This window comes from Flavobacterium saccharophilum (assembly GCF_900142735.1).
Taxonomy (GTDB): domain Bacteria; phylum Bacteroidota; class Bacteroidia; order Flavobacteriales; family Flavobacteriaceae; genus Flavobacterium; species Flavobacterium saccharophilum.
Genome location: NZ_FRBY01000006.1, coordinates 403700 through 449392 on the forward strand (window position 1 = coordinate 403700; position 45693 = coordinate 449392).

39 protein-coding genes (1 of these 39 running past the window's edge) are annotated in these 45693 nt (G+C 33.3%); 10 read left to right on the plus strand and 29 right to left on the minus strand.

All coding sequences use genetic code 11. The features are described from left to right. Positions 1–36, minus strand: the start of a protein-coding gene (locus tag BUA98_RS20285) for a DUF4270 family protein (RefSeq protein ID WP_072975455.1). It extends 1293 nt beyond the left edge of the window; the window shows 36 of its 1329 coding nt (coding positions 1–36); it begins with the start codon at positions 34–36; its stop codon lies off the left edge, out of view. A 281-nt stretch (positions 37–317) separates the two neighbouring features. Between BUA98_RS20285 and BUA98_RS20290 the strand changes: the two genes are divergently transcribed. The 6 genes from BUA98_RS20290 (at position 318) to BUA98_RS20315 (ending at position 5106) form a co-directional block, all read left to right on the plus strand. Continuing rightward, positions 318–1109: a DUF6268 family outer membrane beta-barrel protein gene (locus tag BUA98_RS20290; RefSeq protein WP_244279240.1), complete on the plus strand. Its 792-nt coding sequence runs from the start codon at positions 318–320 to the stop codon at positions 1107–1109. A gap of 16 nt (positions 1110–1125) precedes the next feature. Then, positions 1126–2133, plus strand: coding sequence for a Kelch repeat-containing protein (locus tag BUA98_RS20295; RefSeq protein ID WP_072975459.1), 1008 nt, complete (start codon positions 1126–1128; stop codon positions 2131–2133). A gap of 100 nt (positions 2134–2233) precedes the next feature. Next, on the plus strand, positions 2234–2455 hold the full coding sequence (locus tag BUA98_RS20300; protein WP_244279241.1) for a DUF4907 domain-containing protein: 222 nt from the start codon (positions 2234–2236) through the stop codon (positions 2453–2455). Continuing rightward, entirely contained in the window at positions 2456–3562 is a 1107-nt protein-coding gene (locus tag BUA98_RS20305; protein ID WP_072975461.1) for a sensor histidine kinase, read from the plus strand. A 12-nt stretch (positions 3563–3574) separates the two neighbouring features. Then, positions 3575–4285: a dioxygenase family protein gene (locus BUA98_RS20310; RefSeq protein ID WP_072975463.1), complete on the plus strand. Its 711-nt coding sequence runs from the start codon at positions 3575–3577 to the stop codon at positions 4283–4285. A 104-nt stretch (positions 4286–4389) separates the two neighbouring features. Continuing rightward, the gene (locus BUA98_RS20315; protein WP_072975465.1) at positions 4390–5106 is read left to right on the plus strand and encodes a LytR/AlgR family response regulator transcription factor; all 717 of its coding nucleotides are present in this window, start codon (positions 4390–4392) and stop codon (positions 5104–5106) included. Positions 5107–5198: 92 nt separating this feature from the next. Here the strand turns inward: BUA98_RS20315 and BUA98_RS20320 are convergent, their stop codons facing one another. Continuing rightward, a complete protein-coding gene (locus BUA98_RS20320; protein ID WP_072975467.1) occupies positions 5199–5717 on the minus strand; it encodes a gamma carbonic anhydrase family protein in 519 nt (172 codons plus the stop codon). A gap of 6 nt (positions 5718–5723) precedes the next feature. Next, complete coding sequence (locus BUA98_RS20325; RefSeq protein WP_072975469.1) at positions 5724–6713, minus strand: PorP/SprF family type IX secretion system membrane protein; 990 nt, start codon at positions 6711–6713, stop codon at positions 5724–5726. Between the two features lie 142 nt (positions 6714–6855). On the opposite strand from BUA98_RS20325, the gene BUA98_RS20330 reads away from it, so the two are divergent. From BUA98_RS20330 to BUA98_RS20340, 3 genes are all read left to right on the plus strand, one after another. Next, positions 6856–7755, plus strand: a complete 900-nt coding sequence (locus BUA98_RS20330) for a NifU family protein (RefSeq protein ID WP_072975471.1) — start codon at positions 6856–6858, stop codon at positions 7753–7755. 157 nt (positions 7756–7912) lie between these two features. Continuing rightward, entirely contained in the window at positions 7913–8320 is a 408-nt protein-coding gene (locus BUA98_RS20335; RefSeq protein WP_072975473.1) for a hypothetical protein, read from the plus strand. A 92-nt stretch (positions 8321–8412) separates the two neighbouring features. Continuing rightward, on the plus strand, positions 8413–9219 hold the full coding sequence (locus tag BUA98_RS20340; protein ID WP_244279242.1) for a mechanosensitive ion channel family protein: 807 nt from the start codon (positions 8413–8415) through the stop codon (positions 9217–9219). Between the two features lie 8 nt (positions 9220–9227). On the opposite strand, the gene tsaB is transcribed toward BUA98_RS20340, so the two are convergent. The 7 genes from tsaB to BUA98_RS20380 all read right to left on the minus strand — a co-directional run bounded on the left by tsaB (position 9228) and on the right by BUA98_RS20380 (position 17336). Further along, positions 9228–9902, minus strand: coding sequence for a tRNA (adenosine(37)-N6)-threonylcarbamoyltransferase complex dimerization subunit type 1 TsaB (gene tsaB / locus BUA98_RS20345; RefSeq protein ID WP_072975476.1), 675 nt, complete (start codon positions 9900–9902; stop codon positions 9228–9230). A gap of 308 nt (positions 9903–10210) precedes the next feature. Further along, complete coding sequence (locus tag BUA98_RS20355; protein WP_072975480.1) at positions 10211–11500, minus strand: efflux RND transporter periplasmic adaptor subunit; 1290 nt, start codon at positions 11498–11500, stop codon at positions 10211–10213. A gap of 6 nt (positions 11501–11506) precedes the next feature. Beyond that, a complete protein-coding gene (locus tag BUA98_RS20360; RefSeq protein WP_072975482.1) occupies positions 11507–12895 on the minus strand; it encodes a TolC family protein in 1389 nt (462 codons plus the stop codon). A gap of 79 nt (positions 12896–12974) precedes the next feature. Beyond that, complete coding sequence (locus BUA98_RS20365) at positions 12975–14090, minus strand: efflux RND transporter periplasmic adaptor subunit (protein ID WP_072975483.1); 1116 nt, start codon at positions 14088–14090, stop codon at positions 12975–12977. 39 nt (positions 14091–14129) lie between these two features. Beyond that, positions 14130–15395: an ABC transporter permease gene (locus BUA98_RS20370; protein ID WP_072975485.1), complete on the minus strand. Its 1266-nt coding sequence runs from the start codon at positions 15393–15395 to the stop codon at positions 14130–14132. 2 nt (positions 15396–15397) lie between these two features. Continuing rightward, a complete protein-coding gene (locus tag BUA98_RS20375) occupies positions 15398–16642 on the minus strand; it encodes an ABC transporter permease (RefSeq protein WP_072975487.1) in 1245 nt (414 codons plus the stop codon). After that, positions 16635–17336: an ABC transporter ATP-binding protein gene (locus BUA98_RS20380; protein WP_072975488.1), complete on the minus strand. Its 702-nt coding sequence runs from the start codon at positions 17334–17336 to the stop codon at positions 16635–16637. The genes BUA98_RS20375 and BUA98_RS20380 overlap by 8 nt, the downstream gene beginning before the upstream one ends. 176 nt (positions 17337–17512) lie before the next feature. On the opposite strand from BUA98_RS20380, the gene BUA98_RS20385 reads away from it, so the two are divergent. Continuing rightward, complete coding sequence (locus BUA98_RS20385; RefSeq protein WP_072975585.1) at positions 17513–18919, plus strand: DUF4403 family protein; 1407 nt, start codon at positions 17513–17515, stop codon at positions 18917–18919. A gap of 39 nt (positions 18920–18958) precedes the next feature. Here BUA98_RS20385 and BUA98_RS20390 read toward each other — a convergent pair whose 3' ends face one another. From BUA98_RS20390 to BUA98_RS20480, 19 genes are all read right to left on the minus strand, one after another. Continuing rightward, a complete protein-coding gene (locus tag BUA98_RS20390; protein WP_244279243.1) occupies positions 18959–19216 on the minus strand; it encodes a hypothetical protein in 258 nt (85 codons plus the stop codon). A gap of 34 nt (positions 19217–19250) precedes the next feature. Further along, positions 19251–19790: a DUF420 domain-containing protein gene (locus BUA98_RS20395; protein WP_072975490.1), complete on the minus strand. Its 540-nt coding sequence runs from the start codon at positions 19788–19790 to the stop codon at positions 19251–19253. A 1-nt stretch (position 19791) separates the two neighbouring features. Further along, the gene (locus tag BUA98_RS20400; protein WP_072975491.1) at positions 19792–20481 is read right to left on the minus strand and encodes an SCO family protein; all 690 of its coding nucleotides are present in this window, start codon (positions 20479–20481) and stop codon (positions 19792–19794) included. Between the two features lie 10 nt (positions 20482–20491). Beyond that, positions 20492–21148 carry a hypothetical protein gene (locus BUA98_RS20405; RefSeq protein WP_072975493.1) on the minus strand — a complete coding sequence of 219 codons (657 nt, stop codon included), beginning with the start codon at positions 21146–21148 and terminating at the stop codon, positions 20492–20494. 79 nt (positions 21149–21227) lie between these two features. Then, a complete protein-coding gene (locus BUA98_RS20410; protein WP_072975495.1) occupies positions 21228–21578 on the minus strand; it encodes a cytochrome C oxidase subunit IV family protein in 351 nt (116 codons plus the stop codon). Between the two features lie 18 nt (positions 21579–21596). Next, complete coding sequence (locus BUA98_RS20415; protein ID WP_072975497.1) at positions 21597–22580, minus strand: cytochrome c oxidase subunit 3; 984 nt, start codon at positions 22578–22580, stop codon at positions 21597–21599. Positions 22581–22622: 42 nt separating this feature from the next. After that, the gene (locus BUA98_RS20420) at positions 22623–23210 is read right to left on the minus strand and encodes a cytochrome c oxidase subunit 3 (protein WP_072975499.1); all 588 of its coding nucleotides are present in this window, start codon (positions 23208–23210) and stop codon (positions 22623–22625) included. Positions 23211–23212: 2 nt separating this feature from the next. Next, positions 23213–24115, minus strand: coding sequence for a heme o synthase (gene cyoE, locus BUA98_RS20425; RefSeq protein ID WP_072975500.1), 903 nt, complete (start codon positions 24113–24115; stop codon positions 23213–23215). A gap of 156 nt (positions 24116–24271) precedes the next feature. After that, a complete protein-coding gene (locus tag BUA98_RS20430; RefSeq protein ID WP_072975502.1) occupies positions 24272–26413 on the minus strand; it encodes an energy transducer TonB in 2142 nt (713 codons plus the stop codon). After that, positions 26414–27157 (minus strand): deoxyribose-phosphate aldolase, encoded by a 744-nt coding sequence (deoC, locus tag BUA98_RS20435; RefSeq protein WP_072975504.1) that lies wholly within the window; start codon positions 27155–27157, stop codon positions 26414–26416. Between the two features lie 109 nt (positions 27158–27266). Next, complete coding sequence (locus BUA98_RS20440; protein ID WP_072975506.1) at positions 27267–27659, minus strand: VanZ family protein; 393 nt, start codon at positions 27657–27659, stop codon at positions 27267–27269. Further along, the gene (gcvH, locus tag BUA98_RS20445; RefSeq protein WP_056188370.1) at positions 27652–28032 is read right to left on the minus strand and encodes a glycine cleavage system protein GcvH; all 381 of its coding nucleotides are present in this window, start codon (positions 28030–28032) and stop codon (positions 27652–27654) included. Before gcvH ends, BUA98_RS20440 begins: the two co-directional genes overlap by 8 nt. A gap of 86 nt (positions 28033–28118) precedes the next feature. Continuing rightward, positions 28119–35318: a T9SS outer membrane translocon Sov/SprA gene (sov, locus tag BUA98_RS20450; RefSeq protein WP_072975508.1), complete on the minus strand. Its 7200-nt coding sequence runs from the start codon at positions 35316–35318 to the stop codon at positions 28119–28121. A gap of 24 nt (positions 35319–35342) precedes the next feature. After that, positions 35343–35924 (minus strand): Holliday junction branch migration protein RuvA, encoded by a 582-nt coding sequence (gene ruvA / locus BUA98_RS20455; RefSeq protein ID WP_072975509.1) that lies wholly within the window; start codon positions 35922–35924, stop codon positions 35343–35345. Between the two features lie 76 nt (positions 35925–36000). Then, a complete protein-coding gene (locus BUA98_RS20460) occupies positions 36001–38292 on the minus strand; it encodes an NADP-dependent malic enzyme (protein ID WP_072975511.1) in 2292 nt (763 codons plus the stop codon). 159 nt (positions 38293–38451) lie between these two features. Then, entirely contained in the window at positions 38452–38877 is a 426-nt protein-coding gene (locus tag BUA98_RS20465; protein WP_072975513.1) for a CBS domain-containing protein, read from the minus strand. Between the two features lie 260 nt (positions 38878–39137). Beyond that, on the minus strand, positions 39138–41138 hold the full coding sequence (locus BUA98_RS20470; protein ID WP_072975514.1) for an OmpA family protein: 2001 nt from the start codon (positions 41136–41138) through the stop codon (positions 39138–39140). A gap of 12 nt (positions 41139–41150) precedes the next feature. Beyond that, positions 41151–42059, minus strand: a complete 909-nt coding sequence (locus tag BUA98_RS20475; RefSeq protein ID WP_072975516.1) for a PorP/SprF family type IX secretion system membrane protein — start codon at positions 42057–42059, stop codon at positions 41151–41153. 52 nt (positions 42060–42111) lie between these two features. Beyond that, on the minus strand, positions 42112–45693 hold a 3582-nt coding region (locus tag BUA98_RS20480; protein ID WP_072975517.1), incomplete at its 5' end, for an Ig-like domain-containing protein.

The following is a 45693-nucleotide window of genomic DNA, read 5'->3' on the forward strand; positions in this document are numbered from 1 at the left end:
GATAAGAAAAAACAACATTAGTATAAACTTGTGCATAATAAATTTTTTGAACAAATATAAAATGCACTCCCCTCCACCGCACTACAACATATACGGCCTAGCATTTTTACACTATAAATAGCAGTAAATCATCTACAATAGCTTTTGGGTCATAAATACTTCATTCGGCCTTAAAAAAGGCTCTTTTGTCTATCAAAACACGCCATACATATATCTTCTTTTTTTAAAAAACATTAGGCACCTACTTTTGGGCCAATAAATAAGTAATGAAAATAAGGTTTCTAATATGTTCGCTTTTTACAATTTCATTTTTTAGTATGAAAGCTCAGGACAATTTTTCAGTAAATATGAATTTAAAAACAGAACCTACTGACAAAATTAATTTTAACGAGACTGGTATTAGCGTCAAAGTCAATAAAGAAATAAATAGCAAAAGCAAAATATCGAATTCGTTAGAATACTTACATCTAAATGTCAATTATGAAACAGAAGATTTCGAATCGATTGAAGATCAGACTCAATTTAATCAATTACAAAATCAATTTACGTTTATGCAAAGTATTACACAAACAACAAAATTGGATTTTACTATAACGCCTACTGCTAATTTTCAACAAAATTTTGATATTTCTGACGTGACAATTTTAGGAAGTTTTGCGATTAATCAGCATTTGAATTCTAATACAGATTTAAGCATTGGAGTTTCGAGAACAACGGCTTTTGGTTATCCTAAATTCATGCCGATTTTGGCTTTAAATTATAAAATAAATAATGAAAGCAGTTTATCAATAGGCTTTCCTGATTCTAAAATATCATATTCAAATAATACCCGGAACAAGTTTAGCTTAACCAATATTTTTAATGGTAATTTTTACAATTTAGATTCACAAATTAATTTAAATAAAGAGGCTACAAAAGCAAGTTTATCTCAAATGACTTCGGCAATTGAATATGAAAGAAACGTAGACCGAAATTGGTTTTTAAATTTTAAAGCTGGTTATAATTTTGACAAAAAGTACATACTCCTTGACAATGACAATCATGAAGTATATAATTATAATACTGGCAACGGATACATTTTAGGAATCGGGATCAAATACAAACAATAAATAAATTTAATACACTATGAATAATTTAAAAAAAGGAATATTATTCGCGACACTGTTTTCGAGTCTCTTTTTTATAGGCTGCAGTAATGATGACGATGATGATGATTTAATAGGAAACTGGGTTAAAAAATCAGCATTTGACGGACCTGCAAGATCTAGTGCCACAAGTTTTATTATTGGAGATTATGCTTATATAGCGACTGGATATACCGGCGATGAATATTTGAAGGATTTATGGGCATACAATTCTACAGGGGACTATTGGGAACAAAAAGCTGATTTCGCAGGAGTTGGAAGAAGTTCTGCTTCAAGTTTTGCATTAAACGAAAAAGGATATGTAGGTCTTGGTTATGACGGAACTAATAAATTAAAAGATTTTTACCAATACGATCCCACAACTAATAGCTGGACACAAAAAACAGACTTTGCCGGGACCGGCCGTTACGGAGCAGTAGGATTTCAGGTTGGTGGAAAAGCCTATTTTGGAACCGGTTATGATGGAAATTATCTTAAGGATTTTTATCAATACAATGATCAGACAAATACCTGGAGCATTGTAAACGGATTTAGCGGAAATAAAAGACGTAATGCTACCGTTTTTATAATTGCTGATAAAGCTTACCTGGGAACCGGAATTAACAATGCTGTTTATCAGGAAGATTTTTGGGAGTTTGACCCCGCCACAGATGTATGGACAAAAAAACGTGATATCGATAAAGATGAAGATGATGACGATTCATACAATGATGATTATGCAATTGTTCGTTCTAATGCATCAAGTTTTGCCATGAACGGATTGGGTTATATTGTTGGAGGAGAAAGTGTGAGAACAATTTGGGAATACAATCCGTCGACAGATTTATGGGTTGAAAGAACTGCAATGGAAGGCGCATCAAGAACAGATGCTGTTGGTTTTGCTGTTAATAATCGCGGATTTTATATGCTCGGAAGAACTGGTTCCAGCTATTTTGATGATGCCTGGGAATTTAAACCTACTGAAGAACAAAATGATGATGATAATTAATACTAAAAAGCAACTCTTCTGGAATAAGATCCAGAAGAATTTGCTGTTTTTTATACTTGTTTTGTTGTTGACAGCCTGTACCAGAAAAGAATCATTTAAAATGGAAACATTTAAAACAAAGTCTGGATGGGGTTATTCAATCGCCAGTAACGATAGAGTTTTAATCAAACAATCTCTTATACCGGTGATAAACGAAACCAAAAGCTTTTTTTCTGAAAGCGATGCATTAAAAGTGGGCACTTTGGTGGTAGATAAACTCAATAAAGACTTATCACCGACAGTAACAAAAAATGATTTAATTTTATTAAAAATAAAATTATAAATGAATATAGATACCATCAAAAATACCAGCTCAAACAAAATCCTGTTCCATAGTATAATATGGACTTTCTTTATTTTGACCTCATTAATTCAATTTTACGAAAGCCCGTTTAGAATCAACAATGATTTTTACGTACAATGGGTTACAGGAATCATTTTGTTTTATCTGAATTATTTTTATTTGGTACCCGTTTTACTTTTAGAAAAAAAATACTGGCATTATTTTGTTTTTGTTTTTGCTCTCATAGCCCTTTTTATGACTATTAGGATTAACTATTTTATTCCGGATTTTAAGCACATTAAGCCAAGAAACATGCTTCCTCCGCCTGAAGATATTAAATTCATTTACAAAGGACCACGAGTAAGATCAATAATGGCCACGAGACAGCCTTGGTTTTTTAAAATTGCTCCTTCTTTATTCTATATTCTGATTATTACGATTAGTGCTATTATTAGAACACTAACAGAATTTTACAACAATCAACAAAACAAATTAATTGCCGAAACACACCGAACAAATACTGAATTAATTTATCTGCGTAAGCAAACTAATCCGCATTTTTTATTTAATTCTTTAAACAGTATCTATTCGTTGGCACACAAAAAATCTGATTTGGTCCCTGATGCCATCGTAACATTATCTGAGTTAATGCGGTATATGCTGTATGAAACAGATAACAAAACGGTGGCTTTAGAAAAGGAAATTAATTATATCCAAAATTACATTGAACTACAAAAACTTAGGCTTAACGACATTGAGGACATCGTTATAAATGTTCATGGTGATACCAGAAATAAGTTCATAGAACCTTTGTTGCTGATTTCGTTTGTTGAAAATGCTTTTAAATACGGAACTGATTACAAAGGTGCAGCTCACGTAAAAATTAAAATTTTTATACACGAAAACAGTTTAGATTTTTGGATAGAAAACACCATAGAAGATTACAGGAAAGATCCCGAAAACTCAGGAATTGGGCTAGCTAACATAAAAAGCCGTCTGGACTTACTATATCCCCACGCGCATCAATTAGATATAACGCAGGACAATCAGTATTACCGTGTTCATTTAAATTTAAAGTTAGATGAAATTCAAACATCAATAAATTAAAAACAACTGATTATGGACAGAAAAAAATTCATTCGAAACGGTATTTTAGGAATTGCATCCCTTGCAACAGCCTCTAAACTACTGGAATCCTGCTCAAAAAACGATAATGACAACTCGGGTTCCAACTCATCAACAGATGGAAACTGCACTGTTTCTCCTGCTGAAACAAAAGGTCCTTTTCCTATAAAAACACCAAGCCAATTGGTTTTAGAAAATATAAAATCAGACAGAATTGGAGTTGCTTTACTTATTAACCTAACGATTGAAAATAAAAGCAATAATTGCGCTCCATTAGAAAATGTTTTGGTAGATGTATGGCATTGTGATAAAGATGGAAACTATTCAGAATACGGAGGAACTTCTATGCAGCAAACCAATTATACAGAAGTTCATTTTTTAAGAGGTAGACAAACTACCAATGCAAAAGGAGAAGTATCCTTTCTTTCAATTTTTCCAGGCTGGTACCAAGGAAGGGCACCACATGTACACGTTGAAATATTAACAGCAACTGGTTCTTCATTGTTGGTAACACAAATTGCTTTTCCTGAAAATGTTTCAAGCGAAGTATATTCGAGCACCAATTATGTTGCACACGGTCAGGCCGATACTTCAAACACAAGAGATAATGTTTTCTCTGATAGTTTAGATGATGAACTGGCCACATTAACCGGAAATCTAACAGATGGCTATACCTTAAGCAAAACCATAACGGTAAATGCTTAATTTAAGTTTAAAGCAGTAATTTATGAAAACTTTAAAACTTAATTTACTGGTTTAAAACTACTTTTGAAGACCAAAACAAATTTAACGATCTAATACTGAAACAGATGAAATGTGTAATTATAGATGATGAACCTCTAGCGGTAGAATTATTAGAAGATTTTGTCCGAAAAGTAGATTCATTAGAATTGGTCAGCACTTTTAATAATGCGATCGATGCTGTTTCATTTATCAATCAGACGAATATAGATTTGATATTTTTGGATATTCAAATGCCTCATTTTTCGGGAATAGAATTTCTAAATACTATTGAAAAAAAACCACTGATCATTTTTACAACTGCCTATTCTGATTATGCAGTTGAAGGATTTAATCTTGGTGCCGTAGATTATTTGGTGAAACCAATTCCGTTCCATCGATTTTTAAAATCTGTAGTTCGTGCCCAGCAAATTTTCAATCCTGCAGCCACGGTTCAGGCTATTTCTGAAAATACTACAGCTCCCGAATTAGAACAGGATTTTATGTTCGTAAGAGCTGAATATGAGAACGTAAAAATGAATTTCGCAGATATTCTATTTATTGAAGGCCTAAAAGATTATGTAAAAATCTACACAACCGATAATAAATTTACGCTAACCTTAATTAGCTTAATAAAATTAGAAAATTTACTTTCCAGCAAAGGATTTTCGAGAATTCACAGGTCTTATATTATCAATATTAAGCACGTAAAATCAATTCAGAAAAATAAGGTTTTAATAAGTGATAAACGAATTCCGATTAGTGAGAGTTATAAAAATACCTTCTTTGAAAAAATCAACTTATAAGTTTTAAATTCCAAAAAACACAAATTCCAAATTCCAAGAATGTCTGACAACGATTGGAATTTGGAATTTCTATTTTGATTTTTTAAAAAAATTTATTTTTCGTTTTTAAACCAGCCCGAATACATTACATAATTGTTTGAAATACGCTCAATTTCGCCAGCGAAATCAGATTGGTCAATATCTTTCACTTTTTTGGCAGGAACTCCTGCATAAATACTTCCTGAAGTCACAATAGTATTTTGTGTCACAACCGCTCCTGCGGCTACAATTGCATTGCTTTCAATTACACAATTATCCATTACTATAGCGCCCATTCCTATTAAAACATTGTCCTGAATAGTACAACCATGCACAATTGCATTGTGACCAATAGAAACATTGTTACCTATAATAGTTGGATGTTTTTGATAGGTGCAATGAATAATGGCCCCGTCCTGGATATTAACTTTGTTTCCAATCTTAATGAAGTGAACATCACCCCGAATTACAGCATTAAACCAAACACTGCAAGATTCGCCAAATGTAACATCGCCAACAATGGTAGCGTTTTCGGCAACATAACAATCCTCTGGAATTGAAGGCGATTTTCCGTTTACAGATTTAATTAGCATAAAAAATTAATTAATAGCAGGACAATTACAATCGTAACGTTCCTTTTTACAAAATAAATTGATACCCAAAGTAATTTGATGATACCCTCCAGTATCAAATTTTACATCGCCCATCACTTGTGAATACGTATAAGCGAACATAAAGTTATTATAATTTATACCAATAATTGGCGTAAAATATTGCAATTTTTGAGATGAAACTCCGCTTCCAGAAACATATTGTGCACCATCAAAACTTCTTCTATAAGATAGCGCTGCCCACAAACTTCCGAAATCCATGTTTTTGTAAGCTTTCATATTTAAATCAATTGATTTCTCCTTAGTCTGATCAAATATTTGAAGCAATACGGAAGGTTCCCAAGTGATTTTATCGCTTTTTCCAAAAACATATCCAGCGCTTAAAAGATATTTTCTAACGTTATCACTTTCTAAATCGCTGTACAATTCTTTTCTGGTTTCAATTAAACCCTGAACAGTAGCATGCGCGTAGAAATTTAAATAATTGTAGGAAGCACCAATATCTAAATTAAAATAGGAATCTTTTTGAATTTGTCCTGAAATAAGCGGATCATAATCTGTTCCAAATGCTGTTTCGTCTAATTGATTTTGGATCACACCTCCACTAATACCAAAAGAAAGCTGATTTAGATCAATTTCATCCCTGGAAAACATGATATGATGTGCATACGTAAGCTTTAAACCCTTTTGAGAATGATAGCCGTTTTTATCATTAAAGACAATAATTCCCGCTCCTGATCTCTCGCCTATTCGACCATTAAAACTCAACGTCTGAAGTTCCGGCGCATCGTCCTGACCAAACCATTGTTTTCTGGCTGTTAGTCTTATTTTAGCACAATTTGCTGCTCCGGCCATAGACGGATGAATCAAATAATAATTATCTGATAAATAGTCTGAATAAACAGGAATGCCTTCTTGCGAAAAAGAGTAAAATGAAGTTAATAAAAAAATAAATAAAACCCTGATTCTAAATTCCATAAAGGCATTTTTGTTTGAATAAATTATAGACTCTTAATTTAATCCGATTAGTTATAATAAGAATCTTAATTATTTTATTAAAAAATCAAATATAGCTATTAGTAGAAAATAACTTTAGTAAATTTGTAAAAAATTACACATCATGACAAAAATCACCATAAAAGAAACTCAAAATCCAACTATATTAAAATTTGAATTTGAAGATTTCATTACTCAAAACCAAAATTTTGAGTTTAAAAATATTGATGAGGCACAGGAATCACCTTTAGCACAACAATTATTTTACCTTCCGTTTGTAAAAACAGTTTATATTTCAGGAAATTTCATCGCAATCGAAAGATACAGCATTGTAGAATGGGAAGATGTTCAGGATGCTGTTGCAGAACAAATAGCAGCATTTGTTGACAAAGGTGGTATTATTATTAAAATCGACGAAAACAAGGCAAAAAAACAACCTATTACTGTTTATGGGGAAACAACTCCAAATCCGGCGGCTTTAAAATTCGTTGTAAGCAGAATGTTAACCAGAAACCCTGTAGAATATAAAAATATTGACCAGACGGCTTCTTCTCCATTGGCAAAAGAATTATTTAAGTTCCCTTATGTAAAAGAAGTTTTCATTGATGAGAATTATATTTCGGTAACTAAATATGACATTAATGACTGGGATGAAATCACGTTGGAAGTTAGAACTTTTATCAAACAATTTATCGAAAACGGAGGAACTGTTTTAGATGAAAGTTTAATTGAAGTTGCTACGAAAAATGATGTTACGAAAGACGAAGCTTTTGATAAATTGGATGTAACATCACAACAAATCATCAACATCCTGGAAGAATACGTAAAACCGGCAGTTGCTGCTGACGGAGGAAATATTGCTTTCGATTCTTATAACGAAGAAGACAAAACAGTTAAAGTTATTTTGCAAGGTGCCTGCAGCGGATGTCCATCATCGACTTTTACTTTAAAAAGTGGAATCGAAAACATGTTGAAAAGTATGTTAAATGATGAAGCGATTAAAGTTGAAGCCTTAAATGCGTAAAAAATAATTTCAGAAAATACCAAAAGCGTTCGCCAATAGCGAGCGCTTTTTTTATTACTGCCTATCTCCTTACATTTCAATAAATTATTCCAACAATAACACTATAATTCTGTAAAAAAGTTTAATATTGTATTTCTAATCAATCAATTATAAAACTATGGGATTATCTTCATTTTTCAAGAATTTATTTGGCTCGGCCAAAGAATCTGCAACAGATTTAGCCAACCAGGCCGAAAGTACTTTTGAGCAGGCGAAGGAAGCTGCCGCTCCTTATATTGAAAAAGCAGAGGCTTTTACAGAAGAAACTATCGCAAAAGCTAAAGAAGCCTCAGAGCCAATTCTGGAAAGTGCCGCAGAATACGCACATCAGGCAAAAGATATCGTAAGTGAATATGTGGAAAAAGCAACAGATTCTATAAGCGATGTAATTGATTCTGTAAAAGAAAAAGCAAGCGATATCAGTACGGATACAAAGACAATTGCTTCAGAAACTGTAGTTGATGCCAGTGAAACGGCGGCAACTGTTGAAGATAAAATTATTGACGAAACTAAAGAGAAGGAATAACTACTTATTTTTCTTATAGAAGAAATATCTTTATATTTGCACCACTAATACACCTTCTCATTTTGAGAAGGTTTTTTTATTCAATAAACATGATGAGTCCAGAACAAATTAGTATTTACGTCACTAAATTTATTGACGTACTTGTTGATTATGCGCCAAAATTAGTTTCGGCATTTTTAATTTTATTTGTCGGTATTTATGCCATCCGATTAATAAATAGAATTATTACAAAAGTAATGGTTCAAAGAAATTTAGATCCTACATTAACAAAATTCCTTTCGGATATTTTGATATGGGCGCTTAGAATTTTGCTATTTGTAACCTTTATTTCAAAATTGGGTATCGAAACCTCTTCCTTTGTTGCCATCTTAGGAGCAATGGGTCTTGCAGTTGGTTTATCATTACAAGGTTCACTTTCTAACTTTGCGGGCGGAATGTTAATTATCGTTTTCAAACCTTTTAAAGTTGGCGATACGATCGAGGCGCAAGGCGTTATAGCAACTGTAAGTGAAATTCAGATTTTTGTTACCAAAATGCTTACCGCTAATAATCAAACTGTTTTTGTTCCAAACGGCGCATTATCTAACGGAACGATCATTAATTATTCTATGCAGGGAGAAAGAAGAGCCGATTTGACTTTTGCCGTTTCGTATGATTCAGACATCAAAAAAGCGAAAGAAGTTCTTTTAGATGTTTTAAATAAAAATCCTAAAGTACTTAAGAAACCTGCTCCTGAAGTTTTTGTAAAAAACCTAACAGCTAGTGCTGTAGAATTTTCAGTACGCCCGTGGGCTAAAAATGTAAATTATGGTGTTGTTTTTTCTGAAACTCTGGAGAATTGCAAAACAGCTTTAGATGAAGCCGGAATTTCAGTTCAACCGTATACACTTCAAAAATAAAAAGGTTTTTATTGTTTTTTTGATGGAGGTGCCATCATAAAATCTTTTAAATAATAAGGTTCAAAATAAGCGACATCTACAGTGTCGCTTTTTTGATATTTATCAAAACTGATTTTACTCATCGCTGAAGCAGAAGGGTATTTTATATCTTCCAGAAAAACAAAACTATCTTTTGTTAGAACAGCTTTGCATTTATCAGCACAATCTCCCACGAAATACAATTTTTCTGTAAAATCTTTAAAAGAATCTTCTGTAATAACTTCTGCCAGAATTTCTCTTTCAACTTCCAGATTTGCATTAAAAATTTCACTGTAAACTTCCATTCGTCTGGCATCCAGCATTGGAATTATTTTTCCGTCAGTAACTTTTGCCTGAGAAGCCAAAGTTTGTAATGTATCGACAGCAATCAGTGGAATATTTAAGGCAAAACACAATCCTTTTGCCGCCGAAACTCCAATGCGCAAACCTGTATAAGAACCAGGCCCCTGACTTACCGCAATAGCAACTAAATCATGAACTGTGATTCCTGCCTCCGCGATTGCTTCTTCAATAAAAACATGGAGTTTTTCGGCATGCGAATATCCCTCTTCTGCAATTTCCTTACATAAAATTGTTTCACCATTTTTTGCAATTGCTACAGAACAATTTTTTGTAGCCGTTTCGATATTGAGAATAAAAGACAAAGTATTATTATTTAAATGTTAATTAAAAGTTTTTATAAAGTAACTAGAAATCCCTGCAAATACAAGCATAAAAACAAAGAATATTATATAAGCTACACAAAAGTTAACTATGAGAAAGCCCAGATAAATTACCGCTTTTCTTCCTGAAGAGAAATACACATATTCTTTATTATAATATTCACCTTTATAGATTCTATAATGTATAAATATAAAAAAGAGCAGTGCCATTATAAATCCCCCTCCTAAACCATAAATCATCTCATAAGACAATCCACCATGCAAAGCAATAATCATATTTCTAATTGAATTTATTTCTTAGGAACATCAGCTTTTTTAAGCTTTACTTTATCACCAGAATTCAATTCTTTTGAAACTGTAGTGTAAGGTCCCGTAATAACAACATCTCCTGATTTTAATCCAGACATTACTTCGATATTGGTGTCGTCCTGAATACCTGTTTTAATAACTCTGATTTTAGCTTTATCACCAACTTTCACAAAAACACATTCGAATTTTTTGTCGCCTTTTGGTACTACTTTTTTCTCATTAGGATCTTCTACTTTAAAATCTTTAACAGCAGCAGTATCTGATTTTACAACCACTGAACTAATAGGCACGGCCAATACATTTGCTTTTGTTTTGGTAAGAATATCAACTGTAGCAGTCATACCTGGTCTAAACGGAGAGTAAGAGCTCGGTTGTCCTTCTAATAAATCCTGATAAGACTCTTTTAGAATACGAACTTTAACTTTGAAATTAGTAACCTGATCTGACGTTAAAGTAGTACTTGCAGAGTTAGAAATGCTCGTTACAGTACCTTTAAATTTCTTTTTTAAATAAGCATCAACTTCAACATTGGCTTCATCACCAATTTTCACTTTAACAATGTCATTTTCATTAACATCAACTTCAACTTCCATGTTGTTTAAGTTTGCGACTCTCAAAAGCTCTGTTCCTGCCATTTGTTGCGTACCTAAAACACGCTCTCCTAATTCAACATTCAATAGCGAAATAGTACCATCCGCAGGAGCATAAATTAAAGTACGTCCCAGATTGTCTTTTGCCTCTGTTACAGACGCCGAAGCACTCTGGACATTGTAATAAGAACTTTGTTTCGTCGCTTTAGCAACTTCAAAAGTTGCAATTGATTTATCCCAATCAGACTTTGAAATTACTCCTTTATCATATAACGTTTTATTACGCTCGTAACTTGCTTTTGCTTCTTTAAAATTTGCTTCAGACTGCGTTAAGCTGGCTTTAGTTCCTGATAAATTAGCAACAGATCTATCCAATCCAGATGTATATAAATCCGGATTTATTTTTACTAATAAATCTCCTTTTTTAACGACCTGGCCTTCTTTTACATTTAGTGCAATAATTTCACCTGAAACCATTGATGAAAGTTTCACCTCAATTTCCGGTTGAATTTTCCCTGTTGCCGAAACTGTTTCGACAATAGTTGAAGCCATTACTTTTGAGATTTCTACTTCTTTTCCTTCATCCTTATTTCCTATTACTCCCGATTTCGAAAGACCTACTAAAACTGCAATAATAACTACCGCGCCTCCTATCAAGAAATAAACTGTTTTTTTTGACATAATAAATTATTTTGTAATAATTGGGACAATTGGAATTCCAAAATAGAATTCAAGTATTTTTATTTTAAAAATATAATCGTATTTCGTTCTGATAACATCAGACTGCGCATTAGTTAACAATGTCTGAGCCTGTGTAAAATCAAAAGAATTCATTAAACCAACATCATACTTTTCTTTAGCATAATTGTAAGCCTGTTGTCTTGCTTCTAATGTTACAGTTGATGACTCGTATGTATTTAATGCTCCTTTTGCATTTGTAAAAGCAGTATAAACGTTACGTTGCAAATCTAAACTTTTTTGTTCTAAATCTATTTTAGATTTTTCCAAATTAACTTTATTTCGTTCGACATTATTACGAACTGAGAAACCGTTGAAAATTGGAATTTGCAAATCTAATCCAAAGCTATGCCCCTTATTGTCACTAAACTGATCAAAAACAGGAGCTGGAGGCGCATAAGTTGGCTCATTCGTCACTGGATCTATTCCTGTAACAACATCACTATAACTGGCATTTGTACGAAAAGAATAAAACCCTGAAAGCCTTGGCTGATAAGCCCCTTTAGCAATTGTTACATTTTTCTCAGCAATTTCAAGATTAGTTTGTGCCAATTTTAATTCTGTTCTTGTTTCTTTTGCTTTGTTGTAAATATCAATTGGGCTTTTGGCCATGATATTATTTTCATCTTTCGCATTTGTATCATCAATTACATCAAAATCTGCAAATTCTTTTAATTGCAAAAGCTGCGCTAAACTTAATTTTGAAATAAGTAGATTGTTCTCTGAAACCGTAATCGCCTGCTGATCCGTTGCAATGGTAGCTTTTAAATCATACAAATCTCCTCTTGGAATAGTTCCTGCATTTACCATTTCTTCAGAACGTTTCAATCGCTTTTCATCAATTGACAATTGCTCTTTTCTTACTTTTAAATCTTCTTTATAAGATAAAATCTGAAGAAATGCATTAGCAACATTTAATGAAATATCTTCCTGCATTTTCAGCAATTGATATTGAGAGGCAATTATTGATAATTTTGCTCTTCTATAAGTATTTTGATTTTGTAAACCTTTATAAATATCTACACTTGAATTAACACCTAATGACGTATACTGCGTGGTTTGTGTACTCGCAAGATTAGTAACAGGATTTACATTTCGACCAATATTCCAGGAATGAGAAGCACTACCATTTACAGTAGGGAAGTAACTGCCAAATGCATCTTTTTTATCAATATCTACATTTTTAACATCTAACTCTGATAATTTAATCGTGATATTATTGTCTAGAGCATATCGTACACACTCTTCCAGTGTCCATTGTTTTGTTTGTGCCTGGGCTGATAACCCAAACCCGAAAAGTATAGCAAAAGCCAGACTATTATATTTATTTATTTTCATATATTTTGAATGAAAGCATAGTAGAAACACTACGCAAATTTAACATTTTTTAAAACCAAAAAAATCCTTATACTTTCAATTATTTCTTCTCTCCTTCGCTAATCAAGCCCTGATTCCAGATTTTAATTTTATCAGAATTTTTGATACCGCTTTTAACCTGAACGTATATCCCGTCGCTCACACCAAGGACAAGATCCTTTCTTTCAAACTTCTGAGGAGCAGTCTCTACTTCAACATATGGTTTTTGTGTTTTCTTGTCAAATTGAACCAATGATTCTTTGATCGCCATTACTTTATCTGCTTTTTCTAAAATAATAGATGCATTTGCACTTAATCCAGCTCTGATAAAAGTAGCATCCCTGTTTTCTAAAGAAGCTTTTATTTCAAACTGAATTGCGCCATTTTCTACTACTCCTTTAGGAGCGATATCTGTTAAAACTGCTTCAAATTTTTTATTTTCAATTGCACCAACAGTAATTTCAATTGGCATTTGAACTTTGATTTTCCCTACTTCAGATTCATCTATTTTTCCAATAAAAATCATTCTGCCAACATCAGCAACACTGGCAATTGTAGTTCCTTCATTGAAATTATTACTTTCAATAACCTGATTTCCAACTTTTACGGGAACCTGCAAAACCATTCCGTTTACTGTTGAACGAATTAAAGTATTAGCATAACTTCCCAATGATGTTGTAGTTCCTGTTTTTACAATATCCAAACTTTGTCTTGCAGCCACATAATTTTGTTTCGCCTGAGTATAGGCTAACTGAGCTGCGTCAAAATCGTTAGCAGAGATTACCTCTTTTTCAAATAAGGTTTTTTGTCTTTTATAGATTTTCTCCTGATTATCTAAAGCAATTTTAGCTGTTTGCACCTGATTTTGGGTACTACTTACGTTAGATACATTAGCAACAACTCTAATCTTAGCAATCATGTCGCCTGCTTTAATTTTCTCACCAGCTTTGATGTATACTTCTTCAATAATACCCGAAATATTTGGCTTGATTAAGACCTCTTCATCAGGTTGAATATTACCCGTTGCAATGGTGGTTTTTACGATCGTTTTAATCTCTGCTTTCTCCGTTTTAAAAACGATTGGAGATTCTTGATTTTTAGCATACAAATAGTAAAGTGCGCCAAAGAAAACTATAGCAATAAAGATTAAAATGGTTACGGTTACTCCTTTTTTCATTTTGTTTTTGGTTTAATCGATTATATTTTGATTGATAATTTATTCTGTTCGTAAAGCATCTACAGGCTTCACATTAATTGCGGTCTGTGCCGGAATAAATCCTGCCAACAAACCAGATCCTACTAATATTAATAATGCCACAAATACTACTCCTAAATCAACACTAGGGTTAGCAAACATAGTGTTACTATCGGGGGGCATCGAATCTAAAATCATATTTAAAATAGCAATGATTCCCGTTGCGACGGCAATACCAAACATACCTGAAATGATAGTCAAAAATATTGATTCTGATAAAATTTGTCCACGAATAGCACCAGGTGTTGCACCTAAAGCCCTACGAATTCCAATTTCCTTAGTACGTTCTTTAACTACAATAAGCATAATATTGGAAATTCCGATAACACCTGAGATCAAAACCAGTGTTCCAACAAAATAGGCAATGATTTTTAAGATATCAAACAAACTCTGCACTTTATTGAATTGCTCATACAAATCAAAATTACCTACTGCACGATCATCAGCCGGGTTTATCGAATGAAGTGATTTTATAAGCTCAAGTATTTTTGGTTTTAAATCTGTTATTGAAGTTTCATCCTTTGCCGTAAGTGCCATCCAGCCCACCTTGTCTCCGTAATTAAATGCTTGCTGGAAAGTCGTAAACGGAACAAAAATATTTTTTTGTTCCTGTTCTGCATTTCCGCCTTGTTGTTTAGAATGGTAAACACCAACTACCATAAAATTAACTCCGTTAACTTTTATATATGTTCCAACAGCTTCTTCTTCTTTTCCGTATAGTTCACTGATAACACCTTTTCCAATTACAGCAATTTTTCTTCTTTCATTAATATCCTGCTGATTTATAAAACGTCCTTTAATGATATCCATCGGTTGTTGCTTGATAAGCTCCGGATAATCACCATAAACTGTGAATGCTGAAGTTTTTGTACCTCGCACTACATTATTTGTCCCATTAAAATCTCCTAATTGATTTCTTGGCGAAACATATAATAAATCTGGCAAAGCTGCTTTTAAAGCTGCTACATCACTATTCCTAAAGTCATAACGACGAACCTTTGGCAAACCTTTATATGCCTTAGAAGTGGTCTGACTCCACATAAACATAGTATTTGTGGCTATTCCGTCAAAACCTTTTTTGATACCATTTTCTAAACCATTTCCTGCCGCCAATAATATTACCAAAATAAATATACCCCAAAACACACCAAATGCAGTCAGAGTCGTTCTGAAAACGTTGGCTGTTAAAGCCTGTAAAATCTCGTCCCAATTATCTTTCTTAAACATAATTATTCGTCTCTAAGTGCTACAATAGGTTTAATTTTGGCTGCTCTGTATGCTGGGAAAAATCCTGCCAATGCTCCCGCAAATACTAGTAGAGCAAGTGTTGTCAATGCCACACTGAAATCGACTTCGGGATGTTGAAAATATTCACTTTGAACCATCGGGCCAACAAACTCCAACAATAATAAACTTGCCAGAAGTCCAACAAAACCAGCAATGGTCGTAATAAAAATCGACTCATGAAGAATCATTGAAATAATTGAAAACGGAGATGCGCCAAGTGCTTTTCTGATTCCAATTTCTTTTGTTCTTTCTTTTACGATAATCAACATAATGTTACTTACCCCAACAACTCCGGCAATTATAGTACAAATTCCTACCCACCAAAAAAACAATCTGATATAAAGATTCAAATCATAAAATTGCTTGGCATCTTCAACTGAATTATAAACACCAACACCACCATCATCTTCAGGAGCTACCATATTTCTGCTTTTCAGCAAATCCTTCAAATCTTGTGTGAATTTTTTAGATTGTGCTAAAGCTTCATCATAATCATTTGTTTTTTTCATCGTAAAAAACAAATTGCTTATTTTATCTCCACCACCAAAAGCTCTTTGGACAGTTGTTAAAGGTAAATATGCTCTCGCTTCTTCTCTTTCTCCTCCCGGATCAGTAAAAACTCCAACTACTTTAAAATTAATGCCATTGATTATAATTTCTTTACCCAGAGCGTCTTTGTCTTTAAACAAATCTGTTTTAACTTTCATTCCAATACAGGCTACCTTTTCATTATTGGCTAAATCTGAGCTATTTACATAACGCCCCTGAACTATTACAAGGTTTTCAATTCCGCCATAATCTGGAGTAACACCTCTGTATTGATAACTTCCTGATTCTTTTCCGTATGAAAATGCACCTCCCCAAAAATTATAGGTTGATGCTCTCATATCTAACTTATCATCAAATTTCTGTACAGATTGATTATAATCGGCGTCTCTATACTGAATTTGTCTTCCCGGATTCAACCCTTTATACTCTTTTGTAGTCGTTCCGGACCAAACTTCAATAATACCGGCTGCATCACGCTCGAATTGTTTTTCAATTCCGTTCTGAAGCCCCTTTCCCGCACCTAGCAAAATCACCAAAATAAAAATACCTGAAGCTACAGAAATTCCTGTTAAGAATGTTCTTAACCTATTTTTGGAGATTGCTTCGAATATTTCTTGCCAACGCTCAATATTAAACATAAGATGAAGCTCTAACTTGTTCTACCTTTTTATCATCGATAATTAATCCATCTTTCAGGACCACATTTCTTTTGCACATTGCGGCAATATCAGGTTCGTGTGTAACGATCAAAATGGTTTTTCCTTCATCGTTAATTCCTTGAATAAGTTCCATAACCTCGTACGAAGTTTTGGTATCTAAAGCTCCTGTTGGCTCATCGGCTAATAAAACTTTTGGATTTGAAGCTAACGCCCTGGCGATTGCAACGCGTTGCTTTTGACCACCTGAAAGCTCATTTGGTAAGTGGTGTGAATGTGAACCCAAACCCACTTTCTCCAAATATCTCATTGCGATTTCATATCGCTCTTTTCTCTTTATACCTTGATAATATAATGGCATCGCCACATTATCTAATGCACTTTTATAATTAATCAAATTAAAAGATTGAAAAACAAAACCTAAAAATTTGTTTCTGTATTTAGAAGCAATCGTCTCGTTCAATTTTTTAATAGGAGTTTTATCTAAAATATAACTACCAGAATCAGCCTCATCCAAGATTCCTAAAATATTAAGAAGTGTAGATTTTCCTGATCCGGATGACCCCATGATAGCAACCAGCTCGCCTTCTTCAATATTAAAATTTATTCCTTTTAACACATGTAATTCTGAACTTCCCATTTTATAGGATTTATGTAAATCTTTGATTTCGATCATGGTACTGTTAAATTTTAAAACAATAATAACATTTTTATTAAGTAATTTATGGTAAGAAAACGTTAATAATTTCGTTTTGATATTACAATAAGACTCGATTCTTTATCAAATGTTACACATTTTTAAGATAATATAATTGTTTTCTTAATTTTGCATCAGTCAAAAAAATCTTAATGATGAAGTTTTTATCCATTTTCTCTTTATTCACGGCACTTACACTACTTTCCGGATGTTCTACATCTCAAAAATTAGAAACGTTAAAACCAGAACCAGATGATGCAAGTCCGCTCGTTTATGATGCAAATCCCTCCTTTATCAACCTTCCAATAACGGTAAAATTGAGCGATATTGAATATCAGACCAACTCAATTTTAAACGGATTAATTTATGAGGACAATAATATCGAAGATGATGATATTGAAATGAAAATTTGGAAGCAAGCTCCAATAAAAATTCAAAATGATCCTGCAAATCCTGATAAAAAGATAAAAACAATCCTGCCATTAAAAGCAACTATCAAATATCGAATTGGAACAAAAAAACTCGGAGTTGAACTTTACGATACTCGTGAATTTAATCTGAATGGTGTTATTACTTTATCAAGTGAAGTTGCATTAACAAATTGGAAATTAAACACTAAAACCGAATTCAAATCTTTAGATTGGAACGAAAGTCCAACAATGCAGGTTTTTGGAAAAAATATGCCAATAACATACTTAGTAAATCCTGCAATTTCTATTTTTAAATCTAAAATTGAAAAGAAAATAGATGAAGCAATTGAAAAATCAATGGATTTTAAACCGAATGTTTTATCTGCTTTAGAAAAAATATGCACACCATTTCAAATGAGTGACACTTATGAAAGCTGGTTGCGAATTACTCCTGTTGAAATCTATTCGACAAATGCAAAACTTAAAAATGATTTGTTCTTACTAGACATGGGAGTAAAGTGTAATATGGAAACTATCGTTGGCAAACAACCCGAATCTAAATTCAATGCCAATAAAATTATCCTAAAACCTGTTGCTAAAATTCCAAATCAGATTGCTGCTAATATTGCCGCAATTTCAACCTATATTGATGCTTCTAAAATTATGACTAAAAATTTTGCTGGTCAGGAATTTGGTTCAGGAAGCAAAAAAATAACGGTGAAAAATGTCAGCATCTGGCACAAAGATGGTAAAATGGTTATTGCTTTAGATGTTTTAGGATCTATAAACGGAACGCTTTATTTAAATGGATTTCCACAATATAATCCTCAAACAAAAGAAATCTATTTTGAGAAGCTAGATTATGTTTTAGATACCAAAAGTAAATTAATGCGCACAGCAAGCTGGCTGGGTCAAGGATACATTTTAAGAAAAATGGAAGAAAGCTGTCGTTATTCTATTCAACCCAACTTAGAAGAAGGTAAAAAAAGCATGGCAACTTATCTTAAAAACTACTCTCCGATGCCGGGTGTATTTGTAAATGGAAAAATTGAAGATATTCAGTTTGATAAAATTCAGTTAACCAATCAGGCTATCATAGCATTTATAAAAATAAGTGGAACGGTCAATGTTTCTGTTGATGGATTGAAATAAAATATAAGTGAAGCCAAAAAAGAAAAAAGCAGTATAAAATTATACTGCTTTTTTCTTTTTTGATTGATACATTCTATAAATCAGAACACCAATAATTCCAACAAGTAAATACGGAATTACCATTAAATAAACGATTCCGTCATTTACTGCTTCCGCCTTTTTTGTGTTTGAATCTCCTGCAAGCGCCGCACGGCACATAGCGCATTGAGCATTAACTGCAAGAGAAAAGAACGTGAAGAAAAGAACATAGAAATATTTAGTTGACATTAATTTTCTAACTCCACCTCTATTTTCCATTCTATTTTCTTTATTCTTTATTCTATTTTCTATTTTATGCATAATAAGGAGAAATCATTAAGTAAACCACTACACCTGTTACAGCTACATATAACCAAAGTGGAAAAGTTATTTTAGCTATTTTTCTGTGTCTATCGAAACTTTTTGATAACGCTCTCACATATGAAATTAAAACCAAAGGAATAATCGCTATAGACAATAAAATATGCGTTATCAAAATAAAGAAATATACATAACGTATCGCTCCTTCTCCTCCAAATTTAGTAGAATCAGCCGTCATATGATATGCAACATACATTACTAAAAAGGCTACAGACAACGCAATTGCCGAAGTCATTAATTGCTCGTGAAGTTTACGCTTTCCATTTTTAATAGCCAAAACAGCCCATATCAAAACGATTGCTGTAATTCCGTTTATCGTAGCGTAAATTGGAGGTAAAAACGAAAGCGGTTCAACATTAATTCCAAAGTCTTTTAACTTAACTCCAAACAAGATAGCAACCACAACCGGAATTACAATTGAAACAGCAACAATTAATTTGCTGAATTTTTTTTCTAATGAATTATCTTCCATTTTATTCTTCTAATAGTATTTTAATGTCTTCCTGAATATCTCTTACTCCTTTTTTATCTAGTCCGTCGTAATATAAAATTGGGTTTCCAAATTCATCTTTGCGACAACGAATATTTCCATCTTTATCAATTAAAGCAAACAAACCTGAATGCTCAAAACCACCATTTACCTTTGCATTTTCTCCTGCATACAAGTTGAATCCTTTGTTTGACAGATCCATTATTGTTGCTTTATCACCCGTTAAAAAATTCCAGTTCGACGATTTTACCCCTAACAACTTTGCATGATCTTTTAAAACTTGCGGTGTATCATGAGCCGGATCAATTGTAATGGATACAATTCCAAAGTTTGGATTTCCGAAAAAAGTTTTCTCAATCTCCAGCATACTCAAATTCATCTTTGGACAAATAGAAGGACATGTTGTGAAGAAAAACTCTAAAACATATACTTTCCCTTTATAAGTTTCATTTGATACTTTAGCGTTATCCTGATTAGTTAATTCAAATTTTGGAGCAGGACCGATTGTCAACAATTTAGCATCCGATTTTGAAGATTTCAAACCTACATTATCCAAACGATTTCCTTTTACGATCTCACCATTTTTAATTCTGTCCACAATTTTTGGCACCGCATAAATTCCGAAGATTAAAATGATAAATGAAATTCCGATATATGATTTGTTTTTAAACATATTTTAAAGATTAAAGTTCTTTTGTGGCATTGTGATTCTTTTTTAAAGCAGCGCGATATTCATATAAAATGATTTTAAAATCATCGAGCATTTCATTGCTTAACTCAGATGGATGAAAAGTATTATAACCTTCTTTATACTCGTCTTTCTTATCTTTAGAAGCACCTTTTCTACCTCTTAAATTTCTTGCTTTGTCTACGATATAAACATTTGAAGTTCCAAGATTTTGATCTAGTTTTCCTTTCAAATGCAATTGATCATAAAAGTTTTTAATTTCCTGAGGAGAAGCAAAAATAAAATGCCAGCCAGATACATCTGTAAAAGCACCTAAAGATTCCACTATTTTCTGCGCATCGTTTTCTGTTCCTAAAGGACAAACAACTACAAACTGCAAATCTTTAAAGCCATTATAACGTTGGTAAATTTTCTCATTCAGATTGAAAAAATTTCCTCTGTTTTTTAGAATTTCAGAGCCTGAAAAACCAAGAATAGTAATCTTATTATTTAAGGTTACTTTTTCTCCTTTTAGTGATTTCCAATTACCAAAGTCAGCAATTTTAGGAGTTATTGTTGGAAGTTTAGTAAAACTATTTACTCCTGAAGCAAAAAATAAATAGGCTACAATCGGCAGAACAAAAAGTACAAAGAGAACTATATTTTTTTTCATTATATTAACTGGAAGTTATTGAAGTACAAAAATAAAAAAAGCTCCGTTAAACGGAGCTTCTTTTCGAATTAATATCATGTTAAAAATTCCATTTAATAGTAGAATCTTTAAAAACCCCATAAATATAATGTCCTTCTGTCAATAGAATAAACAATAAATATAAAACTAGGAAAATAACTGGCGATACAACAGACCACCTAAGGCTGCTTTTTTCACCTTCCATGTGCATAAATGCCCATACTATATAATAAGCTTTGAAAATTGTAAGGATATAGAAAATCCAGTTCAACAAATTCAAACCTACAAAATGATTAAATTCTAATGATTCTGGCTTTAAAATACCCAGGATAACTTCTACTGTAGTTACTACTGAAAGCAAAGCAAAAACAAACCAGATTCTTTTTGTATTTGATACGTGTTCGTGTGACATAATAATTAAAATCTAAAATTAAACTAAGTAGAAAACTGTAAATACAAATACCCAAACTAAATCGACAAAGTGCCAGTATAAACCAACTTTCTCTACCATTTCGTAGCTTCTTCTTTTCTCGTAAGTTCCCAATAATACATTAAAGAAAATGATGATATTGATAATAACTCCAGAAAATACGTGGAATCCGTGGAATCCTGTAATGAAGAAGAAGAAATCAGCAAATAATTTACTTCCGTATTCGTTTCTTGTTAAGTTAGCTCCTTCTACTACATATTTTGCAGTACTTAGACGAGACTCAGATTCTGCTCTTGTCAATACTGTTTTTTTCTTTTTATCAGTAAGTTGCTCCGTTCTGATTAATAATTCAGGATGTGCTTTAAAACCAGCCTGTACTTCAGCAACTGAATAAGTAGGTTGCGTTTCTGCATCTTCAACAAACCACATACCGTGTGATCTTGTAAGTGCTTCTCTTTGTTCTGGCAATTTTACCGCAAATTTTTCAAGAGCTACTCTGTTACCTTGTGCATCAACAAACTGCAATAAACCTCCACCTGCTGTTTCAACCGCTCCGTATTCACCTTTAATGAAGTTTTTCCACTCCCAGGCTTGAGAACCAACGAAGATTAAACCTCCAATAATAGTTAAGAACATATAAACAGCAACCTTTGTCTTTTTCAATTGGTGACCTGCATCAACAGCCAAAACCATCGTTACAGATGAGAAAATCAAAATAAAAGTCATTAAGGCTACATAATACATTGGAGCCGAAACGCCATGCATAAATGGGAAGTGAGTAAACACTTCATCAGCCAAAGGCCATGTTTCAATAAATTTAAATCTAGAAAAACCATAAGCAGCAAGGAATCCAGAGAATGTCAAGGCATCTGATACGATAAAAAACCACATCATCATTTTACCATAACTTGCTCCTAATGGCTGGATATCTCCGCCTCCCCAAGTTTTTTCGTCGTTATTTGCAGTAGTAACTGTCGCTTCCATAAAAGATATTCGTTAAAAAGTTCCCAAATTTACGTTTTTTTCTTATTTAAAGAAATATAAAAATAAAAATAAATATACCCATAATAAATCCAAAAAGTGCCAATACATCGCACCTAGTTCTATACCAAGAGTTTGAGTCGAATTGTATTTTTGTTTAAAATGATTATAAATTATAATTAAAAGTGAAATTAGTCCACCAGCCAAGTGTAACAAGTGTGTAACGGTAACTACATAAAGAAAAGTTGTAGTAATTGAACTACCTTCTCCTGTAAAATAATAACCACTTTCTACGATTTGTCCAAAACCAACAAATTGCAAAACCACAAATAAAATTCCTAACGCTAATGTTCCTAAAAGTAATGCTGTTGTCGCGCTTCTGTTATCTTTCTGAATAGCCTTTTTCGCCAAATAAAAAGTAACACTACAACCAATAATAACAGCTGTACTGTAATAAAATGCTGTTGGCAATTCAAAATTCTTCAACCAGTCAGCTCTTGATTTACTTACTACAAATGCACTTGTAAGTCCGGCGAACATCATGGTCATACTTACCATGGCGAATAACAAAATCAGTTTAGCCGATTTTGCTTTTCGTAATTGTTCCTCACCTGTTGTCATTGTCATTTCCATAACTATCTTAAAAATTTATCTACAATATATACTATTTGTAATAGTGATATGTACGAAACACTCACCAACATTAATGTTCTTGCTGCTTTTGCTGTTCTCAATTTATATAAACGAACTGCATAAAACAACATCCACAGACCTAATAAGAATACAATGATTGCAGCAATTGGGCTAATAAACAACTGCCCCGTAAAACCTAAAACCGGCAGTAATGAAGCTATTATTAACCAAACTGTATATAATATAATCTGCAATGCTGTGCCTTTATCTTTTTTACCTGTTGGAAGCATAAAGATTCCAGCTTTCTCGTAATCTTCATATAAAAACCATCCAATAGCCCAAAAATGAGGGAATTGCCAGAAAAACTGAATCAAAAACAAAGTTCCGGCTTCAATACCAAACTCTCCTGAAGCAGCCACCCAGCCTAACATGAACGGAATCGCACCAGGAAACGCACCAACAAAAACTGACAACGAAGTTACCGTTTTTAATGGTGTATAAATACTTGTATATAAAAATATTGAAATTGCAGCAAACATTGCCGACTTCGGATTTATTGAATACAACAAACCAATTCCCAAAATAGTCAGCAGACTTGCTACAAACAAAGCTACTTTTGGCGACATTCTTCCAGACGGAACCGGGCGATTTTTTGTACGATCCATTAACGAATCAATATCTTTTTCTATCACCTGATTAAAGGCATTCGAAGCCCCAACCATACAATATCCTCCTATAGACAAAATGATCAAAACACTCCATTTAAAAGGGTGTTGATCATTTACACCCAATAAATATCCCGCAATCGAGGAAAACAAAACACTAATAGCTAATCCTGCTTTAGTTATTTCTTTAAAATCTTGAAATATTGATTTAAATGAGAATGTGTTTTTTGTAGTATTCAAACCGTTATTGTTTGTATGTTTTTTTTGAGTGGTGCAAATGTACAAATTAGATTGTAGAATTCCTGACTATAAAATTAGATTTTTTTCAATAAAACCTTTATAAAATAAGGACTTGTAAATCTTTAACACAATTATTTCGAAAAATCTTATTAAATCCTAGTAATCAAAATACCAATTGAAGACATCAGTACGCAGTCCGACGGTGAACCATGTTGTGCTTTGTTTGAAAGTTGTAGCGGTTTCTTGTGTCGGGTCAAAATTTCTATAGATAAAGCTTCCAAACAGCTTCAGATTCGTCATTGGATTTATTACATAACCACCCTGAATATCTGCAATAAAAACACTTGTTTTGTTTCCCTGCCCCACCTTTACACCAGTATTGTATGGTCGCTTTTCATCGTAACTTTTATAAATATTACCTCCGTAATTATAACTATCTTCAGTGGTATCAAAATCTAAACCTCTCGTACCCATTGTAAATTTAGCATCACCAAAATAACGTCCTTTATGATATCGGCCAATTACCAGAAGCTCATTGAAATTCCCTCCCCACTGATGCCCGACACTTTGATTATTATGACCATAGTTTGTTATAACAGCACTATGCGAGTATACATAAGGACGAACATGATTGTATTCTACTTGCAGCAATAAATCTTTAACATCAAAGGCATTAAAGTATTTTGCTCCTAATTGATAACCAAACTTATTTTTCCAACTTTGTTCTCCTGCTGCCATATCTCCGACTGAAAATTCATCCAATAAAAATTGACCATATAAATTAACATTATTATTCCACTTATACTTAGCAGTAAATCCTAAAAGCGCATTTCCACTTCTGGAAGATGAATTAAACTCAACTGTACGATAAAAGATAATTGGATTCACAAAATTAACATCAAATCCTCTATTGTTGCTATCAGTCCAAACTACAGATTCGAAGAAACCTAAATTTAATTTATTCGAAACATTCCAGCTTAAATAATGATTTGCCATGAATTTTGTTGCATATGTTTTTTCAACCGTAACATCAGGACGAACATCTTTTAACCACATATATGTGTTCGTATATTTTATTTTCCAAAAAGTAGTATTGATTTTAAAATACGGATACGGACTTGCTCCATCACTTTCTAACAATGAGCGATAACCATCTCCAATAAAATTCCTTCCATATCCTAACTGAAAATCAAAAAACTTACTTGGTACGTAGGTGATATTAGCCTCTGCTAAAGGAAAGTCGTATGCATCTGTTTTAAATCTTTTTGCAATACCAATTCCCGGAATGATTGCCGGATTTCCCCCTGAAGGTTTCAATGTCTCGGCATAATCATTAAAATATCCTGCAAATCTTCCCTGACTTTCAAAAACCGTGGTTGTAAAATTGACTTGTTTACCTAAACCACCCCTAAAATTAAGAGCCCTTGTATTTACATAAGTATAGGAAGCATCAAGATCTGATGCTTTACCCATTTGCAAGTCAACAATAGGATTTAATGCCAACCAGTAATCTTCACCTTGAATCTGAACCAAATTTTCATTCCACCATTTTCTTCCCAACCAGGTGGACACCTTTTTTTGAAGCGATTCAGTAACTGCCTTTAAATTATAATATTTCGAAACTTCTGAATATGTATAGGGCTTTGAGGCTGTATGATTATTACTTCCAACCTGATTCATTGCACCATCAAATTGGGCATAATAACTATGCGAAAACGGAATATTTAAATGACTGTCAAATTCAGGATTATTGTATTTTTTATAGACGATACTATCAAGTTCTGTCATTGGCTTTTCGACTGGTTTTAAAATCTCCGCAGCCGCTAATGCTTCAGAAGCAATTTGCTCAGCACTTTTTAGAGGAATACCAATTGAAATCGTATATTTTGAATAAGTTGGTTTTCCATTATAAGTCGATGGTTTAATCTGAGGAAATTGACCAAAAACTCTTTTTGCTTCTTCCGCCAGTGCATCATTTGTAGTATTCACATAAATCACTTTAAATACACCTGTGGCATCAACTTCAAAAAGCACTTTTACCTCACCTTTATAATTGGTTTGTTTTAAATTTTCAGGCACCTGAAAGTTTTGAAAGACGAAATCCTGAACTTCTTTGTAGAAACAATTTTCCAGTTTTTTAGATTCCAAATTTTCACAATTTGGAAAAACAGGAAATTGCTCTGTTGTAAAACCAGGTTTTACAACAGAATTATTACTTTCTTGCGAAAAAACAAATAAGGTAGTTATTGTAAAAATAAAGGTTAAAAAAATCTTATTCACGTAAATTTGGGTTTTCATTTAATAATCATTTGGGGCATTCTCTCCGTTTGCAATTTCTTTTGCTGCTGAAGTTCCGATTCGCTTAACACCTAAACTAATCATATCAATAGCATCTTTATACGACCTTACTCCTCCAGCTGCTTTTATTGGTAAAGGTGATGCATTTTCCAGCATCATTATAATAGATGCCATTGTCGCTCCGTTTGGCAAATCATTTTCAGTTTTATAAAAACCTGTTGAGGATTTTACAAATACCGAAGCAAAATCTTCTTCTTTAAAATTTGATATCACTATATTTTTTATCAATGCAGAAAGCTGCATAATTTCTTTATCTGTCAGGGCTGCAACTTCAATAATCCATTTTACTGTTTTATTATGAGCTAATCCGATTTGTGTACCATAAACAATTTCTTGTTTCACAACAGCAATTTCACCATTTTTAAAAGCTTCATAATTACAAACAAAATCTAAGTCATCTGCTCCATCTTCTATTGCCTGATTTGCCTCTTTGATCTTGTCTTCAATTGAAGATTTACCTTCCGGAAAATCTATAACAGTGCCAATAAGTAAATTCGAGTTAGCTTTTACAATCATTTCTTTAGCTAAACTTACATATGTCGGCCTGATCATAATCAATTTAAAACCTTCCTTAATTGCCTCTTTAATTGATTCTTTTACAATATCAATGTTTTCATCTTCAGAAAGACCGGCCTGAGAAGCAGTTTTCAAATATGTTGAATCTAAATATTGCTTGATATTCATGACTTTGATTTTACATCGAATTTTGACAAAAATACATTTTAATTCTAAATAAAAACGTTGCAAATTAAGCTTGATTTTTAGCAATAAAAAAACCCACCGAAGTGGGTAATTATATTCCTATTATTTTATCGATTTGCTTCCTAAAAGCTATAGCAGAAAAAACCGCAGTGGTTGCTCCAATTGTATTTGATAAAACATCCGTTATATCCGGGGTTCTCGTTGTAGTTAATACACCTTGTAAAATTTCGATTGTAATTCCAAAAAAAACAGAAAATATAAACGAAATAAGATAAGCTTTATAGTCGTTAGCTTCTTTTCCTTTCAGCTCTTTTTTGAAAAATAAAATCCATGAAACCGTAAATCCAAAGTGAAAACAAAAATGAACAATTTTATCTATGCTAGGAAAATTTATTGCCGGAATATTACCTGAATTCGTCAAACAAAAATAAGTAATGATACCTGAACAAATAATCGCCCAGATTAAAAGAAGTTGTTTAGGCACCGATAAGTTGTTTGTAAGCTTCGTCAGATAATAAAGAATCTATTTCTGATGCATCAGCAATTTTTATTTTAATCATCCATCCTGCTCCGTAAGGATCAGAATTCACTGTTTCTGGTGCGCTTTCCAGGCTATCATTAAAAGCAATAATTTCTCCTGTTAAAGGCAAGAATAAATCAGAAACTGTTTTTACAGCTTCAACTGTACCAAAAACCTCATCTTTATCAAGTGTCTGATCTAAAGTTTCTACTTCAACATACACTATATCTCCAAGCTCTTTTTGAGCGAAATGAGTAATTCCTACAGTTGCAACATCTCCTTCGATGCTAACCCATTCGTGATCTTTTGTGTACTTTAAATTTGCTGGTATGCTCATAATACTATGTTTGAAATTGATAATTGAATTTTTTAGCCACAAATGTAACAATCTTCTAATGAAATCCCGTTTAGAAACTAAAAAAATTAATTTCCGAAATTATATCGCAGTGTAAAACCTGAACGAATGTTAGTTAACGGAAATGAAGTTGATATTACAGCTTTTGAGAACGAGTGATCATAATAAAATATTGCAGTCAGGTTTTTACTAAATGCATAATCAGCTGTAAGTTTTAATGACCAGATATTTTGTCCAGCTGCAAGCTGATTGTTATCATAATCCAGATAACGTACTAACGTTTGATTATTTCTATAAGAGAAATCAGCCTTTATATTAATATCACTTTTTATAATTCCTGTTGGATTGTCTGCCAGTCTTGAAGAGAAAATAACATCTTTAAAACGATATCCTAAACCAACAATATACTCCAGACCTTTAACCTCTGTCAATAAATTATTATCAAAACTCATCGATAATGCCCTGTCTTTTTTAATTTCTGTCAAGACTCTTAAAGAGCTTTTCAATTCAAAATCCATACGGATAAGCGGACTAAATTGCTCTACTAAATTGACATTAGACATAATGGTTTCATTATAAAAATTAGTATTAACATCTTGCCCTCCCGGATTCTCATTATAATCAAAGTTAGATCTAAACTGATTTATAGTATAGGATGCTCTATAATTATGCTGTAGTGAAAAACGTCTAAATTTATCTTTAAAATATTTGTATCGCATTAAACCATTGTATTTAATACTCCAGTTTGGAATTGGAAAACTTCTGAAAATATCTGTCGAAGCACTTGAAGCATTCCCGCCAGAATAAGCTGCTAAAAACGAAGGCAACAAAACTGCCTGATTACTTTTTGTAAAACCTATTGGATATCCCTGATTTGCCACATAAACTGCATAGTTTGGATCTGTCTCCGCCGGAATAGGATTATTGACATCTCCATATCTTGGAATTGCAGCTCCACCATAATGGTCTTCAGCAAGGCGATTTGCAATGACTAAACGATTATTTCTAAAATCATCAAATGCAGCCGACTGCGTTTCATCACTAGTCGAAAAAGATGTTTTTATCAATACAGTTGAAATAGAGAACATTCCATAAGTATAAGGTGATAAAGGTAAATACTCGCCATTTACTACACTATACTGTTCTGATGAGTTTTCAGAATAAGCACGATCCATTGCCAAATCAATCTTTAAATCAGGCAACAAATCAATATTAGCTGTAATTTTTAAAAGTTTGTTTGTTACTTGTGTAAAGTTCTGATTGAAGTTATCATAATTGGTTAACCAGCCATTTTTAGCAGCCTCATAACGCACATCATCCTGGCTTCCAAAAACGAATCCTAATGAAGGTTTTGCCGTTCCAAAGAAACCAACTCCAGGCGTATAACCTGGCAATACTGTTCCGCTATTCTTTGTATAATTAACCTGAATGTTTTTTACGCTCGTCAAAATACCAATCATTCCATCGTAAAATGGACTACTATTATTTATTGGCTTAGCTGTATTGACAATTTTCTCTCCCGGTTTTGGAGGAGCTGTTGCTTTAGGCTTTGCAGATTTTGCACCCGGAGTCAAACCTAAATACTTATACAACAAATTCATATTAAGGGTTGTTGTCAGCGTATTTGAATTAGCATTTTGAATCGTGTTTCCTAAATCATATAAAGTACCCGTATCAGGATCTACATATTCAGATAAAGCTGTTGAAGATCGTTGCCAACTGTAATCAGCCGTATATGAATAACTTGCTTTAACAAAACTTAAAAGCGGGATTTTGTTAATCGGAATATCGTAGTTCAACACCAATTGCTGTAAGTGTTGATTCGGTGTTCCCACATCCCAATAACTATCCCAGATATTAAAATCTTCCTTAGGACTATTATCTTCATTCAAATAATTTTTTACAATATTATTTGAAGCAGCGTTATAATTTATTTTTAATGATTTCGTCAAATTATAACCAAAACCATATTGATAGTTAAATGCAAAATTTCGTCTATAAAGTGGTTCAAGTCCAATTCCTTGCGTCTCTACATCTCGATATTGCTGACGATTGCTTTGTCTTAAAACATTTGTATTAAACGTTATATTTGATGGCAAGTAATTAACATTAAAATCACTCAACATTTTCCAGTAATCACTTTTCTTCATGAACTTAGTATCCTTGAAAGGAACTACTTCTTTTGGCTGAAAAGTATAAGCATAATTAACCGCTGTATTTGACTGCTCATCTTCATAATCTTCAACTTCGTAATCATGACGTTCCACCTGATTGTACGATTGCGAAAATGTTAAATTTTCTACATCATAAACATGAGGTTTTTGTTCTGGCGCACGATCTTTTCTAACACCAATAAAGTTGATGCTTTTTCGCTTTGTATAATCTACAGCACGAGTTCTGATATTATCTTTTTCATCCGGATCGGTTGTCTCCTTTAGTAATTGATCTAGTTTTATATCCTGATTAAAAGGATCATATTCCGGCGTTATTACTTCTTCACCAATAGCATAATTAAAAGGCAAATTTATTCCCCATCTTTGCGGCAACAATTTTCCTAAATTTAGATTGGTAACAATATTATACTGCTGAATATCTTCACGATCACGTTCATTAGCACCTTGTTCTAAAGATCCAAAACCAATTGTACTTTTTCTACCGACAGCAGAAAGTGTGGCAAAATCAGCCATATTAGTATCGACATTTAATAGCGCAGCCATACCGCCTTTGTTATCCAAATCCGACATACGAAGCTCATTAAACCAAACCTCTCCTTTTATATCTTTATGATCTGCTCTACTTTTTACCCCAACCATTAAATTTCTAACTAAACCAAAATTTGGATTTCCCTTTATTCCTAATTTCAATTTACCATCTCCATCTCCTCCACTTAAACTCAAATCGTCATCGGGGTAATAAACTCCGTTTATATCGCGTTTAGTAGAATTAATATCGATACTCATTGCCTGAATTTTCATTTTGGTCAAAAGTTCCATTGCCAAATCAATGTTATTATCTTCAAGCCACACCAAATCTGGACTTATCGTACACGAACCTCCAGTTCTTGTAACTTTTAACGGAATTTCGACCTGATAATAGTTTTGGGTAAAATCATTACCAAAACGAATGAATCCCACCATTTCATCATCTAACAAGGTATTTTCGTCAGGTAATTGTTCGGCATGCAAGAACATTTTAAGTTTTTTGTATTGACGCATATCAACACTAACATTCTTAAACACTGCTCTGGAATCCTGATATTGTAAACCCGTTCCTCCAACTCTCAATGCCAATGATTGCTCATTTTGATTGATAATGGTATTGTTATTATACAATTGCTCTCTCTGAACTCCTGGCGGAATAACATAATTTACAGGACACTTTGTACTGTTTTCCTGAATATTAACTGCCGCAACATCAAATTCGGTACCATCATCATCAGGGTTTGTGTCGTTAGCATCAAGTGTTCCGGTATATCTTCTCCACTCTCCTCTTACTAAATCCAAGGCACCAAAACGCATCGTCATCTGGTTGTTAAAACCAGTCATAAACATTCGCATAAAACGAATAGATCTAAAATCGGTAATATTTCCAATTGTATTTTGAGGCTGAGCAACAGGGATTTTAAACTGAATCCATCTTGCGTTGGTTGTACCTCCATTTGGTAATTCTATATTAGTTACTTCACGTATGTCTGTAATATAATTTTGACCTACCTGCATTCCCGGTTTTACATCAATACTGTACTCGTAATACGCGTTAATCGTACTCATTGTATTGTCACGATTGATATCTTCAACGTCTGGTAAAGTTGTCGAACCACGATTAGGGTCATCAATGCTTACTGCAGAGTTATTTTCTGTACCATTATATTTTTTATAACGATCTAATACGCCTCCATCTGTATTTAAATAATACGTATAATTGTCTGCCGCCGGATCTTCTTCTCCTGCATAATTAGTATAAACGCTACCTTCCTTTGAACTTGGAAGACCATCCAAACCTACGTCCTGATTTTGACGATTGTTTGCATTAGTATCAAATGCATAAATTAAAGATTGTGACGCAGGAACATCACCCCAAATTGGTTGTGGATTTACCATTACCTGATCTGGGCCTAACCCATTTTCATATTGTTTTCTTCCGTCTTTTAAAACATCTTCCGACATTTCCCCTAAGTTGAAATAGATCTTACCTGTATTGTTTGGTTGCGCCTCGGCATTTCCAACATACGGATCAAGTACCCAAAACTGAATATACTCTACATTCCCCTGCTCAAAATTGGTTGAATTCAGAGAACGCATAATTCCTCCAAAATTCGATGTTACAGGATCACTATTAAAACCAGGATTATTATTATATGGCCCACGCTCTGATGGGAAATAGGTTAAATCAAGTGTATTGATAACCTGTATCTGCCCCTGAGCAATATCAGTGTTTGGATATAGTTCTTTACTGTAAATCCTTCTCGTTGTATTTAGAGACAAATCGTCATTTGAAATTCCTGACGGCTTTGAAGAATAGAAAATAGGATCAATAGTATACCACGCTAATTTTGAACGTTTATAACCATACTCTAATGTATTAGAATTGGCATTAAAAGTATTATCATTTATAGAATTCAAATAGGGGGTTGATGCCAGACTCCAGGCATATGCTGAACGCATATCGATTGTAGATTGTGATCCCTCAAAATCATCAACATAAATTGTTGCTTCACCTTCAAAATCACTAGCTTTTGGAGCATCAGGTTTTAAGAAAGCAACTTCACCACGGATAGAAAGATTCGAAGGAACATCTGTATCAATATTAGGTAATTTATTAGCTAATCTGGTTAAAAAAGGGACTTCGGTTGCATAATTTCCATTAAAACCAAAAATCGTATTATTTACAGATTCCTGACCATAACTCGATTTTTGCGTAAACGGTTTTTCGGTCATTTTAAGATAAGTCCCTCCAACAACAAAATTATCAGAAATTTTGTGTTCGATATTGAATCCCACAAATCTTCGGGTCTGTTGCCCGAAAATAGAGTTGTTTTCCAACGAAACCTCAATTGGTGTATTGGATGACTGAAGAGAAGGATCAAGAATCTGAACTCTACCCAATTGATAATCGACACTGTAATCTACACCTTCTACAAGTCTTCTTCCTGCCGCCATAACAACAACAGATCCTTGTGGTACATTAAATGCTCCAATGGGAATACCATTACTTCCAGAGGATTTATACTTTCCTCTTAATAAGAATTTATTTTTATCACTATCCTGCAACGCGCCGGATTGTGTGTTTTTGTACATATTTCTAAATACATATTTCTGCTGATTTGCATTATATGTAGTTGGGTCATTATAATTTTCGCCAGAACCTGTATTCTGTAATTTCTTAAATAACAGTTCTCCAAAAGGTTCTTTCGTTGTAAAAATAATTCGGCCGTTTTGAACGTCAACTGTTATACCTGGAAGATAATCAAAGAAACCATCACCACCTGTTTGCGGGTCATTGTTGTAATTTAATCTATCCAGATTAAAAACATTCAATAATGGTGTTTGATCCACTTTATTATCTGGTGTTGGATTAGCCGGAAAAGTTGATCCCTGAACTGGCGTAATATAATTTATTGGAGAAGGGTCCGTATAAAGAATATTTAATCTGAAATCATCTTGTTTTATTTGGTAAGCCTGTGGAATCTGATACACGTTTTTCATCATCAAGTCCCAAACCGGATTTTGAACGTTGGTCAAATTACTTTTCAGCATTTTTAAAACCAAACTTTGTGAAATAATTGCCTGATTTGAATTGTTATTTCCGGTAACAACAGTTGCATCAACACCGTCACTACCAAATTCTCCTACCTGATAAATTTTACCTCCGACGGTATATTCAAACGCAACCGCTAAAATTTCATCATTTGCCAAACGTTGTTGCAACGAGATATATCCTAATTGCGGATTAAAAGTAAACTCATTCGTAGTTAATTTTCTGGCATTTTCTAATATCGAATAATCAGTTCCTTCACTAACATTTGTGTTATTGAATCCTGATTTTGCCGTTACGATTTCTCTAATATTAGAGTTTAAATAGGATCCAGCCTGACCAATGGTCTCCGGGTCATATTTGTTATTATTGTTATCTGTTGGAGAATCAATTGGATTATTAAAAAATCCTGTCGAAGAACTAATAACTACAACTTCATTATCTGGAATTCCGGTAATTTGTCCCTCACCTAAATCCTGTAATGCGATAACATTTCTTAAATTATTGCTGGTAGTACTTACACGATTTTGTTTATTGGTAACCCAAACTTCTATTCTGGTAATCTGTACACGGCTATCAATAAAAGGATATCCTTTTAAGGAAGCATCATATTTATTTCTAAAATATTGGGATAAGAAAAAGTGTCTGTCATTATCATAATCCAAAGCGTATAAATCGAAATTCTGAACTGTACCACCTCCTTCGGCTACAACACTCTTTGTTTGTGATTTTTGTTCTGAGAAAACACCGGTAACTGTTGTCTTTCCAAACTGTAATTGTGTCTTAACTCCAAATAAACTTTGTGCTCCACGAATTAAAGTGCTATTCAGTGGCATGCTGACATTACCAACTTCTACTTTCTGAATAATATCATCCTCTGAAGGGGTATAAGCTAATTTAAACAGGTTTTGAAAAGCAAATGTAGATTGCGTATCATAATTGGCGTTTACCTCAAGACGCGTCCCTACTTTCCCCATTAAACTCATACTGATTCGCTGATCGAAATCAAAGGTTAGACTGGATCTGTTTCTTGGCGAAAAAGAAGGATTATCTTGTTTGGTATAACGAATTCCCAAATCCATTTCAACTGAACCTGTGGGTTTTACGTCAATGGTATTACTACCAAAAATACTTTCAAAAAGACTTGAATTAATATAGTATCGAGGTAGCAAATCTTTTTTGGCCGCTTCACTTCCCGTCTTTTTACCGTCGATAGCGTCCATTTTCTTTCTGAAATAATCCCTTCTGGATTCTTTCAAAACTAAATCTTCGTACTCTTTAGGAGTTAAAATAATTGGATAATCTATTGAAAAACCATCAACAGAATTGGTGTAAATATATCGGTCTGTAACCGGATCATATTTATAAGCCGATGAAATACTTGGTGGATTTTTAAGTTCTACCTTACCAACAGAAAACTGCGTTTTAGTTGTATCCTGAACTGACTGATTTACTTGCGCACGCAAAAAATTACCGCAAAGCAAAAACAGTAACAAAATACAAATTTTACGCATACAACAATGTGGTCTTAAATTAGATTACAGACTTTTCAAGGCTCTTTTGATAATGGTCTCAACGGTGGCTTCGGGATCTTCTTTTACGATCTTCTCAACTACTTTTTCTGAAGTTTTTCGAACAAAACCTAAAACTTCCAAAGCAGATAACGCTTCATCTCGGTTTGTATTGTTTTGAACAACGGAAACTTCATCTAAATCGTATAACTTTAACACTTTTTCTTTTAAATCAAGTATCACACGTTGCGCAGTTTTATTTCCAATCCCTTTAATTGATTGAATTAAACCAACATCTCCTGAAGCAATTGCATTAATTATTTGTCTGGGTTCGATTGAAGATAACATTGTTCGTGCAATATTAGCTCCGATGCCTGAAACAGATAACAACATTCTAAATATTTCACGCTCTGATTTTTCGGCAAAACCAAATAATGTATGCGCATCTTCTTTGATTTGAAGATGCGTATACAATTTTATAAAATCAGCATTAGGGATTAGTGAAAAGGTGTGTAAAGAAATATTTACATGGTATCCCACTCCACCACAATCAATTACAACTTCTGTGGGATTTTTTTCAACTAACTTCCCCTGCAAATGTGCTATCATAGTATAATTTATGGTATCAAATATAATAAAAATGCAATAAAAATAAGACAATATTATCTGATCCTTATTATATTGACTATTTAGCTAATTTATTTTTTTTATTGGCTTTTTCCTGTGCATCAATAACTGCAATTGCAGCCATATTAACCATTTCTTCAACGCTTGCGCCTAATTGGAAAATGTGAACCGGTTTACCCATACCCATCATGATTGGCCCAATTGAATTTACTTTATACAATTCTTTCAATAATTTATAAGTAATATTTGCCGACTCTAAGTTAGGAAAAATTAAGGTATTTACCTTTTTTCCAGCTAATTTAGAAAATGGAAATTTCTCTGCAAGCATTTCCTGATTTAAAGCAAAATCTGCCTGAATTTCTCCATCAACAATTAAGTCCGGATGATTTTTATGCAAATAAGCTACTGCCTCTCTAACTTTTGAAGCACTCTGACTTGTTGAAGATCCAAAATTTGAATAAGAAACCATTGCTATAACTGGCTCAACTCCAAACATTTTTGCAGTTTTAGCCGTCATAATTGCAATATTAATCAAATCTTCAGCAGAAGGATTTATATTTATTGCAGTATCTGACAAGAACATTGGCCCACGTGATGTCAACATCATATTTGCAGTGGCAACTAATGAAGCATTATGTGCTTTTTCAATTAATTGTAACATTGGTTTTACAACGCTTGGATAACTTCTTGTATGACCAGTCACTAAAGCATCTGCCTCACCTTCGTTAACCATCATGGCAGCGAAATAATTTCTTTCACGCATGAATTTTTGGGCATCCAATAACGAAACACCTCTTCTCTCTCTTGTTTCCCAGTATGATTTAGCAAATCTATTTCTTCTTGATTCTTCTTCGTTTGTTTTAGGATCAATGATTTCAAGTTCTGCATCAAAACCTAACTCTGCTTTAAGTTCTAATATTACTTCTTTATTTCCTAATAAAATAGGAAAACCAATTCCGTCTTCATGAACAATTTGTGCTGCTTTTAAAACGTTTAACTGATCTGCTTCTGCAAAAACAATTCTTTTAGGATCCATTTTAGCACGGTTTGTCATCAAACGAACCATTTTATTATCATTCCCCATACGTTCTCGAAGCACATCTTCATAAGCTGCCCAGTCTGTAATAGGATTTTTTGCAACTCCAGATTCCATTGCTGCTTTTGCAACAGCCGGAGCTACGATAGTAATTAATCTTGGATCAAATGGTTTAGGAATAATATAGTCCTGACCAAAACCTAATTTTGTTGCACCATACGCCACATTAACCTGCTCTGGAACTGGTTCTTTAGCTAATATTGCCAATGCTTTTACTGCAGCCATTTTCATAGCTTCGTTAATTTTGGTCGCTCTTACATCTAGTGCTCCTCTAAAAATATAAGGAAAACCTAAAACGTTATTTACCTGATTAGGAAAATCTGAACGCCCTGTAGCCATAATAACATCTTTTCGTGTTTCTACGGCTAAATTATAATCGATTTCCGGATTTGGATTTGCCATTGCAAAAACAATCGGATTATCTTTCATTGTCAATAACATTGCAGGCGAAAGAATGTCTCCTGAAGATAAACCGATGAAAACGTCAGCTCCGTTTACAGCCTCGGCTAATTCTATTTTAGGGCCATCAACAGCATATTTTAATTGCAAGTCTGATAGTGAAGGATTGTCTTTTGTCAAAAGTCCTTTACTGTTAAACATTCGTATATTTTCGACTTTTACACCTAATAAAACATATAAATCAGTACAAGCTATCGCAGCCGAACCTGCTCCGGAAACTACTACTTTTACATCTTCTGCTTTCTTTCCTGCTAATTCAAGCGCGTTGATTAAAGCCGCAGAAGAGATAATTGCTGTTCCGTGCTGGTCATCATGCATTACCGGAATATCCAATTCTTCAACCAGTCTTCTTTCGATTTCAAAAGATTCCGGCGCTTTAATATCTTCCAGATTGATTCCTCCAAAAGTTGGAGCAATATTTTTTACCGTCTGGATAAATTCTTCAACATTTTCTGTATTAACTTCGATATCAAAAACATCAATATCTGAAAATATCTTAAAGAGCAATCCTTTTCCTTCCATAACTGGCTTGGAAGCTTCCGGACCAATATTTCCTAAACCTAAAACAGCTGTACCGTTTGAGATAACGGCAACTAAATTTCCTTTTGCTGTATATTTATAAACGTCATCTACGTTTGCTGCGATTTCTAAACACGGCTCTGCAACACCTGGCGAATAAGCCAAAGACAAATCTCTTTGGGTTGCATATTTTTTTGTTGGAACTACCTGAATTTTTCCTGGAGTTGGTTCTGAATGGTACAGTAACGCTTCTCTTCTTTTACTCTCTTTGTTCATTATTTTTAGCTTTTATTCTAGCTTACAAAGATATAAGTCTTGTTTTAAAATGGCGTGTTTTTATAGCTTTCTTTTGTTAAAATAACATTTTACAAAAGGCCAAAAAAAATAGTCCAAGATAATTTGGACTATTTAATAAACTTTATTTTTAAACTTTAATTACTGTGAAATATAAGAGTTTAAATGATTAATTGTGTCTTTTTGAATTTCTATAATTGCTTTTACAACATCGCTAATTGAGATAATTCCAACCACAATTTCGTCTTCTAAAACGGGTAAATGTCTGATTCTTTTTGTGCTCATCAGCTCCATACAATCCTCAATATTGTTTGAAAGATTTACTGAAAAAACGTTACTTTCCATAATTTCATGCACAAAGGTTTCTTTTGAGGATTTGTCTTTTAAAACAATTTTTCGGGCATAATCTCTTTCAGAAAGTATTCCTTTTAAGTCGGTTCCATCAATCACAAGGATAGCTCCTATGTTTTTTTCTCCCATTACTTTTAATGCTTCGTACACCGTAGTTGTTGAAAGTACGGAATAAACATTTTTACCTTTTGCGTTTAGTATTTGATTTACAGTCATATCTGAAAAATTTTAGGACTATAAAGTTAAAAAAAAATACACGTAAATAACAGCCAATGCCATTTTTTAAGAGTTAACTTATTCATTTTAAATATAATACATCAAATTTTGCGTTTTCAAAAATTTACAGCAAATAAAGGATCAAATTCTAAAGTTTTTTTGCAAAAAACACAACGTAATTGATTTTCAATATTTTACACCAAACAATAAAACCTTTCTAAAGTATAGAAAGGTTTTTATTTATTCATTAAACAGATAATTTATAAATTCGTAATTATAAATTCACTTCGTCTGTTTTGTTCATGTTGTTTTTCGGTACATTTTACTCCATCAGCACAGCGGTTCACTAACTTAGTTTCCCCGTATCCTTTTGCCGTTAATCTATTTTCATCTATTCCTTTCTGAATTAACCAATTTTTCGTAGACTGCGCCCTTTTCTCAGACAAAATCATATTATTTTCATCTGATTGTCTGCTGTCTGTATGTGAACGAATATCAAGTTTTATAGCAGGATATTGGTTTAACATATCTACTATTTTTTGCAATTGAGGTTCTGACGTTTTTTTAATAGTCGCTTTTCCTAAATCAAAAAAGTTCATAGGAATGTGAAGTAATTTTGCTAAATCTGTCCCCACTTTTATAGCTCCAATCTTGACTGGACTAACGGAAACTTTCTTTACGTCAATAGTTTTTGCCGTCATTGGCTTAAACATTTTATCCATTAGAATTTCCAGGGTTGTTGTTCCGTTTAACTTTTTTATTGCAACGGGAATTTCTTTTATTCCATAGTCAATTTTAGAAGCTCTTATAGCATATTTTTTACCACATTTTATTTTTGGAAAAATATAATTCCCTTTTTCATCTGAGACAATGGTCGAAATGGTATTAAAATTTTCATCAATTAAAGTAAGAGAAACATTAGATAGTAATTTATTTGATTCTGCATCAGCTACAAATCCAGTTAAATCTTGTTCACATACAAGTTTTCTGGTTTCTGTAAATCGATAAACATCATCCAAACCATGTCCGCTAATTCTATTTGAAGAGAAAAAGCCATTTCTGTTTTTACTATTAATTATAAAAGCAAAATCATCATGCTTGCCGTTTATAGGTTCTCCAATGTTCTGAACTTCATCAAAAGTTCCGTCATCCTTTATTTTCGAAACAAATATATCAAGTCCGCCTAAACCTGGTCGCCCGTCAGAAGCAAAATAGATCTCATTCTCTTCAGAAATAAAAGGAAATGTTTCTCTTGCTTCGGTATTAATTGAAGGACCTAAATTTTCCGGGGTTCCGTAAGTTCCATTTTCATTAATGCTTACTTTATATAAATCTGACTGCCCTACACTTCCGGGCATATCTGAAGCAAAATATAACGTTTTCTCATCAACACTTAAAGCAGGATGTGCTGTACTGTATTGATCGCTATTAAAAGGAAGTTCTTTTACATTTTCCCAATTCCCATTTATTAAATTAGCGCTGAATAATTTTAATAATGTTACCTGTTCTTTATTTTTTCCTCTTTTACCATCTACAAAATTATTTCGGGTAAAATACATCGTTCTGCCATCTTTTGTAAAAATAGGAGTTGATTCATTGTATTTTACATTTTTCTTTTTAATGAAAATTTTTGGTTCGCTTACATTTCCATCAGGCATTAATTCGGCCACATATAATCTGGAGAATGCTTTATTCGTCCATTTGAAACTATTTTTAGCAACACCTCCGGTATCTCTGGCAGAAGTAAATATAATTTTGTTGTCATAAATAGTACTCCCGTAATCAGAATAGGAAGAATTCATTCCTGCATCGGCGATTTCGTATCGGCCTGAATTCGATTTTATATCTTCTAAGTAATTTTTCTCAGCTCTTATTAAATCGGCTCTTCTGTCTGATGCTGATTTTTCATTAAATTTTGCTAAAATTTCATCTGCCTTACGATAATTTCCAACAGATTTAAAACATTGAGCATATCGGTATAAATATTCTGATTCCTGTGCTTCATTTATTCTGAACAATTGGTCGTACCATTTTAAGGCATCTCTTAATTCACCTATAAAATAGTATGAATTACCTAATCTTCTTAATATTTTTTCATCAGTCGTACCTTTATCGATCAATTCTTCATAACTTTTTATAGCATCTGCGTAAGCATACTCCTCGTACTTTTTATCAGCATTTGTTGTCTTAGTTGTCTGCCCATTTATTGTGAAAAAAAAACACAAAAAGAAAATCGTATAACTTAAATTTTTAATTCTCATTGTAGGTATTAATTAAAAGAATCTTGGGGATGTCATTTTACTATAATTATTAAAAAACTCGAAACGAAGGAAAATTTCGTGTGATCCTGAATTGTATTTCCTTAGATTGGTAGTTTCATGGTCATATCCATAACCTATATATAAACCATCTGAAACCTGAAAACCGGCCATTGCACTTACTGATGCACTCCAACGATAAGCAAGGCCAAGTACAAATTTGTCATAGAACATAAAATTACCCGAAGCGTCTACTTGCAAAGGAGCACCCTGAACCATTTTAGTGAGCAACGCGGGTTTGAATTTAATATCGTAATTAAGATCAAAAACATAACCTGCCATGAAGTAATAGTTGATTTTTTCTTTGAAAATAGCCGTATCATTATCTTCATAACGATTTGTTTCTATAAAATTAGGAATAGAAAATCCTAAATAAGCTTTATCAGAATGCCAATAAACACCCGCTCCAATATTGGGTGTAAATTTATTATCCAAACCTTGAAACTGAGGATCGTCCTGATCTTCGAAGCTTAATTTAGTTACATCAAGATTAAAAAGATTTGCTGTGGCTTTTATTCCAAAAGAAAGTTTGAATGTTTCAGAAGTAGGTACACTATAAGACAAATCTGCTGAAAGTGTATTTTCATTTGTTGGCCCTATTTTATCATTTACTAACGAAACACCCAATCCTAATTTACTATTATTTAAAGGGGTATTTATTGAGAAAGTACTCGTTTCAGGTGCTCCGTCAAGTCCTATCCATTGCGTACGATATAAACCAAAAACACTTAATGCTCCACGTGATCCTGCATACGCAGGATTAACCGAAATAGTGTTATACATGTATTGTGTAAACTGAGCATCCTGTTGCGCTGAACATAGAACTGAAAAAAACACAAACACTAATAAAATTAATCTTTTCATTTAATAAGCTTTAAAAACGGGTTAGTTAGAAAACTAAACCGTTTATCATTTTTTATTTATTAATATATAAGTAACCCGATAATTCATGTGGTTTTGAATCGCTGTCTTTATATTTCAGAATATAAAAATAGGTTCCGACAGGAAGTCCATCCGTTTCTTTTATCGTTGCACGTCCTGCTGAGACTCCAATAAAAGCTCTGTCTTCATTATTATAATGATCAATATCAAATACTAAGACACCCCAACGGTTATAGATTTCAACCGTATTATCAGGATAACATTCTAATCCCTGAATATAGAATCTGCTGTTTTTTGAATCTCCATTTGGAGAAAAAGCATTATTAATTTTGATTAGACAGCCATTTAAAGGTAAAACTGTAGGCTTATCTTCTAAATTACTTGAATCATCTGACTTATCCTCGACAACAACTCCTCTTCCACTTTGCCCCTTAACGGTTGCCTGATTACTTACGCTTCCGCGGATAATATCATCCTGCGTAATTTTATATTGAGCTGAAAAATTAGTTTCATCAAATTCATTTACAGCTAAATTAATTGCCTGTCCAGAAAGCAAAATACCCGGCAAAGCATCTGTAATGGTAATTCCAACTAAAGGAACGTTACCTGTATTTGTTACTTTAAATTTATAAGAGATGGTTTCACCTGCATTTTCCACTCCATTTCCATTCTCATCATTGAATACTGCTGTTTTAATAATTGCAATTGACGGAACTTCAACAAAAACATTTAATGCTGCAGTAATACAGTTGGACAAATCGGCTTTTTCACAAATTCTATAAATTAGGATATAATTTCCTCCTGGAGTGTTTGGTTTTACATTTACACTTCCATCTGAATTAAATTCAAAATAAGGACTTTGCGGAATGTTGGAAATTACAATATCAGCCGGATTAATTTTGACACCATTTAACAAATCGTTATCCAGGACATTTATAAATTCAAGTTCTCCATTTATACCATCAACACTTGTTGCTGTATCATTTGTAGCGACAATTTGTTTTACTGGTGTTGGAGGTGCAGGGTCTGTTACATTTACTACGGAAACAATTACAATTGCCTGACTACAATTAGATAAATTTAAAGCATCACAAATTTGATACGTTAATTGATAATTTCCAGTAGGAGTTCCAGGTTTTATTTCAATTGAACCATCAGCTTTCAAATCCAAATTAGGATTTGAAATCACGGTACTTAAAACAACATTGGCAGGATTCGCAAGAGAACCATTTAATGTATCGTTATCAAATATATTTACAGTTGCACCTTGTCCTTTATCACTATCAATTGGTCCCGCAATATCATTATTTGCTTTTATTGCAAATGTTGGCCTTGCATTACATTGTGCTGTTGCAGGTGGATAATTTACAACTACATTAACTGTAGGGTTTAATGAAAACTGCATTGTTACCCCGGTTCTGGTGTTTTCAAATCCATCTGCACCTTCAATCCATTGACCATTTGTCAGTAACCATCCTGGCCAATCAATTCCAATTCCGTTATTGTCAACAATTGCACCTGGCCATAAAACATTTCCTGTCAATGGTAAATTAGTTTGAGTTGCCACTACATTGTTTGCACTATCAATCCAATTTATTGTCACTAAACTATTTGGAGTAAAATTATCAGCCACTACGGTATATGACACGTAAGGAACATCATTAGAACAATAACTATTAGCTGTTACTGTCATTGTTGGTGCTGTAACCGTTACTTTAATAGAGGCTGAACTACAATTTGCAGGGTTCAACTTTTCACAAATCTGGTATATCAATTCATAAGTTCCAGCTGGTGCGTTAGATCCTAATACTGCTGTTCCATCTGAATTTAATGTAATAAATCCTGTTGGGTCTTGTGTTATTACAGAAAGGGTCATATCTGAAGCTACAACTGGCAAGGTATTATTAGTATCATTTGCAAAAACATTTATAAGTGTTGTCGGTTGATTGATACCAACTACCGATCCTATTATATCAGCATTAGCCTGTAAAATGCCACCTGTTACTACAACTTCCGAAATTACACTATCACAGTTTGTAGGGTTGTTTACTTCGCAGATTTTATATTCTACATTGTATGTCCCTGCTTGAGTTGCTGCATCTATCTTTATGCTACCATCTGCATTTAATGTAAGTCCATTCGGAACTGACACTGGGCTAAGAATTACTTGTCCTGGATTTGTTCCGATGACAACTAGGTCACCATTTAAAGTATCATTTGATACTAAGGAAATTGTTGTTCCACCGATCGTTCCATTTATTGGCACTGTTGTTTCTTTTAAAGCATCAATAACTGGTACAATAACTGAAATTGTTACCGTTGCGGTTGCGCAATTTGTTGTATTTAATTCACAAACCTGATAAGTCAAATTATAAGTTCCAGCCGGAGTGTTGGCTTTTAAAACAATTGTACCATCTGAATTCAGTTTAATAAACCCTGTTGGGTCAACAGCCATTTCTGTGATAGTCACTTCTGATATCACTATTGGCAATCCTCCTTTGGTATCATTTCCTAGAACATTTAATATAGTCGTTGCTTGATTTGATCCCACAATTGAATTTGCAGTATCATCCTTTATTATAAGCAATTCATTAGCCGGATTTACTGTAATAAATAAATTTGCTGTAGCAGAACTGGTTCCATCTGTAATAGAATATGTCACTTGCGGTACTGATCCATTATAATCTGGTTTCGGTACAAAAACGTAACTACCATTCGCATTTATTGTAAGGCTTCCTTCGATTAAATTAGCTGTACTACCTATTGTATAAATTGTTGATCCAATAGCAAATTGACTTATTTTCAATGTATCTCCGTCAACATCTGTATCATTAGCTAATAAATTATTTGGTGAATTTACTGCAACTGTTAAGGTTACGTCTTCATCTGTTACATTGATATCGTCGACCGCTACAGGAGCATCATTTACTGCTGTTACTGTTATAGTAAGAGTGCCTATGTCACTTAGATTACCATCAGTTACCATATAGTTTACGGTATCGACACCATTGAAGTTTGCAGCTGGCATATAGGTATAAGAACCATCAGCTGCCAGTATAAATGTTCCTCCCTGTGTCGTGGTAAATGTTCCTGCAACTACAGTCAGAGCATCCTGATCAACATCGGTATCATTAGCCGTAAGGTTTACTGTTGAAGTAAATAAGGTATCTTCAATAGCTGTTATAGTATCATCAACGGTTACTGGGGAGCAATTTGGTTTTGCATTTATAATTACTTGTTCAGCAATTGAATTGCATCCTGCTGCATTTTGAATAATTACATAGTAACTACCTGCGATTAAACCTGATTTAGAATTACTAGTCTGGAAATTTTGTCCATTATCGAAACTATAAATATCTGATAAATTTTGAACTGTTACCGTAATGACACCTGTAAATGTTACACAAGTCGGCTGGGTCACAGCACTTAGTGTTGGAACAGCAGGTGTTGAAGGCTGAGCATTTACAACAGCAGCAACTGAATCAGATGAACTGCAAGATCCCAGTGTTGCTTTTATGGTGTAACTTCCAGCAGGGGCTGTAACAGATCCACTAGTTTGTGTTACTCCCGTTGATGGAGTTATCGTATAAGTGTAAGTCGCATCGTAATTGTCAAT

Bases quoted from the DNA above. Each gene is read 5' to 3' on its own strand.
- BUA98_RS20300 (WP_244279241.1), top strand. From the start codon at position 2,234: ATGGAAACATTTAAAACAAAGTCTGGATGGGGTTATTCAATCGCCAGT.
- BUA98_RS20360 (WP_072975482.1), bottom strand. From the start codon at position 12,895: ATGAAAATAAATAAATATAATAGTCTGGCTTTTGCTATACTTTTCGGG.
- BUA98_RS20390 (WP_244279243.1), bottom strand. From the start codon at position 19,216: ATGGAAAATAGAGGTGGAGTTAGAAAATTAATGTCAACTAAATATTTC.
- BUA98_RS20310 (WP_072975463.1), top strand. From the start codon at position 3,575: ATGGACAGAAAAAAATTCATTCGAAACGGTATTTTAGGAATTGCATCC.
- BUA98_RS20295 (WP_072975459.1), top strand. From the start codon at position 1,126: ATGAATAATTTAAAAAAAGGAATATTATTCGCGACACTGTTTTCGAGT.
- BUA98_RS20420 (WP_072975499.1), bottom strand. From the start codon at position 23,210: ATGGAAATGACAATGACAACAGGTGAGGAACAATTACGAAAAGCAAAA.
- BUA98_RS20340 (WP_244279242.1), top strand. From the start codon at position 8,413: ATGAGTCCAGAACAAATTAGTATTTACGTCACTAAATTTATTGACGTA.
- BUA98_RS20355 (WP_072975480.1), bottom strand. From the start codon at position 11,500: ATGTCAAAAAAAACAGTTTATTTCTTGATAGGAGGCGCGGTAGTTATT.
- BUA98_RS20370 (WP_072975485.1), bottom strand. From the start codon at position 15,395: ATGTTTAAGAAAGATAATTGGGACGAGATTTTACAGGCTTTAACAGCC.
- BUA98_RS20375 (WP_072975487.1), bottom strand. From the start codon at position 16,642: ATGTTTAATATTGAGCGTTGGCAAGAAATATTCGAAGCAATCTCCAAA.
- BUA98_RS20380 (WP_072975488.1), bottom strand. From the start codon at position 17,336: ATGATCGAAATCAAAGATTTACATAAATCCTATAAAATGGGAAGTTCA.
- ruvA (WP_072975509.1), bottom strand. From the start codon at position 35,924: ATGATAGCACATTTGCAGGGGAAGTTAGTTGAAAAAAATCCCACAGAA.
- BUA98_RS20460 (WP_072975511.1), bottom strand. From the start codon at position 38,292: ATGAACAAAGAGAGTAAAAGAAGAGAAGCGTTACTGTACCATTCAGAA.
- BUA98_RS20430 (WP_072975502.1), bottom strand. From the start codon at position 26,413: ATGAAAACCCAAATTTACGTGAATAAGATTTTTTTAACCTTTATTTTT.
- BUA98_RS20475 (WP_072975516.1), bottom strand. From the start codon at position 42,059: ATGAAAAGATTAATTTTATTAGTGTTTGTGTTTTTTTCAGTTCTATGT.
- BUA98_RS20410 (WP_072975495.1), bottom strand. From the start codon at position 21,578: ATGTCACACGAACACGTATCAAATACAAAAAGAATCTGGTTTGTTTTT.
- BUA98_RS20335 (WP_072975473.1), top strand. From the start codon at position 7,913: ATGGGATTATCTTCATTTTTCAAGAATTTATTTGGCTCGGCCAAAGAA.
- BUA98_RS20385 (WP_072975585.1), top strand. From the start codon at position 17,513: ATGAAGTTTTTATCCATTTTCTCTTTATTCACGGCACTTACACTACTT.
- sov (WP_072975508.1), bottom strand. From the start codon at position 35,318: ATGCGTAAAATTTGTATTTTGTTACTGTTTTTGCTTTGCGGTAATTTT.
- BUA98_RS20400 (WP_072975491.1), bottom strand. From the start codon at position 20,481: ATGTTTAAAAACAAATCATATATCGGAATTTCATTTATCATTTTAATC.
- BUA98_RS20365 (WP_072975483.1), bottom strand. From the start codon at position 14,090: ATGAAAAAAGGAGTAACCGTAACCATTTTAATCTTTATTGCTATAGTT.
- BUA98_RS20470 (WP_072975514.1), bottom strand. From the start codon at position 41,138: ATGAGAATTAAAAATTTAAGTTATACGATTTTCTTTTTGTGTTTTTTT.
- BUA98_RS20290 (WP_244279240.1), top strand. From the start codon at position 318: ATGAAAGCTCAGGACAATTTTTCAGTAAATATGAATTTAAAAACAGAA.
- BUA98_RS20305 (WP_072975461.1), top strand. From the start codon at position 2,456: ATGAATATAGATACCATCAAAAATACCAGCTCAAACAAAATCCTGTTC.
- BUA98_RS20320 (WP_072975467.1), bottom strand. From the start codon at position 5,717: ATGCTAATTAAATCTGTAAACGGAAAATCGCCTTCAATTCCAGAGGAT.
- BUA98_RS20330 (WP_072975471.1), top strand. From the start codon at position 6,856: ATGACAAAAATCACCATAAAAGAAACTCAAAATCCAACTATATTAAAA.
- deoC (WP_072975504.1), bottom strand. From the start codon at position 27,157: ATGAATATCAAGCAATATTTAGATTCAACATATTTGAAAACTGCTTCT.
- BUA98_RS20465 (WP_072975513.1), bottom strand. From the start codon at position 38,877: ATGACTGTAAATCAAATACTAAACGCAAAAGGTAAAAATGTTTATTCC.
- BUA98_RS20415 (WP_072975497.1), bottom strand. From the start codon at position 22,580: ATGGAAGCGACAGTTACTACTGCAAATAACGACGAAAAAACTTGGGGA.
- BUA98_RS20395 (WP_072975490.1), bottom strand. From the start codon at position 19,790: ATGGAAGATAATTCATTAGAAAAAAAATTCAGCAAATTAATTGTTGCT.
- BUA98_RS20325 (WP_072975469.1), bottom strand. From the start codon at position 6,713: ATGGAATTTAGAATCAGGGTTTTATTTATTTTTTTATTAACTTCATTT.
- gcvH (WP_056188370.1), bottom strand. From the start codon at position 28,032: ATGAGCATACCAGCAAATTTAAAGTACACAAAAGATCACGAATGGGTT.
- BUA98_RS20405 (WP_072975493.1), bottom strand. From the start codon at position 21,148: ATGAAAAAAAATATAGTTCTCTTTGTACTTTTTGTTCTGCCGATTGTA.
- BUA98_RS20315 (WP_072975465.1), top strand. From the start codon at position 4,390: ATGAAATGTGTAATTATAGATGATGAACCTCTAGCGGTAGAATTATTA.